The 57,671-nt window shown below is 62.5% G+C and carries 49 protein-coding genes, 1 tRNA gene and 2 pseudogenes (1 of these 52 cut by a window edge); 14 read left to right on the top strand and 38 right to left on the bottom strand.

Features of this window, described 5'->3' with window-relative positions:
- Positions 1 to 1,206, top strand: partial view of a glutamate--cysteine ligase gene (gene gshA, locus J5J83_RS05030; protein ID WP_212346169.1) — the 3' portion only. 387 nt of this gene lie to the left of the window's left edge; 1,206 of the gene's 1,593 nt are visible here — the last part of the coding sequence; its start codon lies beyond the left edge, outside the window; it ends in the stop codon at positions 1,204 to 1,206.
- Here the strand turns inward: gshA and J5J83_RS05035 are convergent.
- The 16 genes from J5J83_RS05035 to J5J83_RS05115 all read right to left on the bottom strand — a co-directional run bounded on the left by J5J83_RS05035 (position 1,203) and on the right by J5J83_RS05115 (position 19,717).
- Positions 1,203 to 3,335: a transglutaminase family protein gene (locus J5J83_RS05035; protein ID WP_212346172.1), complete on the bottom strand. Its 2,133-nt coding sequence runs from the start codon at positions 3,333 to 3,335 to the stop codon at positions 1,203 to 1,205. The two genes, gshA and J5J83_RS05035, sit on opposite strands and share 4 nt — an antisense overlap.
- A 198-nt stretch (positions 3,336 to 3,533) precedes the next feature.
- Positions 3,534 to 4,847 carry an OprD family outer membrane porin gene (locus J5J83_RS05040; protein ID WP_212346174.1) on the bottom strand — a complete coding sequence of 438 codons (1,314 nt, stop codon included), beginning with the start codon at positions 4,845 to 4,847 and terminating at the stop codon, positions 3,534 to 3,536.
- Between the two features lie 276 nt (positions 4,848 to 5,123).
- Positions 5,124 to 6,227: a 4-oxalomesaconate tautomerase gene (locus J5J83_RS05045; RefSeq protein WP_212346177.1), complete on the bottom strand. Its 1,104-nt coding sequence runs from the start codon at positions 6,225 to 6,227 to the stop codon at positions 5,124 to 5,126.
- A 137-nt stretch (positions 6,228 to 6,364) separates the two neighbouring features.
- Positions 6,365 to 7,321 (bottom strand): D-2-hydroxyacid dehydrogenase family protein, encoded by a 957-nt coding sequence (locus tag J5J83_RS05050; protein ID WP_212346180.1) that lies wholly within the window; start codon positions 7,319 to 7,321, stop codon positions 6,365 to 6,367.
- Positions 7,318 to 8,637 carry an MFS transporter gene (locus J5J83_RS05055; RefSeq protein WP_212346183.1) on the bottom strand — a complete coding sequence of 440 codons (1,320 nt, stop codon included), beginning with the start codon at positions 8,635 to 8,637 and terminating at the stop codon, positions 7,318 to 7,320. Before J5J83_RS05055 ends, J5J83_RS05050 begins: the two co-directional genes overlap by 4 nt.
- Positions 8,634 to 9,803 (bottom strand): tricarballylate utilization 4Fe-4S protein TcuB, encoded by a 1,170-nt coding sequence (tcuB, locus tag J5J83_RS05060; protein ID WP_212346186.1) that lies wholly within the window; start codon positions 9,801 to 9,803, stop codon positions 8,634 to 8,636. Before tcuB ends, J5J83_RS05055 begins: the two co-directional genes overlap by 4 nt.
- On the bottom strand, positions 9,790 to 11,217 hold the full coding sequence (tcuA, locus tag J5J83_RS05065) for an FAD-dependent tricarballylate dehydrogenase TcuA (protein ID WP_212346189.1): 1,428 nt from the start codon (positions 11,215 to 11,217) through the stop codon (positions 9,790 to 9,792). Before tcuA ends, tcuB begins: the two co-directional genes overlap by 14 nt.
- A 110-nt stretch (positions 11,218 to 11,327) precedes the next feature.
- Entirely contained in the window at positions 11,328 to 12,260 is a 933-nt protein-coding gene (locus J5J83_RS05070) for a LysR family transcriptional regulator (RefSeq protein WP_212346192.1), read from the bottom strand.
- A gap of 23 nt (positions 12,261 to 12,283) precedes the next feature.
- Positions 12,284 to 12,460, bottom strand: a complete 177-nt coding sequence (locus tag J5J83_RS05075; protein WP_212346195.1) for a hypothetical protein — start codon at positions 12,458 to 12,460, stop codon at positions 12,284 to 12,286.
- A complete protein-coding gene (locus J5J83_RS05080; protein WP_212346198.1) occupies positions 12,460 to 13,818 on the bottom strand; it encodes an adenylosuccinate lyase family protein in 1,359 nt (452 codons plus the stop codon). The genes J5J83_RS05075 and J5J83_RS05080 overlap by 1 nt, the downstream gene beginning before the upstream one ends.
- Before the next feature lie 59 nt (positions 13,819 to 13,877).
- Positions 13,878 to 14,693, bottom strand: coding sequence for a CoA ester lyase (locus J5J83_RS05085; RefSeq protein WP_212346199.1), 816 nt, complete (start codon positions 14,691 to 14,693; stop codon positions 13,878 to 13,880).
- 20 nt (positions 14,694 to 14,713) lie between these two features.
- Positions 14,714 to 15,895, bottom strand: a complete 1,182-nt coding sequence (locus J5J83_RS05090) for a CaiB/BaiF CoA-transferase family protein (protein WP_212346202.1) — start codon at positions 15,893 to 15,895, stop codon at positions 14,714 to 14,716.
- Positions 15,896 to 15,905: 10 nt separating this feature from the next.
- Positions 15,906 to 16,751 (bottom strand): MaoC family dehydratase N-terminal domain-containing protein, encoded by an 846-nt coding sequence (locus J5J83_RS05095; protein WP_212346204.1) that lies wholly within the window; start codon positions 16,749 to 16,751, stop codon positions 15,906 to 15,908.
- 65 nt (positions 16,752 to 16,816) lie between these two features.
- On the bottom strand, positions 16,817 to 18,100 hold the full coding sequence (locus J5J83_RS05100) for a TRAP transporter large permease subunit (RefSeq protein ID WP_212346206.1): 1,284 nt from the start codon (positions 18,098 to 18,100) through the stop codon (positions 16,817 to 16,819).
- The gene (locus tag J5J83_RS05105) at positions 18,097 to 18,966 is read right to left on the bottom strand and encodes a TRAP transporter small permease (RefSeq protein ID WP_249115618.1); all 870 of its coding nucleotides are present in this window, start codon (positions 18,964 to 18,966) and stop codon (positions 18,097 to 18,099) included. Before J5J83_RS05105 ends, J5J83_RS05100 begins: the two co-directional genes overlap by 4 nt.
- 1 nt (position 18,967) lies before the next feature.
- Positions 18,968 to 19,717, bottom strand: coding sequence for an electron transfer flavoprotein subunit beta/FixA family protein (locus J5J83_RS05115; protein ID WP_212352822.1), 750 nt, complete (start codon positions 19,715 to 19,717; stop codon positions 18,968 to 18,970).
- Between J5J83_RS05115 and J5J83_RS05120 the strand changes: the two are divergent.
- Both J5J83_RS05120 and fghA read left to right on the top strand, forming a co-directional pair.
- Positions 19,718 to 20,044 (top strand): annotated as a pseudogene (locus J5J83_RS05120) (S-(hydroxymethyl)glutathione dehydrogenase); the annotation flags it as partial.
- 2 nt (positions 20,045 to 20,046) lie between these two features.
- The gene (gene fghA, locus J5J83_RS05125) at positions 20,047 to 20,895 is read left to right on the top strand and encodes an S-formylglutathione hydrolase (RefSeq protein WP_249115619.1); all 849 of its coding nucleotides are present in this window, start codon (positions 20,047 to 20,049) and stop codon (positions 20,893 to 20,895) included.
- Between the two features lie 69 nt (positions 20,896 to 20,964).
- On the opposite strand, the gene J5J83_RS05130 is transcribed toward fghA, so the two are convergent.
- From J5J83_RS05130 to J5J83_RS05140, 3 genes are all read right to left on the bottom strand, one after another.
- Positions 20,965 to 22,146 (bottom strand): acetylornithine transaminase, encoded by a 1,182-nt coding sequence (locus J5J83_RS05130; protein ID WP_212346208.1) that lies wholly within the window; start codon positions 22,144 to 22,146, stop codon positions 20,965 to 20,967.
- Between the two features lie 69 nt (positions 22,147 to 22,215).
- Complete coding sequence (locus J5J83_RS05135) at positions 22,216 to 23,484, bottom strand: MFS transporter (protein WP_249115620.1); 1,269 nt, start codon at positions 23,482 to 23,484, stop codon at positions 22,216 to 22,218.
- 229 nt (positions 23,485 to 23,713) lie between these two features.
- Positions 23,714 to 25,951 (bottom strand): NADP-dependent isocitrate dehydrogenase, encoded by a 2,238-nt coding sequence (locus tag J5J83_RS05140; protein WP_212346210.1) that lies wholly within the window; start codon positions 25,949 to 25,951, stop codon positions 23,714 to 23,716.
- 479 nt (positions 25,952 to 26,430) lie between these two features.
- Between J5J83_RS05140 and J5J83_RS05145 the strand changes: the two genes are divergently transcribed.
- The 3 genes from J5J83_RS05145 (at position 26,431) to J5J83_RS05155 (ending at position 30,397) form a co-directional block, all read left to right on the top strand.
- On the top strand, positions 26,431 to 27,372 hold the full coding sequence (locus J5J83_RS05145) for a TRAP transporter TatT component family protein (protein WP_212346212.1): 942 nt from the start codon (positions 26,431 to 26,433) through the stop codon (positions 27,370 to 27,372).
- Positions 27,373 to 27,374: 2 nt separating this feature from the next.
- The gene (dctP, locus tag J5J83_RS05150) at positions 27,375 to 28,412 is read left to right on the top strand and encodes a TRAP transporter substrate-binding protein DctP (RefSeq protein ID WP_249115621.1); all 1,038 of its coding nucleotides are present in this window, start codon (positions 27,375 to 27,377) and stop codon (positions 28,410 to 28,412) included.
- 146 nt (positions 28,413 to 28,558) lie between these two features.
- Entirely contained in the window at positions 28,559 to 30,397 is a 1,839-nt protein-coding gene (locus J5J83_RS05155) for a TRAP transporter large permease subunit (RefSeq protein WP_212346214.1), read from the top strand.
- Between the two features lie 46 nt (positions 30,398 to 30,443).
- Here J5J83_RS05155 and pstS read toward each other — a convergent pair whose 3' ends face one another.
- On the bottom strand, positions 30,444 to 31,511 hold the full coding sequence (gene pstS, locus J5J83_RS05160; RefSeq protein ID WP_212346217.1) for a phosphate ABC transporter substrate-binding protein PstS: 1,068 nt from the start codon (positions 31,509 to 31,511) through the stop codon (positions 30,444 to 30,446).
- A 208-nt stretch (positions 31,512 to 31,719) separates the two neighbouring features.
- Between pstS and J5J83_RS05165 the strand changes: the two genes are divergently transcribed.
- Positions 31,720 to 32,268: a CYTH domain-containing protein gene (locus tag J5J83_RS05165; RefSeq protein ID WP_212346221.1), complete on the top strand. Its 549-nt coding sequence runs from the start codon at positions 31,720 to 31,722 to the stop codon at positions 32,266 to 32,268.
- Between the two features lie 30 nt (positions 32,269 to 32,298).
- On the opposite strand, the gene J5J83_RS05170 is transcribed toward J5J83_RS05165, so the two are convergent.
- The 7 genes from J5J83_RS05170 to J5J83_RS05200 all read right to left on the bottom strand — a co-directional run bounded on the left by J5J83_RS05170 (position 32,299) and on the right by J5J83_RS05200 (position 40,006).
- Positions 32,299 to 34,752, bottom strand: a complete 2,454-nt coding sequence (locus J5J83_RS05170; protein WP_212346224.1) for an EAL domain-containing protein — start codon at positions 34,750 to 34,752, stop codon at positions 32,299 to 32,301.
- Complete coding sequence (locus tag J5J83_RS05175; protein WP_212346227.1) at positions 34,749 to 35,807, bottom strand: histidine kinase dimerization/phosphoacceptor domain -containing protein; 1,059 nt, start codon at positions 35,805 to 35,807, stop codon at positions 34,749 to 34,751. Before J5J83_RS05175 ends, J5J83_RS05170 begins: the two co-directional genes overlap by 4 nt.
- A gap of 163 nt (positions 35,808 to 35,970) precedes the next feature.
- Positions 35,971 to 36,159 carry a hypothetical protein gene (locus J5J83_RS05180; RefSeq protein ID WP_212346230.1) on the bottom strand — a complete coding sequence of 63 codons (189 nt, stop codon included), beginning with the start codon at positions 36,157 to 36,159 and terminating at the stop codon, positions 35,971 to 35,973.
- 310 nt (positions 36,160 to 36,469) lie between these two features.
- The gene (locus J5J83_RS05185; protein WP_212346233.1) at positions 36,470 to 37,966 is read right to left on the bottom strand and encodes a carboxypeptidase M32; all 1,497 of its coding nucleotides are present in this window, start codon (positions 37,964 to 37,966) and stop codon (positions 36,470 to 36,472) included.
- An 82-nt stretch (positions 37,967 to 38,048) separates the two neighbouring features.
- On the bottom strand, positions 38,049 to 39,080 hold the full coding sequence (locus J5J83_RS05190; RefSeq protein ID WP_212346236.1) for a sodium:calcium antiporter: 1,032 nt from the start codon (positions 39,078 to 39,080) through the stop codon (positions 38,049 to 38,051).
- A 76-nt stretch (positions 39,081 to 39,156) separates the two neighbouring features.
- On the bottom strand, positions 39,157 to 39,549 hold the full coding sequence (locus J5J83_RS05195; protein ID WP_212346239.1) for a hypothetical protein: 393 nt from the start codon (positions 39,547 to 39,549) through the stop codon (positions 39,157 to 39,159).
- A 169-nt stretch (positions 39,550 to 39,718) separates the two neighbouring features.
- Positions 39,719 to 40,006, bottom strand: coding sequence for a hypothetical protein (locus J5J83_RS05200; RefSeq protein ID WP_212346242.1), 288 nt, complete (start codon positions 40,004 to 40,006; stop codon positions 39,719 to 39,721).
- Positions 40,007 to 40,712: 706 nt separating this feature from the next.
- On the opposite strand from J5J83_RS05200, the gene J5J83_RS05205 reads away from it, so the two are divergent.
- The gene (locus J5J83_RS05205) at positions 40,713 to 42,101 is read left to right on the top strand and encodes a sorbosone dehydrogenase family protein (protein ID WP_249115622.1); all 1,389 of its coding nucleotides are present in this window, start codon (positions 40,713 to 40,715) and stop codon (positions 42,099 to 42,101) included.
- A gap of 38 nt (positions 42,102 to 42,139) precedes the next feature.
- Here J5J83_RS05205 and J5J83_RS05210 read toward each other — a convergent pair whose 3' ends face one another.
- The gene (locus J5J83_RS05210; protein ID WP_212346245.1) at positions 42,140 to 42,652 is read right to left on the bottom strand and encodes a hypothetical protein; all 513 of its coding nucleotides are present in this window, start codon (positions 42,650 to 42,652) and stop codon (positions 42,140 to 42,142) included.
- A gap of 431 nt (positions 42,653 to 43,083) precedes the next feature.
- On the opposite strand from J5J83_RS05210, the gene J5J83_RS05215 reads away from it, so the two are divergent.
- Positions 43,084 to 43,371, top strand: coding sequence for a hypothetical protein (locus J5J83_RS05215; RefSeq protein ID WP_212346248.1), 288 nt, complete (start codon positions 43,084 to 43,086; stop codon positions 43,369 to 43,371).
- Between the two features lie 24 nt (positions 43,372 to 43,395).
- On the top strand, positions 43,396 to 44,094 hold the full coding sequence (locus J5J83_RS05220; RefSeq protein ID WP_212346251.1) for an SOS response-associated peptidase: 699 nt from the start codon (positions 43,396 to 43,398) through the stop codon (positions 44,092 to 44,094).
- Positions 44,095 to 44,587: 493 nt separating this feature from the next.
- On the opposite strand, the gene J5J83_RS05225 is transcribed toward J5J83_RS05220, so the two are convergent.
- The gene (locus J5J83_RS05225) at positions 44,588 to 45,526 is read right to left on the bottom strand and encodes a LysR family transcriptional regulator (RefSeq protein WP_212346254.1); all 939 of its coding nucleotides are present in this window, start codon (positions 45,524 to 45,526) and stop codon (positions 44,588 to 44,590) included.
- On the opposite strand from J5J83_RS05225, the gene speB reads away from it, so the two are divergent.
- Entirely contained in the window at positions 45,507 to 46,631 is a 1,125-nt protein-coding gene (gene speB / locus J5J83_RS05230) for an agmatinase (RefSeq protein WP_212346257.1), read from the top strand. The two genes, J5J83_RS05225 and speB, sit on opposite strands and share 20 nt — an antisense overlap.
- A gap of 81 nt (positions 46,632 to 46,712) precedes the next feature.
- Positions 46,713 to 48,122, top strand: a complete 1,410-nt coding sequence (locus J5J83_RS05235; RefSeq protein WP_212346260.1) for a hypothetical protein — start codon at positions 46,713 to 46,715, stop codon at positions 48,120 to 48,122.
- 412 nt (positions 48,123 to 48,534) lie between these two features.
- Here the strand turns inward: J5J83_RS05235 and J5J83_RS05240 are convergent, their stop codons facing one another.
- From J5J83_RS05240 to J5J83_RS05280, 9 genes and pseudogenes are all read right to left on the bottom strand, one after another.
- Positions 48,535 to 49,185, bottom strand: coding sequence for an ankyrin repeat domain-containing protein (locus J5J83_RS05240; protein WP_212346263.1), 651 nt, complete (start codon positions 49,183 to 49,185; stop codon positions 48,535 to 48,537).
- 65 nt (positions 49,186 to 49,250) lie between these two features.
- Positions 49,251 to 49,742, bottom strand: a complete 492-nt coding sequence (locus J5J83_RS05245) for a heme-binding protein (protein ID WP_249115623.1) — start codon at positions 49,740 to 49,742, stop codon at positions 49,251 to 49,253.
- A 102-nt stretch (positions 49,743 to 49,844) separates the two neighbouring features.
- Positions 49,845 to 50,480, bottom strand: coding sequence for a response regulator (locus J5J83_RS05250; RefSeq protein WP_212346265.1), 636 nt, complete (start codon positions 50,478 to 50,480; stop codon positions 49,845 to 49,847).
- The gene (locus J5J83_RS05255; RefSeq protein ID WP_212346268.1) at positions 50,480 to 51,949 is read right to left on the bottom strand and encodes an ATP-binding protein; all 1,470 of its coding nucleotides are present in this window, start codon (positions 51,947 to 51,949) and stop codon (positions 50,480 to 50,482) included. Before J5J83_RS05255 ends, J5J83_RS05250 begins: the two co-directional genes overlap by 1 nt.
- A gap of 170 nt (positions 51,950 to 52,119) precedes the next feature.
- A pseudogene (locus tag J5J83_RS05260) lies at positions 52,120 to 52,398 on the bottom strand (transposase); the annotation flags it as partial.
- Positions 52,399 to 52,500: 102 nt separating this feature from the next.
- Positions 52,501 to 53,676 carry a hypothetical protein gene (locus J5J83_RS05265; protein ID WP_212346271.1) on the bottom strand — a complete coding sequence of 392 codons (1,176 nt, stop codon included), beginning with the start codon at positions 53,674 to 53,676 and terminating at the stop codon, positions 52,501 to 52,503.
- A gap of 187 nt (positions 53,677 to 53,863) precedes the next feature.
- Positions 53,864 to 54,061 (bottom strand): hypothetical protein, encoded by a 198-nt coding sequence (locus J5J83_RS22910; protein WP_249115624.1) that lies wholly within the window; start codon positions 54,059 to 54,061, stop codon positions 53,864 to 53,866.
- Between the two features lie 361 nt (positions 54,062 to 54,422).
- Positions 54,423 to 54,498, bottom strand: a tRNA-Thr gene (locus J5J83_RS05275).
- Between the two features lie 85 nt (positions 54,499 to 54,583).
- Complete coding sequence (locus J5J83_RS05280) at positions 54,584 to 55,750, bottom strand: HD domain-containing phosphohydrolase (protein ID WP_212346277.1); 1,167 nt, start codon at positions 55,748 to 55,750, stop codon at positions 54,584 to 54,586.
- A gap of 295 nt (positions 55,751 to 56,045) precedes the next feature.
- Between J5J83_RS05280 and uraH the strand changes: the two genes are divergently transcribed.
- On the top strand, positions 56,046 to 56,396 hold the full coding sequence (uraH, locus tag J5J83_RS05285) for a hydroxyisourate hydrolase (protein WP_212346280.1): 351 nt from the start codon (positions 56,046 to 56,048) through the stop codon (positions 56,394 to 56,396).
- 34 nt (positions 56,397 to 56,430) lie between these two features.
- Positions 56,431 to 57,624, top strand: a complete 1,194-nt coding sequence (locus J5J83_RS05290; protein WP_212346283.1) for a urate hydroxylase PuuD — start codon at positions 56,431 to 56,433, stop codon at positions 57,622 to 57,624.
- The last annotated feature ends 47 nt before the right edge of the window (positions 57,625 to 57,671 follow it).

A 57,671-nucleotide genomic window follows, 5' to 3' on the forward strand; every position in this document is an offset into this window, starting at 1 on the left:
AAGCATGTGTATCGCAAGGGGCTCGCGGTCCGCTATGGCAAGGCCATGCAGTGCATCGCGGGCATCCACTACAACTTCAGCCTGCCCGAGGCGATGTGGGGGGTGCTACAGCGCGCGGAAGGCGACACCCGCCCGGCACGGACCTTCCAGTCCGAGCGCTATATCGCGCTGATCCGCAACTTCCGCCGCTACAGCTGGCTCCTGATGTACCTGTTCGGTGCCTCGCCGGCAGTGGGAAAGAGCTTTCTGCAGAACCGCCTGCACGATCTCGAGCACTACAGCGACAAGACGCTTTACCTGCCGTGGGCGACCAGCCTGCGCATGAGTGACCTGGGCTACCAGAACAATGCCCAGGCCGGCATTCAACCCTGCTATGACAGCCTGGAAAGCTATCTCGGCAGCCTGCGCTCGGCGGTATCGACGCCCTACCCTCCATACGTGGCGATCGGGACCCGGCACGACGGCGAATGGATTCAGCTCAACACCAATGTGCTGCAGATCGAAAACGAGTACTACTCGACGATTCGCCCCAAGCGCATCGCCTGCCCCGGCGAGCGCCCCATCCAGGCGTTGGGATCGCGCGGCGTGCAGTACGTGGAAGTGCGCTGCCTGGACATCGACCCCTTCCTGCCCCTCGGCATCGACGTCACCACCGCGCGATTCCTCGATGCCTTCCTGCTCTATTGCGCACTCGAGGACAGCCCGCTGATGCCGGGCGAGGAGTGCCGCGAATGCACGGCCAATTTTGCGCATGCGGTCAAGGAAGGACGGCGTCCCGGACTGCTGCTGCAACAGCATGGGCAGGCACGCGAACTGGTCGCATGGGGGCTCGAACTGATCGACACCATCGCGACCTGCGCGGAACAGCTCGACGCCGCCCACGGCAACACCTTCCACCGCGAAGCGCTTGATGCCCAACGCGCCAAGCTGCTGAACCCGGAACTGACACCCTCCGCCCGGGTGCTGCGCACGATGAGCAGGGAAAAACTCAGTTTCTTCGAGTTCTCCATGCGACAGTCCAAGCTGCACGCACAAGCGTTCAGGGACCGACCGCTGGACAAGGACGCGACGCAGGCATTCGAACAGAGGGCGCGTGACTCGATTGCACGTCAGCTCGAGATCGAGCGCGAGCAAACCGGTCCGTTCGAGGACTATGTTGCCGACTACATGGCCGCCATCGAGCCAGACGAGCGCAAGTCCTGCTAAGCACGGCCGACCCAGCGCAAATCGAAGCAGTAATCCGAATACGCCGAATCGGGTGCCTGGGTGGGCGGGGGCAAGGTGCATTGCTCGATGACTTCGGACACCAGCCGCTCAGCCCGCCGGCGCCGGGCCTCCGCGCGACTGGCAGGCAGTCCGTCGTAGGGCTCTCCTTGCGGATGCCAGTCGAACAGGGTGAGGCGAAGCGCGTGATCCGTGCGTGGATGCGTCAGCACCAGTTCCACCCTGTCCTGCGCCGGCAGGGCCGGGTGCAGCCCGTGCAAGGGGACGAAACTGCGGTAGCGAATACCTGCAAGGCAGGTCGGTCTTTCGCCGCCGAGCTCGGTGCGCAACGGCACCGCATGCCCGTCGACCCGCAGCGACAGCCCGTCGAGGCAGTCCGTGTCGGCTGCGGTCACCCGCAATTCGATGCGCTGCGTGCTGGCATCGACCAGGCGCGAATCGGCGGGCTGCTGCGCGGTCACGTCGCCGATCAGCGGCCAGAATTCGAGTGCGCCCAGAACCCGGACATTGAGCCCCGCCCAATCGAGCTGCCCCAGTTCGCGTCGCGCATCGTCCAGCAAACGGGCCGCCGTTGACGGCCCCAGGCCCAGGCCATGGCGGTCGAGGTCGTCGAGCACCGTCCGCAGATCCTGCTCCAGATACCAGGGCAGCGCAAAACGGTTGTGCAGCAGTGTTCCCCAGTCGATCATGGGCTCGTCGTACGAATGCATCATCAGGCGCGCGACCAGTGCGCGCAGCAAGGCCGCCTCCGCCGCCAGCGTCGCGGCGTCCGGCGCCATGCGCAGGGCACGGAACTCGACCAGACCGGCCATGCCGCGCGCGCCCAGATAGGGGTTCCACAGCTTCTCGATATTGATTTCGCTGCGATGACTGTTGCCGGCCGAATCCGCCAGGAAGGGGGCGAGACTCGACCAGATCAGGCCAGGCTCGGGCGACGGGATGCGTTCGAGCTGCGCCAGCGCCAGTGCCAGCTCGACCCTGCGCTCCTGCGGCCCCTCGTCCGCGCGCGGGGCCTGGCTGCCGCTGCCGATCGAATCCGGTGCCCACCAGTAGGACAAGGCCGGATGGCGGTTGAGATAGCGGATCAGGCGCGTGAGCAGATGCGGTTCGACGAAAAACGGACTGCGCTGCGCGCTCGGCCCACCCAGTGTAAGCTGCCCGCCGCCCCCCGAATCGGCCTCACCGCCGTTGTAATGCAGCCGAAATGGATAAAGCCCCAAGCCCCGTGCGGCCGCAAACAGCCCCGCGTTGACACGATGGAAGGATGCGAGGTCGGTTGCCGGTGCCAGGTTGGCCTCTATCACCGCCGGATCCGGCGTCAGGCTGGTCCAGTGCAACTCGCCATCCACCGGGGGAGGATGACCGCGCAACACCAGGCCGTTCAATCCTGCGGCCCACCCCGCCTCGGCCACCATCTCAAGCAAGGCAGCATGACCCGCGACATCGGCCACCGCCGGCAACTCGAGCACCGGCCACCCACCCTCCTCGTACGCCAGCGTGTCGAGCAGCAGCAGAAGATGACCGCTTTCGGCGAGCACGTCGCGCAGGCCGTCGGCCGGAATCGGCACCGCGTGCAGCGAGGGGCGATCGAGTTCGGCGCCAGGCAGACCATCGATGACGATCGGCTCGCCCGTCGGGCGCAGAAGCACGCGGCGGTCGCCCGCCCCCTGATACGCCACTGCCGACCAGGCGCGCCGACCGCAGCTGTCGAGCAGGCACTGCTGCAGTCGTTCGAGTTCGTTCGCCGCACACGGCCCGGACGCGAGCAAGGGGTCCGGTGGCCCCCGCCACAGCGGCGTGCCATCACGTCGGGCGAGCACGCCGAATGACCAGCGCGCCCCGGGTTCGCCCGGATACTGTCGACCGATGGTCCGCAACAGCGCACCGCCCGGGAACTGGACCGAAAAATCCCGCAGCAACCGTGCCGCACGAACTTCCTTCTCGCCACCGAGCGCTTGGTAGAGCCATTCCGCAGCTTCCGAGCGGCGGTCGGTAAAGGTCGGCTCGGCACCAATCCAGATCTCTGCCCCCAACGCGGCAATACGCCCATCCAGATCGATCAGCTCATCCACAAGGGGATCGGTGGCGGCATCGGTGGTTGGCGGCGTCATGAAGGTCTGTCCCGGGCACTTGCGCATGGATGAGGCGCACGACGGGCGTACCATTTCGGCCGCGCGCGTTCGCACTCAATGATACGTCCACAGCCTCGCCCGCAGAACCCGCCATGACGCGGGCAAACGCCGCATCTACGAAAAAGGCACCGCGCTGCCGGACGGTAGACACGGTGCCAGGGCGACCAGCCGGTTCGATCAGAAGAAGCGGTAGGTGTAGTCGATGTAGAGGCGGTGGTCGGTCTCGTCTTCCTTCACACCGTCGAGGCGACCGACCTTGTCCGAGCGGTAGTCCAGATACGTGTAGCGGACACCGAGTCCCTTGACCAGGGGAATCTGGTATCTCACATCGAGCGCAAACTCGCTCTCGTCGGCTTTACCCAGTGCGGCCACATGGCTGTTCCGCGCGCCCGTACCCTTCTTGTAGCTGACCGAAGTCTTCAGCCCCTTGACGAAGTCCTTCCAGTCATAACCAACGGAGGTCATCCACACCAGTTCGTCACGGTTCGAGAAATCGGCGAGCACGCCCCCGGTGGGGAAGGGATTGGTACCGTGGTCGCCGGCGAAATTGTCCTCGATCCAGGCCCCGTCGAACTTCGACACCGCAGCCCCCAGTGCGAAGTTGCCCAGCTTCCAGTCGGCGGCGACATAGACACCCAGCCCGTCGTTGTCGCTGCGCTTGTTCGCCGAACCGGGTACGTCCTCATCATCGAGCTCCGCGCTTTCGGAAGCAGTGATGAAGAGCTTGCCGTCATCCCTGGACGTGTGGATGCCACCGCTCAGCTTGAGCGAGGACTTTTCCGGCAGGGCGAAGGTGTAAGCGGCCACCAGACCCGTCTTGCTCAGGAAATTCTTCGCATTGAGGTATTCGAAATCGAGGCTGAAGGGGCCCGTCTTATAGCTGGCACCGATGATGCCGATGTAATCGATGTCACCCTCGGCAGACTTGTCAGTCCTGAACTTATAGAAGTGGGCGTCTGCTCGCGGCGACCATTCGTCATACATCGCACCGTAGACAGTCAGTCCCTTGAGCGGATGAATCTCACCCGTTCCACCCGAGAAGGTGTTGGGAATCGCACGACTGCCCGAGCTCGACAGCAACATGCTCTTGTGCAGCTGACGACCATACTTTGCATTCAGCAGGTCCTGATATTTGAACTTGACGAAGGCCTGACCGACCTTGCCAAACGAGTCCTGGATGTCGCCGCCGTGGTCGACCGAGAGCACATCGGCGGTAACGCGGCCACTCGAGCCCAGACGGGTCACGCTGTAACCGGAGAGCCCGAAACCGACCATGTCAGCGAAATACGGCGATTCATAGTTCAGTTGCAGACCCAGGCCCGACTGGCTGCGATCATTCAGACCATTCTCGTAGTCTCGGTCGAAATAGATGCCTCGAACCTTCATTTCGAGCGAATGGCCTTCCAGCTCTGCCGCAGTTGCGACGCCGGAGATCATCGCACTCCCGAGCAGCACCTGCACCAACAGTGTTGAAATCCTCTTCTGTTTCATGTTGTCTCCTTGGTTATTTGGGGCTGCTATCGCAGCGCTGCGGACAAGAACAAGCACCCGTCGTCGTCGCAACAAGGCAAAGTATGGACAACTGCTTTAATGCTTGGAAATGCAATGGATGCAGTCATTAATGCGTATTTCGCATCAGACAGCATTCGCGTGCACGGCATGTGATCGGGCATGGTCCCGCACTGATCGTTGCCCAAGTGCTACCCTGCCCGACCCGGTCGCCGAGCGAGGTGTGGCGCCCACTGCCGTTCACGGCCGATGCGTGGCTCAGACCTGGGAGGGGGCCTCGCTTGCGGCCACCGGTACGTGCACATGGCCAATGAACAGGGGCCGCGCAGTACGCACCAGTCCGGCGACCGCGAACGCGGGGTTCTCCGCCGTGGCGTCAGCTGCTGGCTGCATGCGAATGCTGAGCGCGCCTGCCGGATGTTCGATGGTAATGAGGTTCGGGTCGGCTTCACTGCGTCTCGCATAGCGTGCGGGCACCGTGCCCTCGATGCTTGAGGCGGCCGCAAGACACAACGCCCCGGTCACGGCGAAGGCCGAATGGCAGGTCCATGGCGTGAAATACCGCGACGCGATGCTGCCATCGCGTTCGGGCGTGGCGACAAGGGCGATCTTGGGCAGCACCGACGCGCTGACGTCGCCCAGACCGGCGCGGCGGCCGATTTCAAGCCGGATCTTCTCCAATCGGGCTTTCAGATCGATATCGCCGTCGAGCACCTGTTTCGACTCATGGCCGGTGCGGCCGAGCGATTCGGCAGCCACGAACACCAGCGGGGATGCAAAGTCGATGCAGGTGACCTCGATCCCGTCGACGACATCGACCCGGCTTCCGGTAGGAAAGAGCTTGCCGGTCTTGGCGCCCGCAGCGTCGAGAAAGTTGAGCACGATAGGCGCACCGCCGCCGGGCACACCGTCGATGCGGGTATCGCCTTCGTAAGTCACCTTGCCACCCGGCGTCTGCACGATGGCTTCGACGACCTTGCCGGTGTTGCGGTTGAGAATGCGCAGCGTGGTCACCGGATCGCTGGCCTTCACCAGACCGTTCTCGATGGCGTAGGGCCCGACTCCGGCGAGCATGTTGCCGCAGTTGGGCATGGTGTCCACGGTCGATTGATCGATCGAGACCTGCGCAAACAGATATTCGATGTCGATCCCTTCACGCGAAGACGGACTCACGACGACGACCTTGCTCGTCAGCGTATCGCCGCCGCCAATTCCATCCACCTGGCGGATATGGGGCGAGCCCATCGCCGCAAGCAGGACACGGTCGCGCTCGCCGGGATCGGCGGGCAGATCACGGGCTTGAAAGTACGGGCCCTTCGAGGTCCCGCCGCGCATCAGGGTGCAGCAAATCGTCTTCAGCATGTTGTTCTCGTTCCGCCACGAAGATCGGCAATGCGCCATTTTCCGGCCGAACGACTTACACATGAAATGAAACAAACAGAAGGATTATTGCCATTTTCGCATCACAGAAGCCGATATCGAAAAACAGGCCTGGGACCTCAATCCAGCAGGAATTGCCTTACGTGGGCGAAAGCCTCACCGAAATAGGACTCGTAGGTGTCGCGCTCAACGAAGCCCAGATGCGGCGTGGCCAGGACCTGCGGATGGCCGGCATACGCCCTTGCGCCCGCGGGTTCGTCCTCGAATACGTCGAGCGCCGCCTGGGCCGGACGTCCGCTGGCGAGCGCGGCGAGCAAGGCGCCCGGCGCGATCAGTTCGGCGCGGCTGGTGTTGACCAGCAGGCTGTCCTGCGGCATTGCCGTCAGGTCTTCGACGGTGACGACGTGGCGGGTGTCGGCATTGAGTCGAAGATGCAGGCTCACCACATCGGCGCAGGCGAAGAACGCACGGCGATCCGCGATGAAGGTGTGACCGGCCTGCTCCGCCGAGGCCCGCGAACCCTCGCGTCCATGCACCACCACTTTCATGCCGAAGGCCTTGCCGAAGGATGCGACCCGCGCGCCGATCTTGCCGTGCGCCCACACACCGAGCGTTCGCCCATGCAGCGAACGTCCGAGGCGCTCATTCTCGATCCGGTCTTCGCTACGCTGCCATACGCCCGCCGCAAGCAGGCTGGCGTATGGCACGACCCGGCGCGACGCGGCCAGAATGAGCGACCAGGTGAGCTCGGCCGGTGCGATCGGGTTGCCGGTGCCATCCCGCACTTCGATGCCATGCCGTTTGCAGGCTTCGAGATCGATGCAGCCGGACAGCCTGCCGGTCTGAACGATGAGCTTGAGCTCGGGCAAGGCCTCGATCACCGCCGCGGTGATCGAACTCCGTTCACGAATCAGCACCAGGCAGCGCGTGCCGCGCAATGCCTCGATGAGCTCGGCCTCGTCGTCGATGTGCGCCGTGAGCACATTGAGCTCGGCGCAGACACCATCGAGAATTCGCGCGGCATCGAGTTTTGCGACAATGCCCTGGTAGTCGTCCAGCACAGTGACTGTCGTCATGTTGCAGCCTTCCTTTGCCCGTTTGGCGTGATGTGTGTGATGCCGAGCTCGGCATACAGGGGACGCAGATGAACCCGCAGGCGCTCCAGCCCGAAGCGGAAACGCAATGCCACCAGCAGCAGCAAAACGCCTGCTGCAAGCAGCGTCATCTCCGGCCCGGCGCGCTCGGCGACCCAGCCAGCAACCAACCCGCCCGCAGCCGCCGCACCGAGATTGGCTGCGGTGTAGAGCGCCAGCACCCGTCCGCGCAAACCCGTGGGCAGAATCGTCTGCAGAATCGTGTTGGTCGACGCGTTCCCGGCAATCATGCCGAAACCGAGCAGAAACAGCAGCATGCACGCGAGCCAAACCGCATCGGTGAGCGCGAAACCGGTCAACGCGCACGCGGCGAGCAGATTTGCACTCGCGATGGTCCCCGTCAGACCCCGCACCGACTGCCGGGTCACCAGATACAGCGAGGCGCACAGTGCGCCCGCGCCCGCACTGCCCAGTAGCGCGCCGAGCATGTCCGGCCCGCCATGAAATACGTCGCGTGCGAACGCCGGCATCATCGGCAGATAGCTGGCGGCAAAGAAATTGAGCAAGGCCACCTGCAGCAACAGACCGCCCACCGGAATGCTGTTGCGCACATAGTCGAAGCCCTCGCGCAGTGCGGAGCCAAACGGCATCGGGCGCGGACGCTCGAAGGGACTGTCGATGCTCACTAAGGCAAGGATCACGCCAACGAAGGACAGACCGTTTACGGCGAAGCAGAAGGCCTCCGAGCTGAGCCCCAGCAGCATGCCCGCGAGCGGAGGCCCGATGAAGCGGGCAACGTTGAAGGTCAGCGCGTTGAGCGCAATCGCATTCGGGATGTCCTCCCGCTTCGCTACCAGTTGCCCTGCCAGCGCGTGGCGCAGGGGCGCATCGAAGCTGTTGAGCACTCCGAGCACGGCCGCAGCGATCAGGATCACCCAGGGCCGAATCAGGTCGAGATAGGTCATTGCAGCCAACGCCACCGCCTGCACGAGCATCAGGCTCTGTATGACGATCATCAGCCGTTTGCGGTCGGCGCGGTCGATGATGATGCCCGCAAACGGCGCCAGCACGAGTTGCGGCGCCTGACTCAGGAAGGCGACCCCGCCGAGCAATGCGGTAGAGCCCGTGAGCCGATACACCAGCCAGCCCAGCGCAACCTGCTGAATCCAGGTACCCAGCAGCGATAGGGACTGCCCGAGAAAGTAGCGACGATATGAGCGGCTTTGTAGCGCGCGCCAGGACGATCTGCGGGGCGAATCCGTTCGCGCAGGCAGCGGATCGTCCCGGCGCGCGGTCATGACTCGCTACCCACGCCAACCGGATTCGGCTGACGCTTCTCGATGGCCCACTTCAACAGGGCGGCGCTGCGGTAGAAGCCATGACCGAACTTGCCATAGGGCATGGTCAGGAAGAAGGCCATCACCACGCCCAGATGCACCGCCAGCAGCAGGCCCATCGCCCCCGTCTCACGCCCGGCAAGGAGCGCCAGTCCGGTCAGGCTGACCATGAAAAGCAGCACGATGAAAGCCCGATCCATCGGTTTCTGTGCCGCGTCGCCATGCTCGGGATGACGCTTCAGGTTGAGCCACAGCAGCCCTGCAGGTCCGATCAGCAGGCCGATCCCACCCACTGTGCCGAGCAGTACCGGCAAGCTGGTGTAATCGTAGGGCGCCTCCCAGCCGAAGAAATAGTGGTACGCGGTGGCCAGGCTGGTCGCTGCGAAGCACAGCATGAAGCCGTAGAAAGTGAAATGGTGGAATCGACGTCGCCACAAGGTGAAGGCGTCGTCCTCGTTGTTGCATCCCAGCCCGTGTCCGCCATCCAGGTACTTCAGCCGCAGCACGTCCTGCGTGGTTTCCGCGATCGCGGCACCGCTCGCACTGCCGGGTGCGACCTCGCGCCAGAAACGCGCTACCCCGATACCGAGCGCCAGCACTGCGAACAGGAACACCGGTACGAACATGCCCGCCAACAGGTTGTGCGGAAAAATGGCGTAGAAATCACCCGCCAGCGGCGCATGAAAGAGACCGCCCTTGAGCACCATGGCCAGCACCAGGAACAGTGCCAGACCACCCGCCAACGCCATCGCTACGGTAACCCCGTTGTTTCGGTACAGCTTGCCGAAACCGGCCGGCCAGGCGTAATCGGAGTAGGTCGTCGCCCTCACCTTCGCCATCGCCTGTGGCACGTTCACCGCAAACTCGTGCGGCGGTGCGTATTGGCAGGCGTGCAGACAGGCACCACAGTTATGGCACAGGTTGGCGAGGTAATGCACATCGGCCGGCTCGAACGTCAGGCGACGGGTCATGGCCGGAAACACCGCGCAAAATCCTTCGCAATAGCGGCACGCATTGCAGATCTGCATGATGCGCCCGACTTCCTCCTCGGCCGCACTGGCGATCGGGATCACCCGCCCCATGGCCAGTTCGCTTGCCTCTTGCGCCAGTGCTTCAAGCCGCTGCATGTTCCACTCCCTTCTTCAGTGCCGCCGCTGCAGCATGGGCGCCGGCAATGCGGCCGAACGCGGTTCCGATGGTCATTCCGACACCGGCGGTATAGCCCTTCCCCAGCACGTTGCCGGCCATCATCTCGCCCGCGACGAACAGGTTGGCGCTGGGCACGCCGGAAAAATGCACGGCCGCCGCCTCATTCACCTTCAGTCCGAGGTAGGTGAAGGTGATGCCGGGTCTGAGCGCGTAGCCACGGAACGGCGGCTTGTCGATGGGCAAGGCCCAGTGCGTCTTTGCCGGTGCGAGGCCCTCGGTGTGGCAGTCGTCGAGCACGGTGTGATCGAAGCGGCCGATGCGGCAGGCGGCGTTGTACTCGCGCACGGTCCGCACGAAGGTCGCCTCGTCGAGACCGAGCTTGCGCGCCAACTCCTCGAGCGTGTTGGCGGTCTCGCCCGGAAATACCGGCGGCATGAAGCGCCCGTTGGCCTTGGCGTCGATCACCGAAAACCCGATCTGCCCCGGCTGCTGCGCCACCAGGCGCCCCCAGATCGCGTAGCGTTTGGGCCAGAAGTCCTCACCCTCGTCGTAGAAGCGCTCGGCGTTGCGATTGACCACGATGCCCAGCGACACGCAGTCGATGCGGGTGCAGATCCCGCCGTCGTATTGCGGTGCGCGTGCATCGATGGCCACGCAGTGCGACTGCGACGGATCGCCTATGCTGTCGGCGCCTGCATCAATCATGAACTTGAGCAGCACACCACGGTTGAAGCGGGTACCGCGGATGGCAAAGTTGTCCGCCGGCCACTCGCCGTCGGCATTCTGCCCCCAGGCCTCGCGCAGCCATTCGCGGTTCGACTCGAAACCGCCCGCGGCCATCACGCAGGCACGGGCGGCGATGCGCTCGGTGCCGACCCAGGCCGCACGGAATTCGCCGTTCTCGAGCTCGAGCCGTTCGACGGGTGCGTTGTACCGGACCTGCACGCCCAACGCCTCGGCGCTGCGGTAGTAGGCATTCACCAGCGCCTTGCCGCCGCCCATGAAGAAGGCGTTGGTGCGCGACAGATGCAGCGTACCCGACAGCGAGGGCTGGAAATTCACACCGTGCTTGCGCATCCAGTCGCGACAGCGCGACGACTCGCGGATCGCCAGGCGCGCCAGCTTCTCGTCGGTGATGCCGCCGGTGACCTTGAGCAGGTCCTCCCAGAACTCCTGTTCCGGATAGGCCCCGGTCAGCACGTCCTGGGGCGCGTCATGCATGCAGCGCAGATTGCGGGTATGGGCCGAGTTGCCCCCACGCCATTCGCGCGGTGCCGCTTCCAGCAGCAGCACCGAGGCCCCCGCTTCACGGGCAACCAGCGCGGCACACAGCGCGGCATTGCCGCCACCGATCACCAGCACATCCACGCTGTTCGAATTCAATTCAGTCATTTCAAGCACTCCTGTGTCCCTGGGCGCCACGCTGATTCGGGTCCGGCGCCTGCGGTGATCGAACTATCTCGCGGACACGGGCGCCAACCCAAAGCCGGTCCGAGATTCGGCTATCTCGAATCGAGATGGGCGAGATCCACCCCACGCCAGTCGCCGTTCTCGACCAGCTGACGCACCCGCTTCACGAGCAGGGCACGCGTTGCGAGCACAGCAGGCGACATTTCATCTTCGGACAGGCTGCACAGCAGATTCGGCCGTGACAGACCGGCATCACCCAGCTCCACCCAGCGCAGGCGGGTGTCGGCCTCGGGCTGGCGGGCGAGTGCCGCCCAAGGCTGCATGGTGGCACCGATGTCATGGCGCACCATGTCCATCAGGACGTACAGCGAATCCACCTCGGCGACGATATTCGGTGACACCTGACACGCACTGAACGCACTGTCGATCACCCGCCTCAGACCATGGCGATGGGTCGGTAGCACCAGCGGCATGTCCTTCAGATCGGCGAGACGGGATGGCAGCGGCGACTCGGCGGTTGCACTGCGAATCAGCAACAGGCGCTCGTTCAACAATGGCCGCACGCTCCAGCGTCGGCCACGCTCGCCGTCGAACAACACGGCCATGTCGAGCTCCCGCGCATTGAGCATCTGGCCGAGATGGCCGGACATCGCCTCGACCAGACGGATGCGGATCTCCGGGTACTGTGCCCGCATCGCCTCGATCAACGCAAAGCCTAGAACGCCTGCACTCGTTGGCGCCAGCCCCACGCTGACCACGCCCGACAGGCGCGAGGCCTGCGCGGCGTGCGCCGCCTCTTCGGCATGGCGCAGACTGAGTTGCGCATGGGCGACGAAGGCCAGCCCGGCCTCGGTCGGTTCGACCCCCCAGCTCGTTCGCTGCAGCAGGCGGGTGCTCAGCTCGCTCTCCAGCTTCTGGATCTGCAGACTGATGGCAGACTGGGCAACGCCGAGATCGAGCGCGGCCTGACTGATACTGCCGAGCTCGACCGTGCGCAACAAATAGCGCAACTGCCTGAGTTCCATCGCTCAAGACTCCATGTGTGTACTCAGTTCTCGCTGAGAATCGCCACCTGCGCCAGCTCGTCGCCGGGCGCCTCGCCGGACCGGGCCGGCACCTCATCGCGGATGGAATCGGCCCGCGCGCCAAGCCCCGGATCGACCAGGGTTGGACAATCCAGCTGCCAGCGGGCGAGGCGCTCGACGAGAGAGAAGCCGGCCTCCATCAGGACGGCCGGCCTGCCGCGCGGGCAAGCACCTTGTCCACCATCACGCCCGCCTGACCCAGGTAGTTCGCCGGATCGCACAGCTTTGCCAGCGCCGCGCGGTCGAGATGAACGTTGATCTCAGGGTGATCGGCCAGGATGTCGAGCAGCGGACGGTTGGTCCGGATCGCTTCGCGACACAGGTCATACACCAGGTCGTGCGCATATTCGCGACCGATGTAGGGGCCGAGGCCCATCATCACCGCTTCGGACATCACCAGGCCGTTGGTCAGGTCGATGTTGGCGCGCATGTTGCCCTCGTCCACTTCCAGCCCTTCGAGCACGAAACGTGTCTGCTTGAGCGCTCCGGCGAGCAGGCAGAAGGCTTCGGGCAAGGCGATCCATTCGATCTCCCACGGACCGGTCGAACGTTCGTGGTCGGCGATCATCGCGTCCATCAGTGCAGCCGCGTGCTGACGCACCACCGACACCGACGCGTGGATATAGCAGCTGGAGATCGGGTTACGCTTCTGCGGCATGGTGCTGCTCGAACCGCGCCCCGGTGCGAACGGCTCATACACTTCGGCGACTTCGTGCTGCATCATCAGCTTCACGTCCATCGCGATCTTGCCCAGCGAGCCGCCGACCAGACCGAGAAAGGCGCCGACTTCCGCAATCGTGTCGCGCACGGTGTGCCAGGCAATGTCAGGCTGCGCCAGGCCCAGTTCGGCCATCAGGCCCGCCTGGGTTTCCATGGCCCCGGTTTCGATCGAGGCCAGCGTGCCGCAGGCGCCGCCAAATTCGCCCATCAGCACGCGCGGACGCAACTGGGCCAGACGCTCGCGGTGACGCTCGATGCCCGCGAGGATGGCTGCGGTCTTGAAGCCGAAGGTCACCGGAATCGCCTGCTGCAGGTTGCTGCGTCCGATCACGGGGGTGTCACGGTAGCGGCTGGACAGCGACACCAGCGCGTCGGAAATGCCCTTGAGCTCACCGTCGATGATCTCCAGACCTTCGCGGATCTGCATCACGGTGGCGGTATCGGTGATGTCCTGGGTGGTCGCGCCCCAATGGCAGAACTCACCGAGCTTGTCGCGGCACAGCGCGTTGAGCTGGGAGACGACGCCCAGCACCGGATAGCCGATGCGCTCGGTCTGCTCGCGCAGCTTGTCCATGTCGATCTTGTCGATGTCGCAGTTGCGGACGATTTCGTCGGCGGCCTCCTGCGGGATGATGCCGAGACGGCCCTGCACGACCGCGAGTGCGCGCTCGATGTCGAGGTATTTCTCGGTCCGGTTGCGGTCCGACCACACCTCGCGCATGGCGTCGGTGCTGAAGATGTTGCCGAAGATCTGCGAGTCGATGATGCTGGCGCCCATGATGGATGCTCCTCAAATTCTGTGTCTGTATATGGAAATGTGTTGGGTCGTCGTGGTGCTCAACCGTGGGCGCTGCGCGCGAGAATGGCCTGCGCCTTGAGCACCACGGGTCGGTCGATCATTTTTCCGTCGAGTTGAACCGCCCCCTCGCCGCTTCTTGCGGCCTCCAGCACGCGTTCCGCCCATTGCCGCTCCTCGGCGGACGGCAGGCAGGCGGCGTGGATCACCGCCACCTGCCTGGGGTGGATGCACAACTTGGCGCCGAAGCCGAAGGTCCGCGCGAAGGCCAGGTCGGCCCGGATGCGGGCCTCGTCGTCCAGCGTCGGCGTAACGCCTGCCACCGGTGCGGCGATGTCGGCACACCGCGATGCGATGGCGATCCGCGAGGACGGATAGATCAGCCCGAGTTCGTCGCCGGACAGATCGAGATCGACGCCGTAGTCGAGGGTGCCGAAGACCAGTCGCTGCACCCTGCCGGCCGCAGCGATTCGGTCCACGTTGGCCACGCCACGTGCGGACTCGATCAGCGGCAGCACCTTCAGCGCCGGACCGGTGGCGCCGACCAGCGCGTCGACCTGTTCCGCCAACTCGACCTTGGGCAGCATCACGTGGACGATGTCGAGTGCCTTCATCAAGGCCGCGTCGTCGGCAAAACACGCCGAGTTCGCATCGTTGATGCGGACCACGACGCGCGCGGCCGCCTCCGGGTGCGCGGTGATCCAGTCCGCAATCGCGTTTCGGGCCAGCGCCTTGTCGGCCGGCGCGACGGCGTCTTCGAGGTCGAGCACGATGGCGCCTGCCCCTGCGGCACTGGCCTTGTCGAAGCGTTCCGGACGGTTGCCCGGAACGAACAGATAGGTGATCGGGAGTGTCATCGCATGCCTCCTGCGCGCACTCAGATCACACCAGCGCTTTTGAGCGCAGCGATGCGATCTTCCGGGTAGCCCAAGCCGGCCAGAATGGCGGCACTGTGCTCGCCCAGTGCCGGCACCGGATCCATCCGCGGCTCACATTCTTCCCACGACCCCGGCGGCAGCAGCGCGGGCACGACCCCGGCCGAGGTCCCCACTTCGCGCCAGCGCTTGCGCGCCTTGAGCTGGGGGTGATCCCATACGGCGTGCATGTCATTCACATGGGCATTTGCAATCTGGGCCGCTTCAAGCCGCTCGATCACCTGTTCGGATGTCAGGCTGGCGAAGGCATCGACGATGATCTGGCGCAGTTCGACACGCGCCGCGCTGCGCTTCGAGTTGCTCGAGAAGCGAGCTTCCGAGGCCAGGCCGGGCTGCAGCAGCACCTTGTCGCAGAAGGCCGCCCACTCGCGCTCGTTCTGCAGACCGAGCATCACGACTTTGCCGTCGCCCGCCGGGAACGGACCATAGGGGTAAATCGTGGCGTGGCTTGCGCCGGTACGCGGCGGCGGCGACGCACCGTCGAAGGCGTAATACAGCGGATACGTCGTCCATTCCACCAGGCTCTCGAGCATCGAGATGTCGAGGTGCTGACCACGACCTGTCTTCTGGCGCTGCAGCAGCGCCGCAAGAATGCTGGAGAAGGCGTACATGCCGGCCGAAATGTCCGCTATCGAAGGGCCGGCCTTCGACGGCTCATCCTCGGTTCCGGTGACCGACAGGAAGCCCGATTCGCTCTGGATCAGCAGGTCGTAGGCCTTCTTGTCACGATAGGGGCCATCACTGCCATACCCCGAAATATCGCAGACGATGATCTCGGGCTTGAGCGCCGACAGTTCGGCATACGACAGTCCGAGCCGCGCTGCCGCGCCGGGCGCCAGGTTCTGCACCACGACATCGGCCTCTTCGACGATCAGGCGTTTGAGGATGATCTGGGCTTCGGCGTCCTTGACGTCCAGCGTCAGGCTTTCCTTGGAGCGGTTGGTCCACACGAAGTGCGAGGCCAGGCCGCGTACGCGCTCATCGTAGCCGCGGGCGAAGTCGCCCACACCAGGGCGTTCGACCTTGATCACTCGAGCCCCCAGATCCGCCAATTGGCGGGTAGCAAACGGCGCCGCGATCGCGTGTTCGAGGGTAACAACGGTAATGCCTTCCAACGGTCTCATTTTCTGTTCCTCACTTGATCACCGCGGTGGCTTCCATCGTCAGCCAGCCTTCGTGATCCTTGGCCCACAGACGGAAGGTCTTGCCGTCGGCCTGAGGCTCGCCGCAGACGAAGAAGTGATTGATGTCGAAGACCGGGCGCACGGCGCGGAACGCGTAGCTGGCCAGTTCGGCATCGGGCAACTGGTGACGCAGCAGGTCGAGCAGCATGGTGGCGACCATCGGGCCATGCACGATCAGGCCGGGATAGCCCTCGACCTCGGTCACGTACTTGCGGTCGTAATGAATGCGGTGGCCGTTGAAGGTGAGTGCCGAGTAGCGGAACAGCAGCACGTCGTCCGGCACCCACTTCTTCTCCCAGGCGGAGGTGGCCGGTGCGGCCTTGGGCGGCGGTGCGACGTCGTCGGGCCTGGCTGCTTCGCGATAGACGATGTCGTGAAACTCGGTCAGTGCGATGTCGGTGTCGCCTTCGCGGCGGATCTCGTGACGCACCTTGACGAACACCAGCGGGCCAGTGCGACCGCTCTTTTCGCTCACGTCGTGGATGGTCGAAGTGCGCGTCATCACGTCGCCAATGCGCAGCGGCTTGTGAAAAGTGAATTGGCTGCCGGCCCACATGCGCCGCGGCAGTGGCACCGGCGGCAGGAAACCGCCGCGCTTGGCGTGACCGTCCGGCCCGATCTCGGACTGGCGGTGCAGCGGCAGAAAGTACAGCCAGTGCCACAGTCCGGGCAGCGGCGTGCCGACAGCCGGGCGTTGTGCCGGGCGGTCGAAGGTGGCCGACAAGGCGGCGTACGGGGTGGCGGTGGCGATGTCGGAGACTTCTTCCGAGCGGCCGATCCAGTCCTTGAGATTCATGTCTGTTTCTCCGTTTGCGCTGAGATGGGTTCGGGCGCCCCGCTGCCTGGCAGCAGGGCGTTCGATCACATCATTCCAAGGGTTTTGGGCAGCCACAGGCTGAGCGGCGGGTAGTAGGTGACGACCGCGAGGAAGACCAGCATGGTCAGCAGCCAGGGGCTGACGGCCTTGCTCATGTCGGTCAACCCGAGCTTGCTGATGCCGCTGGCAACATAGAGGTTGAGGCCGACCGGCGGGGTGATCATGCCGATCTCCATGTTCACCGTGATGATGATGCCGAAGTGGACCGGGTCGATGCCGAGACTCATCGCAATCGGGAACAGGATCGGCGCCAGAATCAGGATGATCGACGCAGGTTCCATGAAGTTGCCCGCGATCAGCAGCATCACGTTGGCGATCAGCAGGAAGGCGATCGGGCCCACGCCACTGGAGATCAGGCTCTCCGACATTGCCTGCGGGATCTGCTCGCTGGTCAGCAGGAAGGAGAACAGCACCGCATTGGTGATGATGTAGAGCAGCATTGCCGACAGGTTGGCCGATGACAGCAGCACCTTCTTCAGATCACTCAGGCGCAGATCCTTGTAGATGAAGGTGGCGACCACGAAGGCATACACGGCACTCATCGCCGCCGCCTCGGTTGCGGTGAAAAGGCCGGAGTAGATACCGCCCATCACCACCACGATCAGCATCAGACCCCAGATCGATTCGCGGAAGGCCTTGACGCGCTGTCCCCAGGTGGCGCGCTCGGCACGCGGATACTTGTTCTTCTTGGCGATCCACCAGGTGGTGAAGAGCAGCATGCTGGCCAGCACCAGGCCAGGCATGACGCCCGCCATGAACAGCGCACCGATCGAACTGTTGGTCGAGACCGCGTACATCACCATCGCGATCGACGGCGGAATCAGAATACCGAGACCACCGGCAGAGGCGACAACGCCCGCGCCGTACTTCTTCGGATACCCCGCCTTGACCATCGCCGGCAGCAAAATGGAGCCGATCGCCACGACGGTGGCCGGGCTCGAACCCGACACCGCGGCGAACAACGAGCACGCCACCACCGCGCTCAGTCCCAGGCCACCCGGCAGGTGGCCGACCATCGAGGTGGCGAACGCGATCATCCGCCGCGCCACCCCGCCGTGAGTCAGGAAGTTACCGGCCAGAATGAAGAAGGGCACGGCCATGATCTCGAACTTCTCGATCCCGGTGAACAGCTTGAGGGCGACGCTCTCGATGGGCACATCGCTCATGAAGAAGAGGAAGCTCAATACGCTGAGGCCAAGCGAAATCGAGATCGGCATGCCGGTGATCATCAAGCCCAGCAACAGCACGAAAATAATGGTGGCGTTCATTTCTTGTCTCCCGCCTTGCGCTCCGCATCCGGACCGAGATCTCGCGGATAGAGGTCGCTGGCGTTCGGGAATTCGATGTTCTCTTCGTCATCCACCGTCGTCTCGTCCATGCCATCGACATGTCCGTGATCGTGATGCGGCAACTCGCCGGTACGGATGAATGACAGACAGACCTGGAGGAAACGGAAACACATCAGGCCAGAACCGAGCGGAATGGCGGAATAGACGATCCACGTCTGCCATTCGAGATCGACCGTCATCGGACCTTCCATCACCTCGCTCGTATCGAGCCCGAAGAAGTTGTAGAAGGCGTAATGCGCACCGTTCTCCCACACGAATCGCCCGCCGAGGGTGGCGATGATTCCGGTGAAGAGCGCGCCGGCCAGCAGACCGAAAATGATGAACTTGTAGCGGTTGCGGTCGGACAGGCGGTTGATCAGCACATCGACGCCGACGTGAATGCCCGTCCTGACGCCATAGGCCGCGCCAAACTTGGCCATCCACACGAACAGGATGATCGTGAGCTCCTGCGCCCATGACATGTTGATCGAAAGCAGCCAGTCCTGCAGGCCGGGAATGGCAAGCCCGGAGGCATACCGGTGTACGACCGCGGCGAAGGTAATCACCGTCGCTGCGCCGATGAGGAGCGTAATGAGCCACTCCTCCAGCTGATCGAGGAATTTCATTGGAATCTCCGCGTGAAAATGGGTGCGGCGGGCGGGGCGCATGCCGCACCCGCCGCACGCCGCGAGGATGATTACTTGGCGCAGGCCGTCGCTGCCCAGCGCCGCGGCTGCGGTGACGGTGTTGAGGGTGGCCGCCTTGATGGTCTGGTTGTCGTGTTCAGCAATGACGAGAATGGACATATCAGATCACCTTCGCTTCGTTCTTGAGTTTGTCGACCAGCTGGGCCACGTCGGCCACGCGTACCCCGGCGCTGCGCTTGGGCGGCTCGGACACTTTGAGCGTCGCGAGGCGCGGCGCCACATCGACGCCCAGATCGGCCGGCTTCACGGTCTCGAGCGGCTTTTTCTTCGCCTTCATGATGTTGGGCAGCGTGGCGTAGCGCGGCTCATTGAGGCGAAGGTCGGTGGTCACCACCGCCGGCAGCTTGATCGACAGCGTCTCCAGCCCGCCGTCGATCTCGCGCATCACCTTGGCATGCCCGTCTTCGAGCGTGAGCTTGGAGGCGAAGGTCGCCTGCGCCCAGCCGTTGAGCGCGGCCAGCATCTGGCCGGTCTGGTTGGCGTCGTCGTCGATGGCCTGCTTGCCGCAGATCACCAGCGTCGGGCCTTCCTTGTCGCACACCGCCTTGAGCAGCTTGGCCACCGCCAGCGGCTGCAGCTCGACATCGGTCTCGACCAGGATCCCGCGGTCCGCACCGATGGCCATCGCCGCGCGCAGCGTCTCCTGGCATGCGCTCACCCCGCAGCTCACCGCCACCACCTCGGTGGCCACGCCCGCTTCCTTCAGACGCACCGCTTCTTCCACCGCGATCTCGTCGAACGGGTTCATGCTCATCTTGACGTTGGCAATATCCACGCCGCTGCCGTCCGCCTTCACACGGACCTTCACGTTGTAGTCAACCACGCGTTTGACCGGGACCAGAATCTTCACGAGTGAATCGGCAACAAGAAGGTCATGCGCTCCGCGCTGGAGTGTGGCCATAAGGCTGGGGTTGAGTCGACCACCATCGGCGTGGCGGGTGCCGGCGAAGAAATCCCCCCCCGCCCCTTCCAGCTCGTGACCGGCCGCGTGTGGCGCGGCTCGGCCTTCGGCGGTGTTCGGGGCCGTACCGAACTGCCGGGCTATGTCGCCAGGGCGCAAGCGGGCGAAATCCCGCTCGACACCTTCATCACCCATACCATGGGGCTGGAGGACATCAACAAGGCTTTCGACCTGATGCACGAAGGTAAGAGCATTCGCACCGTAATCCGGTTCTGACGATGAGCGCCGCCATCGAGCAGATTGGTGCCAACCGCAGCTTCGGCGGTTGGCACAAGCGCTTCCGACACGCCTCCACCACACTCGGCTGCGACATGGTGTTTGCCGTGTATTTGCCACCGCAGGCCGAGCAAGGCCCGGTGCCGGTGCTGTACTGGCTATCCGGACTGACCTGCAACGACGAGAACTTCATGCAGAAGGCCGGTGCGCAGCGGATGGCTGCCGCACTCGGCATCGCCATCGTCGCGCCGGACACCAGCCCGCGCGGCACCGATGTCCCGGGCGACCCCGACGGTGCGTGGGACTTCGGACTCGGCGCAGGCTTCTACGTTAACGCCACCGCCGCCCCCTATGACCGTCACTACCGCATGTACGACTATGTGGTGAGCGAACTGCCGGCGCTGGTAGAGGCCAGCCTGCCCGTCACCCCGGTACGGGGCATTTCCGGACATTCCATGGGCGGACACGGCGCCCTGGTCTGCGCGCTCAGAAACCCGGGGCGCTATCGCTCGGTATCGGCCTTTGCGCCAATCTGCCACCCGATGGACTGCCCCTGGGGACAAAAAGCCTTCTCGGGCTACCTCGGCACCAAGCGGGAAGACTGGAAGGCGTGGGACGCAACCGAACTCATTGCCACCGCCGGCGAGCGCCTGCCGATTCTTGTCGATCAAGGCGAGGCCGACGGGTTCCTCGCCGAACAACTCAAACCCGAGGCTCTGCGCGAGGCCTGCGCGGCGGCAGGTCACCCGCTCACGCTTCGATTGCAGCCCGGCTACGACCACAGCTATTACTTCATCGCCAGCTTCATCGAAGACCATTTGCAACATCACGCAGCCGCATTGCGGCGTTGATCGAACGACAACGCAGAAACAATGACGCCGGGCAAGACCCGGCGTCATTCCGTTGAGATCAAACCAAACTCAGACTTTCAACAAACCATCGAGCATCGCGATCATCTGATCGATTTCGGCGTCGGAGACCGTCAGCGACGGCATGAAACGCAGCAGGTTCGGACGTGGCGAATTGAGCAGCAGCCCCGTCGGTGCCGCGTCGAGCGCCGCCTTCACCAGCGCCGGACCACGATCGCGGTCCAGCACCAGCGCACGCAGCAGACCCACCCCGCGCTCGCCCCCGAGTCCGTGCCCCTGCGACAGTTCGTTCAGGCGCCGCGACAGATATTCGCCACGTGCGCACACCGCATCCATGAACCCCGGCGAAATCAGGCGCCGCATGACAGCGACACCCACCGCACTGATCAACGGATTGCCGTTGTAAGTGCCACCCTGGTCGCCGGGCTCGAAACAGCTCACCGACTCGGTTGCCATCAGCGCTGCCAGCGGCACGCCGCCACCAATGCCTTTGCCCAGCGTCATGATGTCCGGCTCGATGCCGGCATGCTGGTGGGCAAACAGGCGCCCGGTGCGTCCCATGCCCGACTGGACTTCGTCGACGATCAACAGGATGCCGTGCTTTCGCGTCAGCTCGCGCAAGCCCGTCATGAATACGGGATCGGCTGGAATCACCCCGCCCTCGCCCTGCACCGGCTCCAGCATCACCGCCACGGTGTCGGGGCAGATCAGCGCCTCGACCGAATCCAGGTCATTGAGTCTGGCCTTCGGAAAACCAGGCACCTGCGGTGCGTAAAGCGTATCCCAGCCCGGCTTGCCCGACGCCGACATGGTAGCGAGCGTGCGGCCGTGGAAGGAATGGTCGAAAGTGATGATCTGCCATGCACCCTTGCGATTCAGCTTTCCCCATTTGCGTGCGAGCTTGATCGCACCTTCATTGGCCTCGGCACCCGAGTTGGCGAAGAACACCCGATCGAGCGATGAGTGCGCAGTGAGCAGTCCGGCCAGTTCGATCATCGGCCCGTTGAAGAACGCCGGACTGGGGTTGATCAGTTTTGCCGACTGGGCGACCAGCGCATCGCGGATCTCGGCCGGCGCATGCCCCAGGCAATTCACTGCCCAGCCCTGGATGAAGTCCAGGTAGGCCTTCCCAGTCGAATCGAACAGCCACGACCCCTCACCGCGCTCGAACAGGATTTCCGGGCGCTGAGTGATGAACATCAGGGCATCCGAATCGAACTCACCATACCTCATTGACACTCTCCACGAATAAAAACGATTGCTGAAACATCCACCATCATCCTGCCACGCACGCCTTTCACCTCAATGACCGTCGCCCGCGCGCAGTCCGACCTCGACCCGCAGCCGTCCAACGATGCGCAAGGTCCAGATGAAAAAGACGGCCAGCAGGATACCCTCGACCAGCATCGCCAGTTGCACGCCGACACGCGCCGCCAGCAGGCCTGCAAGCAGCCCCCCAATCGCATCGAAGCCGAAGCGGGTCGAACTGAAAAACGACACGACCCGGCCGCGCAAGTGATCGGGGGCCATGCTTTGCAGCAACATATTGACGCCGACATTGCAGATCGAAATGCCGAAGCCGACCGCCGCCATCGACGGCAGTGCCACATACAGCATGTCGTTGTGCGAAAACGCCAGCAGCCCCAGCGCGCTCAGGCAAGCCCCTGCGATGACAACCTTGATCAGTTCCAGCACCCCTTTTCGCGTCGCCAGAAACACGGTACCGACGAACGCACCGGCGCCGGCCGCTCCCCACAGCCAGCCGAGCATGCGCGCATCACCGCCAAACACGTCCTTGGCAAACACCGGCAGCAGCACGGCGTAGCTCGACGCGGTGATATTCACCGTCGCCAGCACGAAGATCAACATTCGCACGGGGTATTCCGACCACACGTAGCGCAGCCCTTCCTGGAACACCTGCCCCATCGTCCCCGACGCACGCGGCACCTCACCCACGCGGATGCGGCTGACGCCGAACGCAAGCGCCGCAAACGACACCGCGTTCATCGCGAAACAAAAGGCCTCGGACGTCAGCCCGAGAATCAGCCCGGCAAGCGGCGGCCCGAGAAAGCGCCCTGAATTGAACAGCATGGCATTGAGCGCGAGCGCGTTGGGCAAGTCCTGGCGGCTGCCCACAAATACGCCGATCTGGGACTGCCGCAACGGTGCATCGAACGCATTGAGCACCCCCAGCGTGACCGACATGGCGACGATCAGATGAGGCCCGATCGCATCGAGCGCGGTGAGTACCGACAGGACAGTCGCCTGCAAGGCCAGCAGGCCTTGTACCAGGATCAGCAGACGCCGTTTGTCGCGACGATCAATCCACGCCCCGGCCAACGGTCCGATCACCAGCATCGGCAACAGCGCCGCAAATGTCGTCACGCCCAACAACGCCACTGAACCGGTCAGCCGGTAGATCAGCCACGACAGCGCCACCTGCTGGATCCACGACCCCAGCACGGACACCGCCTGACCGAAAAAGTAATAGCGATAGTTGCGATGGGCGAGCGCCCGCATCGAGGCCGGCCATGCCCGGCCACTAGGCGACAACGGCGCGGACGTGCTCATGCCGCCACCTCCGCGCGACGCCGCACGGGCAGCATGCGTGCCCGCAAACACCCTTTATCGCCCGCCGTACCCACAATCGGCCCTACTTGCCCCAGATCAGCCACCCGCACTCCCGCTGCACGCCCGAAAAACACACAGGCCAGTCATCGAGACTGGCCTGTGTGCGATAACAACCCATCCCCGCGGTGGCAGACAGGACGCTGTCCCGTCTGCCACCGCGATCGAGCACTCAACCCTGCACAGCGCTCAAGATGCTGTTGAGCGTGGCACTCGGGCGCATCACCGCGGCACATTTATCGGCATCGGCCATGTAGTAGCCACCGATATCGACGGCCTTGCCCTGCACCGCTTTGAGTTCCTCGTTGATTTTCGCCTCGTTCTCGGTCAGCGCCTTGGCCAGCGGCGCGAAGTACGCCTTCAGCTCGGCGTCGTCGGTCTGCTCGGCCAACGCCTGCGCCCAGTACATTGCCAGGTAGAACTGGCTACCGCGATTGTCGAGCTCGCCAGTACGCGGCGAAGGCGACTTGTTGTTGTCGAGCAGCTTGCCGGTCGCGGCATCGAGCGTCTTGGCCAGGACCTTGGCCTTGTTGTTGCCTGTCTTGATCCCCAGCTCTTCCAGCGACACAGCCAAGGCGAGGAATTCACCAAGCGAATCCCAGCGCAGATGGTTCTCTTCGACCAGCTGCTTGACGTGTTTCGGCGCCGATCCGCCGGCACCGGTCTCGTACATGCCGCCACCGGCCATCAGCGGCACGATGGACAGCATCTTGGCCGAGGTGCCCAGTTCCATGATCGGGAACAGGTCGGTCAGGTAGTCGCGCAGAATGTTGCCGGTCACCGAGATCGTGTCCAGACCGCGAATTACGCGCTCGAGCGTATAACGCATGGCGCGAACCTGCGACATGTGCTGGATATCGAGTCCGGTGGTGTCATGATCCTTGAGGTACAGCTCGACCTTCTTGATCAGTTCTGCCTCGTGCGGACGATAGGGGTCGAGCCAGAAGATCGCGGGCATGCCGGAGTTGCGCGCACGGGTCACGGCCAGCTTCACCCAGTCGCGGATCGGCGCGTCCTTGACCTGGCACATGCGCCAGATGTCACCCGCCTCGACGTTCTGCGACAGCAGCACTTCACCGGTTTCGAGATCGACGATATTGGCGACGCCGTCTTCCGGGATCTCGAAGGTCTTATCGTGTGAACCATACTCCTCGGCCTGCTGCGCCATCAGGCCCACGTTGGGTACCGTACCCATGGTTACCGGGTCGAAATTGCCATTGGTCTTGCAGAAGTTGATCATCTCCTGGTAGATGCGGGCGAAGGTGGACTCCGGCATCACAGCCTTGCAGTCGTACTGCTTGCCGTCAGTGCCCCACATCTTGCCGCCGGAGCGGATCATCGCCGGCATCGACGCATCGACGATGATGTCGTTGGGCGAGTGGAAGTTGGTAATGCCCTTGGCCGAATCGACCATCGCCAGTTCGGGGCGGTGCTCATGGCAGGCATGGAGGTCGCGGATGATCTCGTCGCGCTTGGACTCGGGCAGGGTTGCAATCTTGTCGTACAGATTGACCATGCCGTTATTCACGTTTACGCCCAGTTCATCGAACAGTGCGCCGTGCTTCTCGAAAGCGTCGCGGTAGTAGATCTTGACGCAGTGACCGAAGACGATCGGGTGCGACACCTTCATCATCGTCGCCTTCACGTGCAGCGAAAACAGCACACCGGTCTTGCGTGCGTCTTCGATCTGCTCTTCGTAGAAGTCACACAGCGCCTTCTTGCTCATGAACATGCTGTCGATGATCTCGCCATCGAGCAGCGAAATCTTCGGCTTGAGCACGATGTTCTTGCCGCTCTTGGTCGTCAGCTCCATCTTCACGTCGCGGGCCCTGTCGAGGGTCATGGATTTCTCGCCGTGATAGAAGTCGCCGTGCTTCATGTGCGACACGTGGGTACGCGACGCCTGGCTCCACGGCTGCATCGAATGCGGATTCTTGCGCGCGTAGTTCTTGACCGCTGCGGGCGCGCGACGATCCGAGTTACCTTCGCGCAGCACCGGGTTCACCGCGGAACCGAGACACTTGCCGTAGCGTGCCTTGATGGCCTTTTCCTCGTCGGTCTTCGGACTTTCCGGGAAATCGGGGATCTTGTAGCCCTTCGATTGCAGCTCCTTGATCGCAGCAGTCAGCTGGGAAACCGAAGCACTGATGTTGGGCAGCTTGATGATGTTGGTATCGGGCTGAAGGGTCAGCTTGCCCAGTTCCGACAAGGTATGCGGCACCCGCTGCTCTTCTGTCAGATACTCGGGAAACTCGGCGAGAATGCGGGCCGCCACGGAAATGTCGGCTTCGGCGACTTCAATGCCTGCCGGCCCTGCGAAGCTGCGGATAATGGGTAGGAACGCACACGTGGCGAGGAACGGCGCCTCATCCGTGAGCGTGTAGATGATCTTCGATTTCCCTGCAACCATTTCTCTTCCCTCAGTTTTGATTTTCTAACGACGAGCAGATGACGACCCCCTGTCGTCACGCACGACTGCGCGAAGCTCCTTCGTGCCTACTCGAGATTCGCAGTCACGGAAAAAACGACGCATACAACTGTGCTGCATCGGACCAGCCCCCGGATACCGCAGCGCGATCACAACCGCGTGATTTTAGCGCCTGCAGGCCGGCCCATAAAGCAAAAATGCAACCAGCAGGTATGCAAAAAATAGCTGGCTCATGCACCAAACGGGGGCTTCGTCATGCCGAGACCGGGTGCCAATCACACGCTCCGATCCAGCATTGTGCCCCTGTGCAAGCGGTCCCGGCACGTTGCGCCAAGGATCAAGACCGCCGTCCACACGCCCGCCGGCAACAATTCGGCCACGGAACCTTAACAAAAAGTTCTTTTGCCCTCCCCCTGACGCCGTCGCTACACTCCGCCGACCTTTGATTCAGGCGACGTCCCGTGCCCTTTGCAAGCCCCGTTGGCCGGCTCACGCACCACATCCGCAATCTTCTCCTGCCGCTATCGCTGGTCATCGCCGTTTCCGGCTGCTCGGTGCAGCAACTCGCGGTCGACCGACTTGGCGATGCACTCGCCGCCGGTGGCGACGTCTTCGCCCAGGATGACGATCCCGAACTGATTCGCGATGCCAGCCCGTTTTCGCTGAAGCTGATCGAGACCCTGCTGTCTGAGCGCCCACGCCATGCCGGCCTTCTGCTTGCTGCCAGCCGCGGTTTCACCCAGTACGCCTACGCCTTCGTGCAGCAACAGGCGGACGAAACCGAAGCCCAGGACCTGGATCGCGCCTTTGCGCTGCGCGAGCGTGCCTGCAAGCTCTACCGGCGCGCCCGCGACTACGGTCTGACGGGTCTCGACGTCCGGCATCCAGGTGTGGTCGCCAGCCTGCGCGCCTCACCGCAGGCTGCGGTAGCGCAGTTTGGCAGAGGCGACGTCGCCCAGCTCTACTGGACCGGCGCAGCCTGGGCCGCGATGATCAGCCTGTCCAAGGACGATCCGGACGCCGTCGCCGACCTGCCACTCGTGAGCGCCCTCCTCGACCGCGCGCTCGCGCTCGACGCCGATTTCGACGCCGGCGCGCTGCACACGCTGATGATCAGCTACGAGATGGCGCGCACCGATGGGCTCGGCGACCGCGCCGCGCGTGCCCGCGAGCACTATCGCCAGGCCGTGGAACTTACCGGCGGGCGCCAGGCCGGCCCGCATGTAGCGCTGGCCGAGGCCATCGCGCTTGCGCAACAGGATCGGGCAGGCTTCGTTCGCGCGCTCGACGCCGCACTGGCGGTCGATGCCGCCGCCGCGCCCCGATGGCAAGTCGCAAACCTCGTCAGCCAGCGGCGCGCCCGCTGGCTCCTCAGCCAGATCGACACGCTTTTCGTGGACTAGTCATGCGCTCACAACGTTCATCGTTTTCTCCCGCCTTCTCCATCCTCAGGCTCGGGCTGCTCGCGCTCGGCCTCTGCCTCGGCGCCGCCAGCGCCCACGCCGACCCGGTGAAACTGCGTCTGGGCACCCTTGCGCCAAAGAACTCGCTCTATCACCGCGTGCTGCTCGAAATGGGCGATGCCTGGAAAAAAGCGCAAGGCGACGGCTCCGGCATCACGATCTTCACCGACGGCGCCCAGGGCGGCGAGACCGATACGGTGAAGCGCATGCGTATCGGACAACTCAACGGTGGCCTGCTGTCGGTGGTCGGCCTGCGCGAGATCGAGCCCTCGGTATCAGCGCTGCAGACCATGCCGTTAATGTTCCGAAACTGGGACGAGGTCGACTACGTGCGCGAGAAAATGCGCCCGTCCATCGAAAAGAAGTTCTACGACAAGGGTTACGTCGTACTGTCGTGGGGGGATGCCGGCTGGGTGCGCTTCTTCTCCCGCGAGGCGGCAACGCATCCCGCCGATTTCAAGGCCATGAAGATGTTCACCTGGGCGGGCGAGCCTGAACAGATGGAAATCATGAAGGCACTGGGCTATCAACCGGTCTCGCTCGAAACCTCGGACATTCTTCCGGCGCTGCAGACCGGACTGATCGACGTCGTGCCAGCCACGCCCTACTACGCGCTGGCGGCACAGTTCAACGGCCCGGCACCCCATATGCTCGACCTTGACTGGGCGCCCATCGTCGGCGCACTGGTCGTCACCCGCAAGGCCTGGGATGCGATGAGTCCGGCGGGCCAGAACACGCTGCGCGAGGCGGCCGCCAGCGCGGGCGACAAGATGCGCGCCAACGCCCGCATCGAAGTGGATGAAGCCGTCGCCGCCATGATCAAGCGTGGCCTCAAGGTCACACCGCTCACCCCCGAACTGGAGGCCGAATGGCGCCGCTTCGCTGCCGGCATCTATCCGCAGATCCGCGGCAAGCTGGTGCCGGCCGACACCTTCGACGAGGTCAGCCGATTCCTCGCCGAATACCGTTCCCGGAAGTAATCGGGACAGGCCCCCTCATCCACCGGCAGCGCTGAATCCAGGGTTCCGCGGCGGCGGATCGCGGCCACCTGACCCACGCCGCGCCAGCGCGCCAGACCTTTGCCTACAGGACGCGCCAACGGCGCCCTCACCCATCCCCCACGACCATGAAAACCACCCCTACCCCGATCTATGATGCGCCCTCCGAACGCACGGGCCACTGGTGGCGCCTGCACCGGGGCGAAGATGTGGTCCTGTCGCTGGTGCTGGGCGCGATGGTGCTGCTGCCCTTGATCGAAATCCTGCTGCGCAGCATGCTTTCGGTCGGCATCGCCAATGCCGCCACGCTCGTCCAGCATGGGGTGCTCATGGTCGGCATGCTGGGGGCTGCGGTGGCGGCGCGGGAAGGACGACTGCTGGCAATGGGCGGGCTCGCCAGCGCGCTTCCCGCGCCGCTGCAGAGGCCGGCACGCATGTTCGCCGCCGCAGTAGCGATGGCGGTGAGCGCCACGCTGGCGGACGCCAGCCTCGCCTTTGTCGCCGTCGAGCGTGAAGGCGGCAATCTGCTGGCCTACGGCGTACCGCTGTGGTGGGCACAGGCCGTCATGCCATTGGGGTTTGCGTTGATCGCGGTGCGCATTGCCGTGAGGAGCGGCGAAACGCCGCGTGCGCGATTCGTGACTGTCGCGCTCGCCGCCGGACTCTGGCTGCTGGCGCAGGCGGCCGGCAGCGGCGTGACCACGCCCGGGTTGATACTGGTCCTCTTCGCCGCGGCCCTCGGCGCGCCGGTATTCATGGTTCTCGGCGGCGCAGCACTTGCATTGTTCGCAGGCGACGGCCTGCCACTTGCCGCGATTCCGCTCAATCACTACCAACTGACGGTCAATCCGTCGCTGCCGGCCATCCCGCTGTTCACATTGGCGGGTTACTTTCTTGCCGAAGGTGGCGCCCCGAACCGGCTCATTCGGGTCTTTCGCGCGCTGTTCGGCCGTTTCCGCGGTAGTGCCGCCGTCGTCACCGTGCTGCTCACCGCCTTCTTCACGTCATTTACCGGTGCCTCGGGCGTGACCATCCTTGCGCTCGGCGGACTGCTGATGCCCTTGCTGGCGGGGGTGCGCTATCCGGAACGCGCCGGCATCGGCCTGATCACCAGCGGCAGTTCACTCGGCGTGCTGATCCCGCCCGCGTTGCCCTTGATCCTGTACGCCATCATCGCCCGGCAACCCATTGAAACGATGCTGCTCGCAGCCGTCCTGCCGGCCATGGCCATGACCACCTTGCTGATGCTTCTCGGGATATGGCGACAACCGAAGGAAGCCTGCGGCGATCGCGTTGACCGTGGCGAAACCCTCGCCGCGGTCAACGCCGCCAAGTGGGAACTGGCGATTCCGCTGGTCACCTTCGGCGGCCTTGCCAGCGGCTTGGTGACGCCGACGGAAACCGCCGCGCTGACCGCCCTTTACGCCTTCTTCATCGAGGTCGTGATCTACCGCGACCTCTCGCTCCGCCGCGACGTGCCGCGCGTGATGACCGAATGCGGCCTGCTCGTCGGCGGCATCATCCTCATCCTGGGCATGGCGCTCGGCTTCACCAACTACCTGATCGACGCCCAGATCACGGAACAGGTGTCGGACTGGGTCCAATCCAGCATCACCTCTCCCTGGGTGTTCCTGCTCGCGCTCAACCTCGTCCTGCTGCTGGTGGGCGCGTTCATGGACATCTTCTCCGCCATCATCGTCGTCACCCCGCTGATCGTACCGATCGGCAAAGCCTTCGGCATCGACCCGGTACATCTTGGCATCATCTTCCTTGCCAACATGGAACTGGGCTTCCTCACGCCGCCCGTGGGAATGAACCTGTTCTTCGCCTCCTACCGATTCGGCAAACCGGTCGGCGAGGTAGCGCGAGCCGTTCTGCCCGCCCTCGCCGTGCTGGGAGCGGGCGTGCTGCTGATCACTTACTGGCCAGCGTTGTCGCTCTTTCTGCCGAGGCTTGTCGCGCACTGAAGAGACGGGATACAGCGGGCCGACTGCGCCCACCCTTCACGCCCCTTCAGCGCACCGCCGCCAGGCCGCCGAATCCGACCGGATTCCCTTGGACATCGACGACCGACGTCAGCGCCCGATAGGCCTTTGCCTGGACGCGATCGGGCAGACGCACGAAGGCGCCGCGGGCCACCAGCTCGTCGCCATGCAGAAACGCCCAGGTGAAGAAATCCACCACCTGACGGGCACGCGCAGGCTCGCGACTGCGACGCTCGAGCAAGACAAAAGTCCCCATTGTCAACGGCCAGCTGCGCGCACCAGGCATGTCGGTCAGGCTGGACGAGAACTCGCCGGTCGCGGGCCAGGCACTGGCCGCAAGTGCAGCCGCAAATGCCTCCGCACTCGCGCCCACGAAGCGTCCTTCACGATTTCGCAACTGGACCCCGCGCAAGCCCCTGTCTACCACATAGCTGAAATCCACATATCCGATCGCGCCACGCGTTGCGGCCACGAGACGTGCCATCTCGCCACTGCCCTTTGCCCGCATGACCTCGCCGGCCCAGTCGAACTTCGATGCCACCCCGTAGCGGCTGCGCCATTCGTCGCTGACCTTGGACAGATAGTCGGAGAAATTGTGCGTCGTACCCGAACCGTCGCTCCGCACGACCCGCAGGATCGGCAGATCGGGCAGACTTACGCCCGGATTCAGCGCGGCAAGCCGCGGGGCATTCCAGCGTGCGATACGGCCAAGGAAGATGTCAGCAAGCGCCGCGCCATCGAGGCGCACGGCCACCTGATCGGGCAGCGGCAGATTGACCACAGGGACGGCGCCCGTGACCATGGTCGGGAACACCACCAGTGTCGCGCCGGGATTCTGCCGGTCGTCCGGCACCACGTCACTTGCACCAAAATCGACCGATCCTTCCTTGATCCGGGCCAGACCGGCGGACGACCCCACCGGGTCGTACCGAATCGACGTGCCGCCGATATCGGCATAGGCCTGCGCCCAGGACCCGTACACCAGGCTCGCTGCGGATGATCCGGCCCCCGCAAGCACCGACGCGGGAAACGCGTTGGTCGGAAGCATGACGGATAGGATGAGCACACAATTGAGCAACAGGGAATGAACGCGCATTCGGAACCTCGCGGTGAAGACGGAAGGGCCGCGATTCTAGTCATTAAGTAATACATCCATGAGACAGTCGGGCACGCCCGCCCCTTCCCAAGTCTCCACCGGGCACGGGGTTCTGAGCACGCGCTGCCAGACTGATCGGTATCAATACGCCCGCACACCGATCTGCTAGAATCCATTCCCTCAAAAGTAAGTGCAGCGGTCACCCAACATGGCACTCGAAATCGAGCGCAAGTTTCTCGTGCGCGACATCGGATTTCTGCATGATGCCCATGGCGACAAGATCGTCCAGGGTTATGTCGCGAAGGAACCCGGCGCGATGAGCACGCGGGTCAGGATACGTGCGGATCAGGCCTTTCTGACCATCAAGGGGCCGCGTCTCGGCATCACCCGCGACGAATTCGAATACCGCATTCCCGTTGCCGATGCGCTGCGCATGCTGTCGGCACATTGCGGCGAGCGCATCGTCCGCAAGACGCGCTACCTGGTGCCATTTCAGTCCCAGCTTTTCGAAGTGGACGTATTCCACGGCAATCATGCCGGCCTGGTCATGGCCGAAATCGAATTGCCGGATGAACACACGCCGATCGAATTGCCCCGATGGATCGGCGAAGAGGTGACGCACGATCCACGCTTCGGCAATTTCTGCCTCGCACAAACTCAACAGATTCCCGAGAACATCCGCCTTCACCCGTGGCCCGGCGGCGTCCACGAAATGGCCGGGGTCACGGCGGACGGCGCTTCACCCTGCCGCCTGTAAGCGCAGCCACCGCTCGCCCACCCTCCAATTTCAGCGCTTGAGCACCCCATTGCCTGCGGTCATCAGATCGACCAGGGCAGCATACGCCAGAGGCCTGCTAAACAGATAGCCTTGCCCTCCCTCACAACCGAGCTTCCGCAACTCGAGCGCCTGTTCGCGCCTTTCAATGCCCTCGACGATGATCTGCAGGCGTAGCGAACGCGCGAGCCCGACGATTGCCCTCACGATCTCAATCCCTTCCGGATTTTCGGGGAGATGAGAGATGAAGGAGCGATCGATCTTGATGCGATCGATCGGGAGATTGCACAGCACACTGAGCGACGAGTACCCGGTACCGAAATCGTCGATGCTGACCGAAATCCCAAGATTCTTGAGATTGTTGAGAACCTCGCGGCTTCGCTCGATGACCTGCAGTGTGCTTTCGGTAATTTCCAGTTCCAGCCACGCTGAGGGAAAGCCGGTGCGCGTCAGGGTATCGCATACCGACTGGACGAAGTCGTCGCGCATGAACTCACGAACCGATACGTTGACTGCGAGCCGCAGTTGCCGACCGCACCTGTCCTTCAAGCCGAGGATGTCCGAGCAAGCGCGTTCGAGCACCCAACTGCCCAGGCTATCGATGATGCCACTCTCCTCGGCAACGGGGATGAACCTTGCCGGCTCGATCATCCCGTGTTCGGGATGCAACCAACGCACCAGCGCCTCGACCCCGACAATGTGTCCGCTTCCCAGTTCGATCTGAGGCTGATAGTGGAGCAGAAGATGATCCTCTTCGATCGCGCGCCGCAGCCCCTGCTCCATGGCGAGTCTTTCATTACTGCGTGCGGCCATCTCCGGAGAATAGAATTGATACCGGTTGCGGCCGGCCGCCTTCGCGGAGTACATGGCAATATCGGCAGCACGCATCAGTTCCAGGCGGTCGACACCGTTATCGGGATAGATTGCGATACCGATGCTTCCCGACACGGTGATTGCGTCATTTCCCAAGGTCAACGGCGCGCCGACCGTCTGCAGGATCTTCTGCGCGAGATCGGCGGCATACTCGGGACTTGAACCACCGGCGAGCACGACGAACTCGTCGCCGCCGAGTCGCGCCACGGTATCCGCGCCGCGCAGCGCGCTGCGCAACCGGGCTGCCACGACTCGCAGCAATTCGTCCCCCAGTGAATGGCCAAGGGTGTCATTGACGACCTTGAAGTTATCAAGATCCAGAAACAGCAACAGGCACACTTGCTGCTCGCGGTGTGCCACCTCGATGGCCTGCTCGAGCCGGTCGTCGAAAAGCAGGCGGTTGGGCAGGCCGGTCAGCGGATCATGATGCGCCAGATGATGGAGTTTCGCTTCGGCGACATGCATTTCGCTGACATCGGAAAAGGCGATGACATAGTTGCTGACACGACCTGCGGCATTTCTGATCACACTCATGCTCTGCCATGCCGGGAAACGATCACCATTGCGCCGATGGCATACCACCTCGCCTTGCCAGTAACTCTCGTCGCCTGCATCGAGTGCGTCGAAGAAGCCGGCGCCACGCTGTCCGAAGCGGCGCACCCGCAGCAGAAGGTCGGCCTCGAAACCGCGCGCCTCATCCTCACGAAAACCGGTAATGCGGGTAAAGGCCGGATTCACCGCAACGATGCAGCGTTGCGCGTTGGCAATGAGAATGGCCTCAGCCGCAGTATGAAACACAACACTCGACTGGCGCAGTCTGTCCTCGGTGCGATGGCGCTCGCTAACGTCCTGCAGGACACCGACCACCCGTCGCACGCCCTTGGCGCCGGCATGCGCTTTCACATTGGCCTCGACGAAATGTGGTCCACCATTGTTCTGCGCGGTGCGAAACTCGATACGCGCGGCCTCGCCGCCTTCAAGCGCGTGATTCAGTTGCGCAACGACTCGGTCGCGGTCGTCCTCATGTACACGGGCCAGAAAAACGTTCTCCCACGACTCATCGATCGGCATCACTCGGTCGCCGAACATGGCCCTGAGATGACCATCACCAACCATGCGATCCGTTTGCGGGAACCATTCGAAAACCCCGAGCAGAGCCGCATCCATCGCGAGCTTGAGACGCAACTCGCTTTTTTCCACAGAAACTTCGACTTCCCGCCGCGCCAACGCCATCTGGATCGAAGCGTGCAGCTCGCGGATGTCCCAAGGCTTCACGAGATAGCCAAACGGACGGCTGTCGAGCGCCCTACGCAGCGTGTCCTCCTCCGCAAAAGCCGTCAGATAGATGACGGGGATCTGGTGCACCGCCTGGATCTCCGTGGCGGCCTGCACCCCATCCATAACCCCCTCGAGGTGAATATCCATCAGTACCAGGTCGGGCGCGACCTCGGCCACGCAACTCAATGCCTTCTCGCCACTACCGACCATTGCGCCCACTTGATATCCAAGGGACTGGAGCTGATTCTTCAGATCGAAGGCAACCACGCGTTCGTCCTCCACCAGCATGAGCTTGACCGGCTTGATTTCGTTCATGATGCTCTCCTGGACGACGGCATACTGGGAAACCTGAGGGCAAAGCGCGCACCCGGACCACTTCCGAGCGAAAAGTCGCCACCGAGCTGCTCTGCCAGCAGGGGCACGAGTTGCAAACCCAGCGACTTCACGTTTTCCAGGTCAAAACCTGCGGGCAATCCCACCCCATCGTCAGCGACGACTAGCTCAAGCGCGTCGGCGACTGCATGCAACTCAATACGGACCTCTCCCGAGCGCCCCCCCACAAATGCATGCTTGAATGCATTTGTCACCAGCTCGGTCACGATCAGCCCGCAAGGCACAGCACGCTCGAGATCGAGAGAAAGCGGCCCTGTCGGCATCACTGTACGCAAGGAAATGCGCACGCTGTCCTCGCGATAGCTTCCCAGCAGCAACTGCGCGAGTCGATCCAGATATTCTCCCAGATCAATTCGTGAGTAGTCCTTCCCCTCATAGAGCAACTGATGCGTCAAGGCCATTGCGCGCAGTCGATTCTGGCTCTCGGCCAGAACCGACTTCAAGCGCGCGTCGGAGGTGTGCGAAGCCTGAAGGTTGAGCAGGCTGGAGACCACCTGAAGGTTGTTCTTGACGCGATGGTGTACCTCGTTGAGCAAGGCCGTCTTCTCGTTGAGCGCGCGCTCGAGCTTTTGCTGCGCTCGGTGACGCTCGGTGATGTCGACGATGGAGGCAAGCACCATCACGCCATCGTCGGTCTCGATCGGATTGAGCCCGATCTCCACCGGGAACTCACTTCCGTCTCGGTGTCGTGCATACAGATCGCGCCCGCTTCCCATCGGTCTTGGATGAGGATCGGCGAAGAACCCCTCCCGGTAGGCAGGGTGGTGGGTCGAAAGGTGTCCAGGAATGAGCTTTTCAACGGACTGTCCGAGCAACTCCTGGCGCGGATAGCCAAATACCCGTTCCGCCTGCGCATTGATCAACACGATACGCCCCTTGCGGTCGACCATCACCATTGCAGTCGGAGCCCACTCGACAACCCGTCTGAACGAGCCCTCACCGGTCGGCGGCATGCTTGCTGGCAATGCATCGTTCATTATTCACCTCGAGTCCTGCCAAGTATCCCAAGTCTAGCCCATCCGCAATCGGCGCGTTGCACCGGAGTGTTTCGCCAATTGATTGGACGGGGGCAGACCTGCGTGGTTCCTCCCGCTGGAGAACTCCCAGCACAGCCTAGGACAGGCTTTCAGTACCCCGAACCTAGCGCTCTTGCGGGCCACCGCGCAATAGCACTGAGGCACCAACAGCCGCGACCAGCGCAGCCACCAGGAATCTGCTCGCCGTGGTTTGCGCACTGATAAACGCCTTGAACGGTTCATGCAGCTCGTCATCGCTCCGTTCCAGCGCAGGCTTGTGGCACTGTGCACGCAACCTTTCATTCTTGGTCATTGGTCAGTTCCGCCTTCAAGCGTCCGGCGCCGCCACGCAGCGGCGGACGACAGGATTCATTGACGGGAATTGCGAGGCATCATGCTCGCTTCCCAAGCAAGTCGAAGACTCGACTATCCTCCGACAATGCTCGATCGCCTCAGAGAACACTGACTGGCCGTGGGCCTGAGCCTGATCGGATCCGGATCGCTGCGCGCGGCACGACTGCTCGACCGGTGCGAGCTGAAATTGCGGCCGATGATCTCCGCGCTGCGCCGTTGGCTAAACAAATGGCTCGGCTGAATGCGATCCGGCTCGCCTTGGGCAGCATTCAATGCCCACCCCATCCCAGATAGCGTGCGCCGAGGTGTGCCTTGAGGTGGGACGGATCGAGTTCGTTCCCACTCACCCGACGCACCAGCTCGAGGGTTTCCCACCTGCTCGCCTGCGACCAGATCTGTGCTTGCAGCCAGTCAAAAATCGGCTTCAGCCTGCCGTTGGCAATGCACTCTTCGGGGCCCTCGAGGTCGCGGCGCAGGCTGACGAACCACTGCGCCGCGTACATTGCGCCCAGTGCATAGCTGGGAAAATAGCCGAATGCGCCCTTGGCCCAGTGGATATCCTGCATGCAGCCATCGCGAAAATCCCCTCGGGTATCGACCCCTAGCAGGCGCATCATCTTCTCGTCCCACAGCGCCGGAATGTCCCCGGCCTCGATCTCGCCGCCGATCAGGTCGCGCTCGATCTCATAGCGGAGGATGATGTGCGCCGGATAGCTCAGTTCGTCGGCCGCCACACGAATGGGCCCGGGTGCGACGCGCGTCATCAGCCGGTACAGGTTGTCGACATCGAAGCCGGCCCTGTCACCGAAATGGGCGCCGAGCATGGGCGCCAGCACACCGGCAAACGCCCGGCTACGCCCGATCTGCATTTCGACGAACAGGCTTTGGCTTTCGTGGATGGCAAACGAGCGCGGGCGACCGAGCGGCTGCTCCAGCCACTCCCTGGGCAGCCCCTGAGCGTAACGTCCGTGCCCGCACTCGTGGAGTGTGCCATTGAGCGCTTGGAGAAAATCATCCTCGCGATAGCGGACCGTGATTCGCACATCCTCGGGCACGCCACCCGTGAAGGGATGCGCACTTTCGTCCAGCCGGCCCGCATTGAAATCGAAACCCAGCGTGCCAGCCAGCGCCCTGCACAGTTCGCGCTGAGCGGCGAGCGGAAATGGGCCGGCGGGCGCAATCGCCGGCGCCCGCTCCTGCATCGCCATTGCCGCCGTGACCATGTCAGGCAGCCAGCCCTGCAGCCCGTCGAACATCCGATCGAGCACGTCCATCCGCATCCCGGGCTCGTAGCGTTCGATCAATGCATCGTAGGGCGCAAGCCCGGTGCGATCGGAAAGCCGGAGCGCTTCCTCGCGCGCAAGGCGAAGCACTTCGCCGAAGTTCTCCATGAAGCCCGGCCAGTCATTGGCCGGGCGCTGATCACGCCAGGCGTGCTCGCATTGAGCCGTCGCCTGAGCACTCGCCGCAATGAGACTCTCGGGCAGCGCACTGGCCTCGAGCCAGTCACGCCGGATTTCGCGCAGATTCGCCCGCTGCAATGCATCCAGCGGCTCGTCCTCCGCCTGGCTGATCAAGCCGGCCAGTCGGGGCTGACGGCGCAAACCGTGGATCAGGCGACGAAATTCGGCCTCCGCAGCAGTTCGCGCCCTGCTGCCCCCGGGCGGCATCATTGCACTGCGATCCCACGCCAGGATCGACTCGACATGGCCCAGCCGGTATAGCTGCGCGTAAATCGACTGCAGTTCCGAATAGGCTGAGAACATGGGAAGCATTACTCCTTCTTGATTTCACGTCGGACCACCCGGCGGTGGGTTGCCGAACCGGAAACGCATTGCGCGGCCGGCGTTACCGGGTAAGCGTCACCAGCACGGCAATTGCGTAAATGAGCAGCACCAGAAAACTCTCGAAGCCGATGTTGGCAATACCGCGCTTTTCCCGCCTTACCAAACCCATCAGCAGCACACCAGTCTGCAGCAAGCCGACACTGACGAGGAAGGCCTGGTGCAGACTGACGGCGTGCAGGATCGAGCCACTGCGGTAGGCGACGTCCGACACGGCTACGAACAGCGTGTCGAACACGTTGCCGCCGATGATGTCACCGACCGCGAGCGTGAGCGCGCCCTGTTTCACTGCGGCGATCGCCGTCACCAGTTCGGGCAACGAGGTCGCAACCGCAGTGAACACGCCGCCAAGTGCCGACTCCGAGAGCCCGGTTTGCCTGGCCAGCGCCATGCCGCTGCGCGCAAGAAGCCACCCGGCAACCCCGACCAGGGCTGCGAGCACCCCGAATTCGATCCACAGGCGGGAAAAGCCCCTGAATTGCCGCGTACCCTGCGGCGCTTCGCTTCGTGTCTCCACCGTCTGACGCGGCAACCACATCGGCTTCGAGTACGCATGGGATACGAGCTGCAAACCGCCGACGTAAGCCAAAGGCAGCATGAGCGACACCGGATGCACGTCCAGAACCGTCATGTCCGGCCCGGTCATTCCGATCAGGATCAGCGCCAACATGCAGACCAGCATGGCCCCCTGCATGATGTTTGCCGCCGAGGCGGCCGCATGCTCGAGGTTGGCGCGCGGGTAGGCGATATCGGCAATCGCCAGAAAGGCCGTTTGCGCGGCGATACCACCGAGCGCATTGGCCACGGCGATGTCTGCAAAACCGTTCGAAGCCGCAGTGATCGAGGTCACCGATCCCGGCAGCGAGGTTGTCGCCCCGAGAAAGACGGCCCCGGTCACCGCCTGCCCCAAACCGGTCCGTTCGGCAATCCGTCCGGCGACACTTGCCAACCGCCAGCCGCCAATGCCGATCAGTAGCGTGGTCACGGCAAACAGGGCCACGTTGCCCCATAGCGGCATGTTGCTGGCGGCATTCATCCGCGGCCTGCGTTCTCGCGACGGCCCTCACGCCTGGGGAGCAGCGAGCCTGGCGCAAGAGCTCGCACCATCGCGCTCACTGTTTCGAGTCGTCGGCGTATTCCTGCTCGGCCTTCTCCCACCCGGTGCGCAAGGCCCGGTATGCCTTCGAGAACCCGGCCTTCGTGTGCTCCCACGCCGCGGCGCTGCTGTTCTTGAGCCCGCCGTACCACTCGGCCACTTCGACCCGCTCGCGCTGCAACGCGCGCAGCGATTGCCGGGCCTTCTCACGCGCGGCCGCATCCATACGGCCCCATTTTTTCTCGATTCTTGCCTGCATCGTTTCGATACGGCCATCGATCGAATCCAGCGCAGCCTTGGCCTTTGCCGCAGCCTCGTCGCGCTTGTCGACCGTGTAGTCCTTGATCGCATCTGCAGCGTCGATGACCTCGTGACGGACCTCTTTTGCGGTGGTCTGATCATTCGCCATCTTTCCTGAGTCATTCCCCGCCGCGAGTGCCAACGATGGAAATGCAAGCGCAACAGCGGTCGCAAGAACAGTCAGGCTTTTCATCTGATGATTCATCTTTTCCCCCTTTTCGGTCGTCGGAAGTGAATGCCCGAACCGGACGTACCGGCGCGGACGCGTGATCGGCGCCCTACTTGAAGCGCGATCGAGCCGAATCGACCGCTTCGCCGACCGCGTCCCAAGCACGTTCCACCCCGGCCTTCATGTCTTGCCACGCGCCCTCGCCGGCGCTCTTCATTTCGTCCAGTTTCTGCCGCGCTTCGCTGCGCTTGTGGCGCAAGGCCTCGATCTGCTCCAGGTAGCCGGCACGCGCCTTGGCTTCGGCAACGTCTGCCTTTGCCGACAGCACGTCGATCTCGGCACTCCATTGATCCAGTTTTGCTTGCATGCGCTCAATGTATTCTTTCTTGTCGCTCATTCCTGTCTCCTTATTCCGTGAGTTTGCCGACGACGGAACCCGTCGTCGGTCAGGCAGCCGGATTCGCCGCGTACGTCATTTCACCGGATCCGACAGGGCATCGATCGAGTGACACAGACCCGCCCGATAACGCCGTCAGGCGCCACACGGTCGCGAACCCGCCGATGCATTTCAGTCCATGCGGTTCATGCACCGGCTTAAGGTTGAACCCTGCGCTAAGTGAGAGTTCAATCCGGTTCAAACTCATCTACCGACTTTCACCTGACATCCATCCATGCTCGTGCCATAGCCTGGCAGTAAGAACAAAGGGTGCATGCAGGCGCCTCCACCGCCGCAAATTCGAACGTGGCAGGCAGGCCGCGACGGCCCGATCCGGGCGGGCAGCCGCATTCGGCGCGGGTGACATCGGCATTGGACAGGCGCGATCGAATTGCATCGTGAAGCCCTTCAGGGGAACGGCGCGCGCCGAACGTCGTCACATTTTCCATGCGCCCGCCGCAGGGTGGCAGTCGATACGCTCGCCATAAGAACGAAGCAGATCGCGACACGGATCGAGAGGCCGCACACGCGTTGGCGTGGCGGGCGGGCGGCATGATCGTGGCCCCGGTGCTGCACTGAGGACGGCAGCCGTCGCGCACCTGCATGTGCGGATGCAGCGCCCTGACCGGCACACGTTGAACTGCCGGATGGATAAAGGAGATTTGAGATGATCATGCTTCGCCCCACCGTAACGAATGTAATCGTCTCGTGCCTTGCGCTACTAGCGCTCGGCGGGTGCCTCAAACGTGACGCCCTGCGTGAAAGCACCAGCGAACCGGCGCGCATGTCGCCCGAGAGCACTCAGGGTCACACTCCACGCAGCGGGTTCGGCCCGGATCCCCGACTGCCCACAGCCGATACTTCGCTGATTCCGACGGTGAACATTGCTCGCGCAGTCGGATGGGCCGACGGCGACCAACCACGGGCTGCGAAGGGCAAGCGCGTGACTCGCTTCGCCGACGGTCTGCGGCACCCTCGATGGCTGTACGTTCTGCCCAACGGCGATGTGCTGGTCGCGGAGAGCAACGCGCCGCACTATCCCGGCGGCGCATCGGGCATCAAGGCGTGGATCGTCAGGCAGGTAAAGTCCATCGCTGGCGCGGGCGATGCGAGTGCCGACCGCATCACCCTGCTCAGGGACGTCGACGGTGACGGCAAGCTCGACGAGCGCCATGTATTTCTGGACCGGCTGCAGTCGCCCTTCGGCATGACCCTCGTCGGCAACACCCTGTATGTGGCCAACGCGGATGCAGTGGTGAAATTCCCCTACCAGACGGGCCAGACCCGGATCACGGCAGCGCCGGTCAAGGTTGCCGACCTGCCCGGCGGCCCGATCAACCATCACTGGACCAAGAACGTGATCGCGAGCGCAGACGGCCGCAGGCTGTACGTCGCCATCGGCTCCAACAGCAACATTGCCGAGAATGGTTTCGACGCGGAGCGCGGCAGGGCTGCGATATGGGAGGTCGACGCCGACAGCGGCGCACACCGCATCTTCGCTTCCGGGCTGCGCAATCCGGTGGGGCTGACCTGGGTCGGCGACACCTTGTGGACCTCGGTCAACGAGCGTGACGGTTTGGGCGACGATTTGGTGCCCGACTACATGACGTCAGTGCAGCGCGGCGGCTTCTACGGTTGGCCCTACAGCTATTTCGGCCAGCACACCGACAACCGGGTCGAGCAGCGCGAACCCGAACGGGTCGCAACGGCAATCAAGCCGGATTACGCGCTGGGCGCGCACACGAGCTCGCTCGGACTGGCCTATACCGATGGCAAGGATGCACTGGCGATTTTCGGTGCCGGCATGGTGGTCGGTCAGCACGGTTCATGGAACCGCTCGGTTCACAGCGGATACGAGGTGATCTTCATCCCGTTCGCGAACGGCAAGCCGGCAGGGCTGCCGCGAACGATCCTGAGCGGATTCCTGAGCGCGGAAGGTACCGCGTATGGTCGTCCGGTCGGCGTGGCCTTCGACAGGCAAGGCGCACTGCTGGTGGCCGACGACGTCGGCAATACCGTGTGGCGGGTCAGCGCCGTCGATGCCGGCACGCGCTGAGACCGACGCAAAGGACACGGCCACGCCAAGGCCTCGACCTAACTAACGGTCTTCTCCTTGTACGCGCCAACGGCCGCTTCGATTGTCTCCTCGGCAAAAATGGTTTCGGCCGCGCTGCGGGTGTCAGCAAGCAGAACGACCTGACCACTGGCAACCGCATCCCGGGCAAGTGCCGAGAACTTCTCACTGTCCTTCTGCGCGCCTGCAGCAGCACCGATCAAGCCTCCAAGGGTGGCGCCCCAGCCCAGCATGGCAAGCGGCGCAATCAACGGACTGGCAACGAACAGACTGACATTCGCGGCGGTCAGAACGAACTGCCCGATCGCGCCGACACCGGCGCCGACGGTCGCACCAATCGCCCCGTCCACCGCAACATCTGCGAGTACATCGCCCGACTGCGGCTTGGACGGTTCGTCGAGCCGCGACGAGTCCTTCTCGAATACATGCACACGGTCACTGGGCAGTCCCCAATCGAGCAGTTTGGCAGCAACCATCATGGCGCTTTCGCGATTGGCAAAGAAGCCGGATACGTAGTGGCGATCGTCACTCATGTGAATCTCCTTGGCGGGAGGAGCATGAGACGCTGTGCCCGGGCTCCGCGAACGGTGCCGCGGCACGCGGTACTCGCTTGCACACCCTGGAACCGTGCATGGTTCAGGCGTCCACCGCTGCAGGATCGCTTCAAGCAATGCGGTCCGCGTTCGTCCTGCCTGTCGACTCGATTACCCTCCCACCTGTTCGTTGATTAACGGTTGGCCGGACGCGAGCACCCTCACTCGTCGGAAACGCGTCGGCAACGAGAGTTCCCTCGCCGCCCTGCTAGCTGACGAATACGATGCCACCCGACCGGATGCGCGCTAACCACACCCCCTTGATCAACCGTGTGATCGAGCGGCGCACGCAAAGCAGACACGCTCAGAATGGCGCATGATGACGCCGTGGCAATCATGGGGGCACAGATGCCACCCAGGCGCGAGGCACGATGACAAACCGAATCAGCATCCCGGCGAGTGAAGTCCGGCCGGATGACCATCTGTACGACGGTCCGGGCACCAATGCCCACCCCACTTTCCAGTGGGAAACCATCACCGCGGCAAGCCTGGTGGACGGGCTGGTGCGACTGACCGTTGGCCGCCTCGAACCACCGAACAACGAATTCTGGTTCGAGCCCGACGAAGTCGTAACCGTCATTCGCTATCCCGTCGCCGGGCCCGACAAGCCTGCAGCAAAGCCCGACCACAAGCACGGTCGCGGCCACAGACACGGCTAAGATCTCGACGAAGGAGGTGGCACCATGTGCGGTCGATATGCGCTCTACGGGCCTCGCTCCCGCCTCTATGATCAGTTCGACATTGTCGACGATGATGTCGATGAAAAGCCGCGCGACATGCCCGTCGATCCGTTCTCTAGCTACAACATCGCCCCATCCCAGTCGCCACCGGTTATCCGCACGCGCCCGGGCGCCGCACGCGAGCTGATCCGGGCGCGCTGGGGCCTGTTGCCCAGTTGGGTGCAAGACCCCGGGAAGCTGGCTCAACCGATCAATGCGAAGATCGAGACGGCGGCAGAAAAGCCGATGTTCCGGCACGCGTTCAGGAAGTCGCGAGTGATCGTCCCGGCCTCGGGATTTTATGAGTGGCGGCCCGGCCCCGACTTCAAGCAGCCGTTCTTCGTTCGCCCTGCCGGCGAACAGCTGTTCGGCTTTGCCGCCCTGCTCGAGCATTGGGCCGGTACCGACGGCCCGCTGCTTACCTTCGCCATTCTCACCACTGCCGCGAATGAGTTGATGCGCCCGATCCACGACCGGATGCCGGTCATACTTCAGCCTGACGATTACGCCGCCTGGCTTGATCCCGGCATCACCGATGCGCAGATTGTGCACGAGCTGGCAGGTCAGTTCCCGCCGGAGCAGATGGCGCTCCATCCGGTGAACCGGGCGGTTGGCAATCCACGGTCACAAGGGCCGGGACTCATCGAGCCCGTCGAGATCTAGGCGTATGCCGCGATGCCAATCAATTCCGGATAGCGCATGATGCACGCGCGCCCATCTGCAACCTTCCATCAAGCGCGTCATCGAGTGATAAAAATGATACGAACGTACCTTGTCGTCTTCCTTGCCATTGCCGGCTTTGCTGTAACGCAAGCGCACGCCCAGTGCTCATTCGGGAGTTCGAGGGCTGACGAAACCCTGGAGCATGGCGGTGGTTGCCGGAAGAGCTCGCCCCCTGGGCAGTGTTGCCATTTGGACAATCGGACCGGGACTGTTCATTGCCACTGATGGTCAGTCATCACATCGCTTGCGGAGCTGGTTCTCCGTTGGCCCGCCCACGCGATTGTCTGGCGAATCCGACGTGATTGACTTCGCTGCCTCTCACCTGTTCGGTCCTCAGTCGGCATAACATGCAGTCGTCGGCAACGCTCCGATCAGTGCGAATTGTCGCCGTGCATCAGCCGGAACGCTTCCAGGAAATCTTGAGCGCTGCTGTCTAGATTCTTGAATGTGCTGCACGCAGTTCCGCCAGGAATGCATCGCGAAGCAAATTGGGTTGAGCGTCCTTGTGCGTAATGGCCATGAATGGCGTATGAAAGAAGAGACTCGCTGGCAACAGGGGCCGCATTCTGTTCTCCCCCACCCATCGCTGTGCAAACTGCTCCGGCACAAAGCCGATGTACTTCCCGCTCAGAATCAAGGTGGTCACGCCTTCAATCTTGTTCGTCCGAGCAGCCGGACTCTTATCCGGGAAGAGCGCCTGAAACCTGGCATTGAGCGTATAGCCCGGAACAACGAAATCCTGAGCCTTGATCAAATCGATACTCAGGTCCGCATCTGCGACATGAAAGATGTCATGCCCTGCCCCACAGTAGAGAAACAGCGTCTCATCATACAGATGGCAATACTGCACTGCTGGCAGTTGGTGATGAAACGGAATGACACCAACGAGCGCACGTCCCTCAATAACGGCACGCTCCACCTCATTCGGCGAACCGACATTTAGCTCAATCCTGACGTCCGGTCCAATCTCGCGAAATCGAGCCAGCGCAAGGCTGGTATGAGCGTTTGTGTCGGCAACCATATCGTCGGTCAAGCTCAAGGTGAGTGTCCCCACCAGCCGGCTATGGGCAGCGTTGACCGCGGTGCGAAAGCGTTCGAGATCCGAGAACAACTGCAGTGTGGCCTCGTACACAACACGGCCGTGGTCCGTAAGCATGAAGCCCGACCGCCCCCGCATGCACAGTCTTAGGTCCAGCCTGATCTCCAGATCTTTCATATAGCGACTGATCGCTGAACGCCCGACGTTCAACTCGACCTCGGCTGCGGAAAAACCGCCGCATTCCACCACCGTTCGAAACACTCTCAACAAGTGGATATCCATGTCGCTGACCTTCCCATAGAGGCCTTTTCGCTTGGCTGATTTTGTTTCCATGTTTGTTATCCAAATGTTCAATAAAAATCATTTATTGAAACATACGCTCACGCAGATACTTTTTCCACGCCGGAATCGCACGCTCCGCGAAAAACCGTCGGATCCGTTCAACCAAATCTGCCAAAGGCGACACATGTCTGCGAAAAAGATCCTTTACACCCCTACTCCCTCGGAAATCGTACCGCGCTTCGCGGGCCTTTCCACTTTCATGCGGCTTCCATATCTGCCACCAAGTGAGGCGGCTTTCGCCGATATCGGCTTGATCGGCGTGCCGTGGGATGGCGGCACGACCAACCGACCCGGCGCACGCCACGGGCCTCGCCAAGTGCGCGAGTTGTCCTCGCTCATGCGCAATTACCATCCGGCCCTGCGGATGAGCCCCTACGAGTTGGCCAATTGTGTGGACTTGGGAGATGCACCAGTTAATCCGGTCAGCATCGACGATACGATCCAGATGATCGAGACCTTCTATCGCGACGTCGTCAGCCGCGGCATCGCACCGTTGTCTGCCGGTGGCGATCATTTGGTAAGCCTGCCGATTCTCCGGGCGCTCGCGCATCAGCACGGAACGATGGGCATGGTTCATTTCGATGCCCACACCGACACCTGGGACACCTACTTCGGCGATTACAGGTACACCCATGGCACGCCGTTTCGCCGCGCAATCGAAGAGGGAGTGCTCGATCCGAAGCGCACCGTCCAGATCGGCATCCGCGGCGGCGTATACGACGCGAACGATGGCGACTGGGGACTTGAGCAGGGTATCCGCGTAATCACCATTGAGGAATACAACGACCTGGGGCCGGACGCAGTGATCGCAGAAGCTCGACGCGTCGTCGGTGATGGTCTCACTTACGTGACCTTCGACGTGGATGCGCTGGATCCAGTCTATGCCCCCGGTACCGGCACACCTGAGATCGGTGGTCTGAACACCTTTGACTGCCAAAAGATGCTACGTGGCCTACGTGGTCTCAATCTGGTCGGGGGAGACGTTGTCGAAGTGTCGCCGCCCTTCGACCCCAGTGGCAATACCGCGCTGGTCGGGGCAACGATGATGTTCGAGATCCTCTGCGTTCTCGCCGACTCGCTGAACCAACAAAAATAAATCTCATGCCAGGCGGAACTGATCCGGACCCTGTTCCTGCAGCCCGCCAGCGCAATGATCCAAACTCCAAAGGAGCCTCCCATGAATATCGATGTCATCATCGTGATTGGATATTTCGTACTGATGCTGGTGTGCGGCTTTGTAGCAATGCGAAAGCTGACCTCTACGGCCGACTATCTTGTTGCCGATCGAAACTTGCCCTACTGGGTGTTTTTCCCCTGTCTTTCAACTGTGATCCTTGGCGGCGGCTCCACGTTCGGGTCTGCATCCCAGAGCTTTCAGCATGGTCTATCGGGTGCATGGATTACGCTCATGTTCGGACTCGGGGTCGTTACGGTCGGCTTGGGGTTCGCTGGAAAACTCGCCAAACTGAAGGTCTTCACGCTGAGCGAAATGCTTGAGCGCCGCTATGCGCATGGGACACGTTATGTCAGCGCGATCATTGCTGCCATCTATTCAACGCTGATCTCCGTGGTTCAGATCGTTGCGCTTGGTGCCGTATTGAAAGCACTCCTCGGATGGGATCTGGCAACCGGCATTGTCGTGGGTGGCGTCGTAACAATGGCCTACACACTCATTGGAGGCATGATCGCAATCACGATTACGGATTTCATCCAGTTCATCCTGATGACGGTCGGTGTCGCGCTACTGATCCCAGCCGGAATTGATGCGGCTGGCGGTGTTGCGGCAGTCAAGGCGGCTGTTCCCGAGGAGTTTCTGACCCTCACCAACATCAGCGGCAGCCGGTTGCTGGGGCTGTTTCTGTCTCTGTACCTTGGCATCATGATTGGACAGGACATCTGGCAACGGATCTTCACCGCAAAGAACGAAAGCGTCGCAAGATTCGGCTCGATCTCGGCCGGGATCTATTCCATTGGCTGGGGTGCAGCCATGGGTGTCTGCGGAGTCCTTGCCTACGTCCTGCTTCCCAATCTGGACTCACCGCAAGACGCACTGCCGGAACTGGTAGTCAAAGTGATGCCCGCTGGCTTGAGCGGAATCGTGCTCGCCGCACTGATGTCCGCGTTGATGTCGACGGTCAGCTCGACCGTACTGGCTTCGGCCACGCTCATTACGAACGACCTGCTCAAGCCTGTACTCGGGTTCGATGAACAAAAAGAGCTCGCAGTATCACGTTGGGTTACCGCAGTCGTCAGCGTGGCGGTCATCGTTCTTGCGATTTTCATCGGCGACGTCTTTGTCGCACTCGATACGGCTTACTCGTACCTGTCAGGCTGCCTGTTCGTGCCGATCATGGCCGCTCTCTTCTGGAAGAAGGCAACTTGGCAGGGTGCAATCAGCTCGATTCTGGCGAGCGGAGTCATCGTCAGCTTCTGTCTGGCAAAGTTTGGTGCGGCTGCTTCAGAACCCGTCGTATACGGCATCCTATCGAGCGCGATGATCATGGGATTGGTCAGTGCGTTCGTCGGAGGGCCACAGCCGAGCGACCTTATTGAGTGGGAAAAGGATCGCGTTGATGCAAATGCATAAGGTCAATCAATAACACGAAGCGCACCAGCGCTTCGACGGCTACGGGCGGCTCACTGATTGGCAGAGCCGCCCGTATGTGAAGGATCTCCAATCGACGAAAGCTCATTGGACGATCACTTGAGCGTCAAGGCGCCCAGATTCAGACCTGGTGCCGCCGAACGTATCTCTCCGATATCTCACTCGAACCGCTTCCCCCTTTCCGGTCGAGTGCATGAAACGCCCCGCCACACATCTGATCACCAGACACGCAGATGCCACTCTGATCGATCTCTGCCGCATGACCTTCGGAAGTCAGTCGGTTCGAGTGACAATTGATGCGCTTCCTTGCCAAGAGCTGCGCTGTTTATCTCTCGCCACTAGACACTGTGAAAATGGATGTCGGATTTTCTGTTCCTCTTCTGGCGAGCGCGAATCAGGGATTGCTCCGTGCGCCCTCCAGGATCTTCACCATCTCCACGTAGCCACGCTGCCTGGCCAGCATCAGGGGCGTGTTGCCGTGGCGATCGGCAAGTTGCAGGTTGGCACCCGCATCGACCAAGGCGCGTAACGTAGCCTGGTGGCGTGGGCCGCCATCGCCCAACACGACGGCTTCGATGGCTGCGGTCCAGTGCAGGTTATTGACGTGGTCGAGCGGCGCGCCTGCGACAATCAGCTGGCGTACGATGCCGTCGTGGCCGAGATGGGCAGCTGCGATCAGCGCAGTGCCGTCGTAACGGCTGGTGGTCAATCTTGCGCTGGCACCGAGCGCGAGCAGCAGGCGCAGGCTGTCTTCGTCGTCAGCTACGGCAGCAATGGTCACGGCATCGTAACGATCGTCTTCCAGCAGCCCCGGATCGGCCCCGGCTTGCATCAACATCTTGATGACCTCGCGCTGCCGGGCATAGGTCGCCACATGGAGTGGTGTGCGGCCATAGAGGTCGCGGATATTCAGGTCGGCCTTGTCGGCAATGCCTCTCTGGATGGCGCCCACGTCACCGTGCTGGGCGGCAGCGTGCAGACCTCGGTATTGGGCGATTTCGCCAGCCGATGGCGGTATCTGGGCCTGTACTGTCGGTGCGAGCATGAGCGCTGCACCGGCAGCGAGACTGAATATGATTCGCTGGATGCATACGCTCACCATGCTTCTCCTCAGCGCAGGTAATCCTTGACCTTGTCGAGTGCGGCGACGGCGCATTGCTCGTCCAGGTGTCCGCCTGGCGCGCCGCCGATGCCGACTGCGCCGATAACCTCATTCCCGACCTTGACCGGAACGCCGCCGCCGAGCAGCAGGAAGCCAGGGATGTTGCCAAGGGTGGCCGCGCCGGGATTCTTCTGCGAGGCCTCCAGCATGGCCGAAGTGTTGTTCTTCGCAGAGGCAGACGTAAAGGCCTTTTGCTGGCTGGCACCCAAGGTATGGGGACCGGCGGTGTCTGCGCGCTGCACGGCGCTCACATTACCTGCCCGGTCAACCACGGTCACGGCAACGTTGTAACCGTTGGCGGCACAGGCGGCAATGGCAGCACTGGCAATCTGGTTGGCGAGCTCGAGCGACATGTTCTTTTCGCTGCGCACAGCGTCGGCATGGGCGGTGACGGCAACGGATGCGAGTACGACAGCGGCAAGTTTGCGCAGTTGGGTCATGGTGTTCTCCTCGATATTGGTGCTTCGATAAATCGTGAGGGAACTATAGGGGGACCCGGCCCCGCGGGGCATTCGGGCCAATACGCGGCGACCTCCGTAAAACTACGGAGTCGCGCTATCGTCTGCCTCGACCAGCGCTGCGTACTGGCGGATGAGTTGCGCGAGCGAATCAGCCTGCAGCTTGGCAAAGAGATTGGCCCGATGTGTTTCGACAGTGCGCGGCGAGACTTCCAGCGCGCGGCCAATTTCCTTGTTGGTCAGACCGGCGATGATCAGATCCAGCACCTCGTGTTCGCGCTCCGAGAGCTGTTGATAGCGTTCTCGCGCCAGGCGGTCGGCCTGATGGCGATGCCGCGACTGCACGTGCCGGCGAACCGACTGCTGCAAGGTGTCGATCAACAACTCGTCATTGACCGGCTTTTCGAGGAATTCAGCGGCACCTGCCTTGAAGGCACGCCGACAGAGATCGACCGTGCCATGGCCGGTGAGCATGATCACCGGCTGATCCACCCCTTGCGCGATCAGTTGCTCCAGCACCGTCATACCGCTGATTCCGGGCATGCGGATATCGAGCACGATGGCACCGATGCTCTCCCGATCGAAATCGCGGATGAACGCTTCCGGCCTGGCCCAGGTGTGCACGCGCAGGCCGACCGTGCCGATCAGCAATGCCAGGCCATCGCGCACGGCGGCATCGTCATCGACCAGATGGATCAAGGGCGAAAGCGGCACGCTCATCAATTACGCTCCCGAATCACCAGTGGCAAGGTCAGGCAGAACGCGGCACCGCCCTCCGCAAGATTAGCCGCATCGATGCGCCCGCCCATACCCGTGGCAAGCGTTTCGCACAGGCTCAGCCCAAGACCCAGCCCGTTCTCCTTGGTCGAGAAAAACGGTTCGAACAGGTGCGGCAACGCCTCCGGCGGAATGCCAGGACCGCCATCTGCAATCGTCAGCCGTGCCACGCTATCCTCCGCCTCGATCTGCAAAGCGAGCCGGCGGGCAGGTACCGGAGTATCCGCCATTGCCTGCAGCGCGTTTATCAGCAGATTGTGGATGATCTGCTCCAGCGCCACCGGGTCCGCCTGCACCTGCAAGACGGCATCACCGTCCAGCGCAGGTTTGAGACCGAGGCGGTCGGTTTCGGCCTGCAGCAGGGCGAGCACATTGCGTACGGCGGCATACAGATTGACGGGCTCCATCCGCTCGGCCAGGCCTGGGCGTTCAATCGCCCGACGCAGGCGGGACAATACCTCGGCGGCACGGCGGGCCTGGCCGACGGCCTGGGTCATGGCGTAACGCGCGGTGTCGAGATCGGGGGGCTCGCTATTGAGCAAGCGACTGGCTGCCTGGGCGTTGGCCGAGACGGCCGCCAGTGGCTGATTGAGTTCATGCGCCAGGCCGGCTGCCAGCTCGCCGAGCGTGTTCAGACGCGCGATCTGACCGAAACGCAGCATCTCTTCGGCGCGCTGGCGGGCCCGTCGCTGCACCTGCAGCCAGGCAAGCAGGCCGCACAATGCAGCGCAACCCAGCCACCACAAGACCAGCCGCCCCCAAGGCAGGCTGCGCCAGCCGAGCTGGCGGCTGACCGCGACAGTGAAAGGTTGACTGTCGGCCGCGATCGTCTTGCTGAAGCTGAGGCGCTGGACCAACGCGCCGCCTTCATGCACCACGCCCGGTGATACAACTATTTCCTGATCGTCCAATTGCAGGACGACACGGACCGGGCTGTCCTGCCGCGGCAACGGCCATTCGTCCCACGGCACCATTGAATGAATGTCGATTTCGAGCGCGTAGCTGGCCGGGCGGGCCGCGAGCACGAGCCAGTAGTGTCCTGCGCTGGCGTCGATAGCGGTCAGCACGGCATGGCGCTGCCGTTGCGATTCAGCTGCCGCTGCGGCCAGCGCGACCGGCAATCTTCCATCCCGGGGAGCGGCCGTCATCCACCGCTCTACGCGAAGAATCTGCGAATATACCGCGGGCAACCTTTGTGCCGCCTGCTCCGCGGCATTCTGCCCTCCCGGCTGAAGCAGCGCCAGGGTTGCGAGGATGGCCTCGTGCTGCACGGCGCGCTGGCTGAGCAGGCGGTGGATGATGCGAGCATCCGTCTGGAAGGCATCTTCGTGCCGGGCATGGCTGGCAACCACTTCGATACCGCTGGCAACCAGCGAGAGCGAAAGCCAGAGCACGACAAATGGCAGGAACACGCGACGTCTCATGAGCGACATTGGCGGCGAAGAACCCCCAATTTACCTGCAAACGTCCATCGAGAGTCATTCTCTCAAGGATCGGAGACTCAATCACTACCCCGTTGCACGCCAAGACCACTCGCGATGCGCAAGGTTGAGTGGTTGTAGCGTTCAGGCACTTCCAGTCAGAACCAGCAAAAGAGAATGCTGTAGTCGAGCTGCTCACAAAATTGCCGATCCGAACGAATCGAATAGAGCACGATCAGCAATTGCCCCTTGAGCAAGCGCTCGGGCGGGATCGACGGGCGGCCGACACTCGAGTACAGCACACCCACATCTGCCGAAATGGCGGCGAGCGCTCGATCAGCCAACTTCTTCACCCGCCCCAACGGATGATCCACGGGCACGCGCGACTCTGGCGAAAAGCAATGGAACATCGAGGACTGAGGATCGAGTTGGCCGCGCATCGCTTTCAAGACGGGAGGTTTGGGAATGCATCTATGACAATCAATTCGACTGTTCGTTCACTGAGTTTTGCATCAACCCGATAACTAGCACAGATCGTCACCCTATTCGACACTACAAACATAGAAATTTCTGGATGGAGGCGGACGGTGCGGCAATGCGCGTTCCTGTTCAATAACTGCACTCGCATCAGACATAGAGTTATCGAGAATATTCGTCGCAACAACTGCCGCCCCTTTTGACCGGGCAGCCTCTGCTTCCACAAGTCCACCGAGAACAATGCTCTTTGCTTTCCCAAAAAGCCTTATCTCCTCTTCATCACGATCAGAAACAGTGAAATCAGGTCCTTTCTCCTTTAGAGCACTGATGGCAGCCTCTTCCTTCCTTAGCATCTCATTTGGACTGGAAGCCCTAGCCCCCAACTCAGATACATACTCACCCCGTTTATCTGCACCTTTTGGATTATCCGCTATATTTTTCCGCCACATCTCTACAGCCTTTTCATGCTCATATAGGCTTGATAAAAATTGAGACAACGCACTCCGTCTACTTTCTGCAGCAGATTTCGACATCGAATCTATTATTTCACTCCATCTATCAATTTCTCGCCTAGCATAGACAACTTTTGTCTGGTACTGCACCTCATCACTTTCATCTTTAATCTTGGAATAAGCCATGTTCGCGGTCACTCTTTCCGCCATGCTCTTAGCCTTCATAAGACTCTTTACAGCCTCTTCAAGCCTTCCCGCATCACTATCAGATTCAGCAAGCGAAAATATACTCCGAATCTTCCTGTCGATTTCTGGGCATATTTTTGATCCATCTTGTATTTTAAATTTCTCATACGCAACACTTGCTTCGTCGCGCCACATATCATAATTCAAAATGAGAGATGGATTATTGTAGGACCGAGAGATCCCCAAGAAACCTAAGTAGTCAGGCATTCTTATATAAAAAAAAGATACCACAGCAAAAGGAAGAAAAATAAATAGAAATAAATTCCCCGCGATTGGAGCATACTTCCGATGATCGGCAAGCCGCAGTAACCATCCTCGCAGCAAGATAAACGGCGCTGAAACATGCCGCCCAAAAACTGTTCGGTTCAGTCCCACCAAGTAACTTCTCGGATTCCAAAAATGGAATTCACTCGAATCGTCGTCTTTCATTCCACACCCATAGCAGGCTGATGCAAAAACCGGCGACATCGCGCCAGTACTGAGATTCAGACCGAATTTCGTCGTGGCATCTTTTTCGGAAACGACCTTCGCGTTGTTTTTCAATTGCCTTCATGGCCGCAACGGCGGCCGCGAAGGCTTGTTTGTGCGCCTGCGCTCATGCCTTTACTGAGGTGCCCTACGTTTTCCGCCTTCCAAGCGGTCGTCCTTATGCTGCTTCAGCGGACTACACCGCAATGAACAGGTGAGTTTGCCGGGTGCTTACTTTGTACAAGCGAAGCGTCTGGCGCTCCTACCGACCGTAGTTGTCGCCCATCACCTCACACCACCACTCTTGCGCGAACTGGATGCGCTCGCCGCTGGTTGAGTCGAACTGAAAGCCCCGAAGCCATAGCCCCTTGGGTGTGATCCGCAGAAGTTCTACATCGAAGAGCACCGGCAAGAGTGGGCGCTTGCCCGACATGCCGTAACGCTCCCAGATGGTAGCCATCCGCCTCGGTCGGTTGTCGGCAACGCCCTGCGTGACAAGTTCGAGCGTGAGCGTGCCGGACACCCCGGCATCGGCTCGGCATTCCTCACGAGTGCGACGGACACCAGCTTGCAGAAGCTGGACTAGACGGACCTGCATGGCGGCTTAAGATAACTGTATGGATGTACAGTTTAAGCCCTGAGTTCAGACTTTGGTAGAGCAGGCCCGCCCCCTATCCTCGCGGATCTGGTTGCCGTTCGCTGTGGATCTGGTTGCCGCTCCCGGAAGCGTGAGATTCAGCCTAACGGCAACCAAACGGCAACCAAACCCCAGAAAGCAAAAAGGCCAACCCCGGAGGATTGGCCTAAGTGCTTGAAACGTTTGGTGCTGCTGACCGGAATCGAACTGGTGACCTACTGATTACGAATCAGTTGCTCTACCAACTGAGCTACAGCAGCGAAGAGCGCGGAGAATACAACAGGTCGCTGCGGCGTTCAAGCCTTTGACGGCGCAAAAACGTGATTTCGGCGTTTCCCGCATCGTTCACATCAACTTGGCCGCCTCCGGTGCGCGCTGGTAGCCCCAGATGGACTGCCAGTCGTAGGGCGGCAGGCGTGGCTGGTCGTCGTGGGCGTAGCCCTGGATGCGGCAGTCGCGCGGGCCGATGCGGCGCGGGCGTGGCACGTGCTGGGGGCGGCCCTTGGTGTCTAGAAAGGCCAGCACTTCGCGTGGCGTACCATCGGCCTCGGCCGAACGGCGGCTGATGATGCCCATCTCGCCATTGGACAGGCGCACCACGCTGCCGGGCGGGAAACTGCCGAGCCGGCCCATGAGCAATCGGGCCAGGATGTGGTCGAGGCGTTCGAGATCGGGGCCGAATACATGTTGCAGCAGACGCTGCGGGTCGCGCGCCTGATGCAGGCTCCAGAACAGCGGCCCGCGGCGTTTGCGCTCACGCAAACGGGCGGCGAGTACGTCTGCCACACGCACCATGCGCGCATGCAGCGAGATTCCGGTACGGCTCAGTCCGGAAGGATAGCCGCTACCGTCGAAGGCCTCGTGATGCTGGCGCACGGCCGTCAGCCATGTTTCGGGAAGGCTGCCAAGCTTCTCGAGCAGCTGGGCGGCCAGTTCGGGATGTGCGTCGATCGCCTCGCGCGCTTCGGTGTCGGGCTGCCCGGCATGGGCAAACATCCGGTCGTGCAGGCGCAGGCTGCCGAGGTTCATGGTCAGGGCAGCGCCGATCAGCGTAATACTCTCCTGACGAGAAAAGCCGTGCGCGGCCGCGAGCTCTGCGGCAAAAAGGGCGGCGAGGACGGCATGGCACACGCTGGGGCGATCATACTGTTCCATGCGTGCGAATCCGATACATGCATCGGGATCCAGCATCCAGGTCTTGTAGGTTTCGGTGGCGAGTGAAACGAAGTCGTCGGCACTCACCGGCTGTCCGCCGACGAGCAATTCGTCGAGCATGGCCAGGGCATTGCCGATGTCGCGCAAGACCTTGAGCGGCTCCGCGTCCGACACGCGCATGGCCTGAGTCGCACGGCAGTACAGACGGCGCTCGCCATAGCCGGCGATCATCAGGGGGCTGATCTCCACCCCTTCGCGCAGCAGCAGCGTGCCCCGTACATCGAAAAGATCACAGGGCGCCGGTTGCCCGATCAATCCGGGCGGCAAGGCCACCGGGCGCAGAATCGAGTCGACCATCGCAGTTCTCCATGAATGCCGGCAAGCCATCAGTAGCCCGCCTCCATCGTGACAAGTGCGAGATTCATGCCAGCACGCGCAAGTGCCCGGCAAGGCCGTGTTCACGCCCTTGTTATGGCACACCCGGTGGCGCCCTGCCCTGTTTGCCGTTGCCGGCTTGCCGCCTGGCCGGCAGATCTTGCCGTTCGCTGCGGCCACATTTGCTGCAGTGCATATGGCTTATTGCCAATCTTCGGGTTTCGCGACACGCGATGGACCTTAAACTGCGGTCAACTCAAGTTCAGGAGAGGTACGCATGGGACGACTCACCACACACGTGCTCGACACAGCCAACGGCAGACCGGGCGCCGGCATTGCGGTCACGGTCTTTCGCCTCGACGGCACCCGCCGGGAGCTTGCCCGCGCTACGACCAATCACGACGGCCGCTGTGACCAGCCGCTGCTGGAGGGCGCCGTCTTTGAAGCGGGCCGGTACGAGATCATATTCGGCGCGGGTGACTATTTTCGCGGCATCGATCCAACGCTGCCCGACCCTCCGTTCGTAGACGAAGTGGTCTTGCGCTTCGGCGTCGCCGACCCTGCCGCGCACTACCATGTCCCGCTCCTGGTCTCACCGTGGAGCTATTCGACCTACCGCGGCAGTTGATCGGACCATTGCCGGAAAACAAAGCGACAGAACCATGGAAAGCTACCTTCTCGACTGGGCGAACCTGCTCGTGCGCTGGCTCCACCTCATCGCAGGCATTGCCTGGATCGGCGCTTCCTTTTACTTCGTGATGCTGGATACCTCGCTGCGCCCGCCGAAGAAACCCGAAGACGCCAAGCGCGGCGTATTCGGTGAACTGTGGGGCGTGCACGGGGGCGGCTTCTACTGCAGCCAGAAGTTCCTTACCGGCCCCAAGGACGAGCCGCTTACCATGGACCTGCACTGGTCGAAATGGGAGGCCTACACGACCTGGCTGTCCGGCATGGGCATGCTGGCCATTGTCTATTGGGTGGGGGCATCGAGTTACCTGATCGACAAGCAGGTGATGGTGTTGACGCCCGGCATGGCCATCCTCGCCTCGGTCACCACGCTTGTTGCCGGCTGGGCCATATACGACTTGCTGTGTCGCAACCTGATGGGTCGCGATGCCTTGCTGGCCGGGCTGGTTTTCATCCTGGTGATGGCGGGCAACTGGCTATTGCACCAGCTCTTCTCCGCCCGCGGTGCCTACATTCATGTCGGCGCGATGCTTGGCACCATCATGGCCGCCAACGTCTTCTTCCACATCATTCCCGGGCAGAAGCGGATGGTGGCGCAGATCCGCGCGGGTCAGCCGGTGGACCCGCGTCCTGGCATGGTGGGCAAGCAGCGCTCGGTGCACAACACCTACTTCACGCTGCCGGTGCTGTTCATCATGATCAGCAATCACTACCCCATGACCTACGCCAACAAGTACGGCTGGCTGATTCTGGCGGTGATGATGATTGCCGGCGTGCTGATCCGGCAGTTCTTCGTGCTGCGCCATCGCGGCCAGCTGAAATGGTGGCTGCCCGCCGCCGGCGTGGCCCTGATCGGGCTGCTGATCGTACTGATGGCCCCCAAGCCCGTGAATGCCGATGGCGACAAGGTCGGCTTCGAGTCGGTGCGGGCGGTGGTGCAGAAGCGCTGCATTGCCTGCCACGCGGCGCAGCCCACATGGGAAGGTTTCGCCCAGCCCCCCAAGGGCGTCATGCTCGAAACGCCCGAAGAAATCGGCCAGCACGCCGCAAAAATGGCGGAAACGGTGGCCAGCGGCTACATGCCGCTGGCCAACCTGACGCAGATCACCGACGAAGAGCGCGCACTCATCGCCACCTGGTTTGCCCAGGGTGCCCGGACAGACGACTGAACGCTCGCAAGAACCTGAACACCACTTCCCGACTGTGTAGCCTGTGC

It is taken from the genome of Azoarcus sp. L1K30, from assembly GCF_018122735.1.
Taxonomy (GTDB): domain Bacteria; phylum Pseudomonadota; class Gammaproteobacteria; order Burkholderiales; family Rhodocyclaceae; genus Parazoarcus.

Bases quoted from the DNA above. Each gene is read 5' to 3' on its own strand.
- J5J83_RS05035 (WP_212346172.1), bottom strand. From the start codon at position 3,335: ATGACGCCGCCAACCACCGATGCCGCCACCGATCCCCTTGTGGATGAG.
- J5J83_RS05040 (WP_212346174.1), bottom strand. From the start codon at position 4,847: ATGAAACAGAAGAGGATTTCAACACTGTTGGTGCAGGTGCTGCTCGGG.
- J5J83_RS05045 (WP_212346177.1), bottom strand. From the start codon at position 6,227: ATGCTGAAGACGATTTGCTGCACCCTGATGCGCGGCGGGACCTCGAAG.
- J5J83_RS05050 (WP_212346180.1), bottom strand. From the start codon at position 7,321: ATGACGACAGTCACTGTGCTGGACGACTACCAGGGCATTGTCGCAAAA.
- J5J83_RS05055 (WP_212346183.1), bottom strand. From the start codon at position 8,637: ATGACCGCGCGCCGGGACGATCCGCTGCCTGCGCGAACGGATTCGCCC.
- tcuB (WP_212346186.1), bottom strand. From the start codon at position 9,803: ATGCAGCGGCTTGAAGCACTGGCGCAAGAGGCAAGCGAACTGGCCATG.
- tcuA (WP_212346189.1), bottom strand. From the start codon at position 11,217: ATGACTGAATTGAATTCGAACAGCGTGGATGTGCTGGTGATCGGTGGC.
- J5J83_RS05070 (WP_212346192.1), bottom strand. From the start codon at position 12,260: ATGGAACTCAGGCAGTTGCGCTATTTGTTGCGCACGGTCGAGCTCGGC.
- J5J83_RS05075 (WP_212346195.1), bottom strand. From the start codon at position 12,460: ATGGAGGCCGGCTTCTCTCTCGTCGAGCGCCTCGCCCGCTGGCAGCTG.
- J5J83_RS05080 (WP_212346198.1), bottom strand. From the start codon at position 13,818: ATGGGCGCCAGCATCATCGACTCGCAGATCTTCGGCAACATCTTCAGC.
- J5J83_RS05085 (WP_212346199.1), bottom strand. From the start codon at position 14,693: ATGACACTCCCGATCACCTATCTGTTCGTTCCGGGCAACCGTCCGGAA.
- J5J83_RS05090 (WP_212346202.1), bottom strand. From the start codon at position 15,895: ATGAGACCGTTGGAAGGCATTACCGTTGTTACCCTCGAACACGCGATC.
- J5J83_RS05095 (WP_212346204.1), bottom strand. From the start codon at position 16,751: ATGAATCTCAAGGACTGGATCGGCCGCTCGGAAGAAGTCTCCGACATC.
- J5J83_RS05100 (WP_212346206.1), bottom strand. From the start codon at position 18,100: ATGAACGCCACCATTATTTTCGTGCTGTTGCTGGGCTTGATGATCACC.
- J5J83_RS05105 (WP_249115618.1), bottom strand. From the start codon at position 18,966: ATGTCCATTCTCGTCATTGCTGAACACGACAACCAGACCATCAAGGCG.
- fghA (WP_249115619.1), top strand. From the start codon at position 20,047: ATGAGCGCCGCCATCGAGCAGATTGGTGCCAACCGCAGCTTCGGCGGT.
- J5J83_RS05130 (WP_212346208.1), bottom strand. From the start codon at position 22,146: ATGAGGTATGGTGAGTTCGATTCGGATGCCCTGATGTTCATCACTCAG.
- J5J83_RS05135 (WP_249115620.1), bottom strand. From the start codon at position 23,484: ATGAGCACGTCCGCGCCGTTGTCGCCTAGTGGCCGGGCATGGCCGGCC.
- J5J83_RS05140 (WP_212346210.1), bottom strand. From the start codon at position 25,951: ATGGTTGCAGGGAAATCGAAGATCATCTACACGCTCACGGATGAGGCG.
- dctP (WP_249115621.1), top strand. From the start codon at position 27,375: ATGCGCTCACAACGTTCATCGTTTTCTCCCGCCTTCTCCATCCTCAGG.
- J5J83_RS05155 (WP_212346214.1), top strand. From the start codon at position 28,559: ATGAAAACCACCCCTACCCCGATCTATGATGCGCCCTCCGAACGCACG.
- pstS (WP_212346217.1), bottom strand. From the start codon at position 31,511: ATGCGCGTTCATTCCCTGTTGCTCAATTGTGTGCTCATCCTATCCGTC.
- J5J83_RS05165 (WP_212346221.1), top strand. From the start codon at position 31,720: ATGGCACTCGAAATCGAGCGCAAGTTTCTCGTGCGCGACATCGGATTT.
- J5J83_RS05170 (WP_212346224.1), bottom strand. From the start codon at position 34,752: ATGAACGAAATCAAGCCGGTCAAGCTCATGCTGGTGGAGGACGAACGC.
- J5J83_RS05175 (WP_212346227.1), bottom strand. From the start codon at position 35,807: ATGAACGATGCATTGCCAGCAAGCATGCCGCCGACCGGTGAGGGCTCG.
- J5J83_RS05180 (WP_212346230.1), bottom strand. From the start codon at position 36,159: ATGACCAAGAATGAAAGGTTGCGTGCACAGTGCCACAAGCCTGCGCTG.
- J5J83_RS05185 (WP_212346233.1), bottom strand. From the start codon at position 37,966: ATGTTCTCAGCCTATTCGGAACTGCAGTCGATTTACGCGCAGCTATAC.
- J5J83_RS05190 (WP_212346236.1), bottom strand. From the start codon at position 39,080: ATGAATGCCGCCAGCAACATGCCGCTATGGGGCAACGTGGCCCTGTTT.
- J5J83_RS05195 (WP_212346239.1), bottom strand. From the start codon at position 39,549: ATGGCGAATGATCAGACCACCGCAAAAGAGGTCCGTCACGAGGTCATC.
- J5J83_RS05200 (WP_212346242.1), bottom strand. From the start codon at position 40,006: ATGAGCGACAAGAAAGAATACATTGAGCGCATGCAAGCAAAACTGGAT.
- J5J83_RS05205 (WP_249115622.1), top strand. From the start codon at position 40,713: ATGATCATGCTTCGCCCCACCGTAACGAATGTAATCGTCTCGTGCCTT.
- J5J83_RS05210 (WP_212346245.1), bottom strand. From the start codon at position 42,652: ATGAGTGACGATCGCCACTACGTATCCGGCTTCTTTGCCAATCGCGAA.
- J5J83_RS05215 (WP_212346248.1), top strand. From the start codon at position 43,084: ATGACAAACCGAATCAGCATCCCGGCGAGTGAAGTCCGGCCGGATGAC.
- J5J83_RS05220 (WP_212346251.1), top strand. From the start codon at position 43,396: ATGTGCGGTCGATATGCGCTCTACGGGCCTCGCTCCCGCCTCTATGAT.
- J5J83_RS05225 (WP_212346254.1), bottom strand. From the start codon at position 45,526: ATGGAAACAAAATCAGCCAAGCGAAAAGGCCTCTATGGGAAGGTCAGC.
- J5J83_RS05235 (WP_212346260.1), top strand. From the start codon at position 46,713: ATGAATATCGATGTCATCATCGTGATTGGATATTTCGTACTGATGCTG.
- J5J83_RS05240 (WP_212346263.1), bottom strand. From the start codon at position 49,185: ATGCTCGCACCGACAGTACAGGCCCAGATACCGCCATCGGCTGGCGAA.
- J5J83_RS05245 (WP_249115623.1), bottom strand. From the start codon at position 49,742: ATGACCCAACTGCGCAAACTTGCCGCTGTCGTACTCGCATCCGTTGCC.
- J5J83_RS05250 (WP_212346265.1), bottom strand. From the start codon at position 50,480: ATGAGCGTGCCGCTTTCGCCCTTGATCCATCTGGTCGATGACGATGCC.
- J5J83_RS22910 (WP_249115624.1), bottom strand. From the start codon at position 54,061: ATGGCTACCATCTGGGAGCGTTACGGCATGTCGGGCAAGCGCCCACTC.
- J5J83_RS05280 (WP_212346277.1), bottom strand. From the start codon at position 55,750: ATGGTCGACTCGATTCTGCGCCCGGTGGCCTTGCCGCCCGGATTGATC.
- uraH (WP_212346280.1), top strand. From the start codon at position 56,046: ATGGGACGACTCACCACACACGTGCTCGACACAGCCAACGGCAGACCG.
- J5J83_RS05290 (WP_212346283.1), top strand. From the start codon at position 56,431: ATGGAAAGCTACCTTCTCGACTGGGCGAACCTGCTCGTGCGCTGGCTC.